This window comes from Synechococcus sp. J7-Johnson (genome assembly GCF_024345795.1).
In the GTDB taxonomy this organism is placed as follows: Bacteria; Cyanobacteriota; Cyanobacteriia; order PCC-6307; family Cyanobiaceae; genus Regnicoccus_A.
On sequence record NZ_JAGQBU010000002.1, the window covers coordinates 55,635 to 109,460 of the forward strand.

Annotated in this window: 60 protein-coding genes and 1 tRNA gene (2 of these 61 running past the window's edge); 27 read left to right on the plus strand and 34 right to left on the minus strand. The window is 66.2% G+C overall.

The genetic code is table 11. From position 1 onward, the window contains the following. From atpA to KBY93_RS01575, 6 genes are all read left to right on the plus strand, one after another. Positions 1–1,056, plus strand: the 3' portion of a protein-coding gene (gene atpA / locus KBY93_RS01550; protein WP_255092477.1) for a F0F1 ATP synthase subunit alpha. Its footprint begins 462 nt before the window's first position; only the last 1,056 of its 1,518 coding nucleotides appear in the window; the start codon falls outside the window, past its left edge; it ends in the stop codon at positions 1,054–1,056. A 12-nt stretch (positions 1,057–1,068) separates the two neighbouring features. After that, on the plus strand, positions 1,069–2,022 hold the full coding sequence (locus tag KBY93_RS01555; protein ID WP_255092478.1) for a F0F1 ATP synthase subunit gamma: 954 nt from the start codon (positions 1,069–1,071) through the stop codon (positions 2,020–2,022). Beyond that, positions 2,000–2,767: a TIGR02466 family protein gene (locus KBY93_RS01560; RefSeq protein ID WP_255092479.1), complete on the plus strand. Its 768-nt coding sequence runs from the start codon at positions 2,000–2,002 to the stop codon at positions 2,765–2,767. Before KBY93_RS01555 ends, KBY93_RS01560 begins: the two co-directional genes overlap by 23 nt. Before the next feature lie 74 nt (positions 2,768–2,841). Continuing rightward, the gene (locus KBY93_RS01565; protein WP_255092480.1) at positions 2,842–3,165 is read left to right on the plus strand and encodes a 2Fe-2S iron-sulfur cluster-binding protein; all 324 of its coding nucleotides are present in this window, start codon (positions 2,842–2,844) and stop codon (positions 3,163–3,165) included. Between the two features lie 11 nt (positions 3,166–3,176). Continuing rightward, positions 3,177–3,368 (plus strand): hypothetical protein, encoded by a 192-nt coding sequence (locus KBY93_RS01570; protein WP_255092481.1) that lies wholly within the window; start codon positions 3,177–3,179, stop codon positions 3,366–3,368. Continuing rightward, complete coding sequence (locus KBY93_RS01575) at positions 3,365–4,519, plus strand: DUF3326 domain-containing protein (protein ID WP_255092482.1); 1,155 nt, start codon at positions 3,365–3,367, stop codon at positions 4,517–4,519. The genes KBY93_RS01570 and KBY93_RS01575 overlap by 4 nt, the downstream gene beginning before the upstream one ends. Here the strand turns inward: KBY93_RS01575 and ald are convergent. The 5 genes from ald to KBY93_RS01600 form a co-directional block, all read right to left on the minus strand. Continuing rightward, positions 4,431–5,570 carry an alanine dehydrogenase gene (gene ald / locus KBY93_RS01580; protein ID WP_094554753.1) on the minus strand — a complete coding sequence of 380 codons (1,140 nt, stop codon included), beginning with the start codon at positions 5,568–5,570 and terminating at the stop codon, positions 4,431–4,433. The two genes, KBY93_RS01575 and ald, sit on opposite strands and share 89 nt — an antisense overlap. A gap of 93 nt (positions 5,571–5,663) precedes the next feature. After that, positions 5,664–7,388, minus strand: coding sequence for an NAD+ synthase (locus KBY93_RS01585; protein ID WP_255092483.1), 1,725 nt, complete (start codon positions 7,386–7,388; stop codon positions 5,664–5,666). Further along, positions 7,388–8,002, minus strand: a complete 615-nt coding sequence (locus KBY93_RS01590; protein ID WP_255092484.1) for a nicotinate-nucleotide adenylyltransferase — start codon at positions 8,000–8,002, stop codon at positions 7,388–7,390. Before KBY93_RS01590 ends, KBY93_RS01585 begins: the two co-directional genes overlap by 1 nt. Then, the gene (locus KBY93_RS01595; protein ID WP_255092485.1) at positions 7,999–9,327 is read right to left on the minus strand and encodes a GTP-binding protein; all 1,329 of its coding nucleotides are present in this window, start codon (positions 9,325–9,327) and stop codon (positions 7,999–8,001) included. The genes KBY93_RS01590 and KBY93_RS01595 overlap by 4 nt, the downstream gene beginning before the upstream one ends. Beyond that, positions 9,324–10,337, minus strand: a complete 1,014-nt coding sequence (locus KBY93_RS01600; RefSeq protein WP_255092487.1) for a CNNM domain-containing protein — start codon at positions 10,335–10,337, stop codon at positions 9,324–9,326. The genes KBY93_RS01595 and KBY93_RS01600 overlap by 4 nt, the downstream gene beginning before the upstream one ends. An 84-nt stretch (positions 10,338–10,421) precedes the next feature. Here KBY93_RS01600 and KBY93_RS01605 point away from each other — a divergent pair, with 84 nt between their 5' ends. Next, a complete protein-coding gene (locus KBY93_RS01605; protein ID WP_255092488.1) occupies positions 10,422–11,741 on the plus strand; it encodes an aminopeptidase P N-terminal domain-containing protein in 1,320 nt (439 codons plus the stop codon). Here the strand turns inward: KBY93_RS01605 and KBY93_RS01610 are convergent. Then, positions 11,713–12,588 (minus strand): TIGR01548 family HAD-type hydrolase, encoded by an 876-nt coding sequence (locus KBY93_RS01610; protein WP_399222378.1) that lies wholly within the window; start codon positions 12,586–12,588, stop codon positions 11,713–11,715. The two genes, KBY93_RS01605 and KBY93_RS01610, sit on opposite strands and share 29 nt — an antisense overlap. Between KBY93_RS01610 and KBY93_RS01615 the strand changes: the two genes are divergently transcribed. Beyond that, positions 12,587–13,066, plus strand: coding sequence for a 30S ribosomal protein PSRP-3 (locus KBY93_RS01615; RefSeq protein WP_399222321.1), 480 nt, complete (start codon positions 12,587–12,589; stop codon positions 13,064–13,066). The genes KBY93_RS01610 and KBY93_RS01615 overlap by 2 nt on opposite strands. Before the next feature lie 110 nt (positions 13,067–13,176). Here the strand turns inward: KBY93_RS01615 and KBY93_RS01620 are convergent, their stop codons facing one another. From KBY93_RS01620 to KBY93_RS01645, 6 genes are read right to left on the minus strand one after another with little or no spacing between them, the layout of a single operon-like run. Further along, positions 13,177–14,241, minus strand: a complete 1,065-nt coding sequence (locus tag KBY93_RS01620) for a hypothetical protein (RefSeq protein WP_255092491.1) — start codon at positions 14,239–14,241, stop codon at positions 13,177–13,179. Beyond that, on the minus strand, positions 14,238–15,587 hold the full coding sequence (locus KBY93_RS01625) for a protein phosphatase 2C domain-containing protein (protein WP_255092494.1): 1,350 nt from the start codon (positions 15,585–15,587) through the stop codon (positions 14,238–14,240). The genes KBY93_RS01620 and KBY93_RS01625 overlap by 4 nt, the downstream gene beginning before the upstream one ends. Beyond that, a complete protein-coding gene (locus KBY93_RS01630; RefSeq protein WP_255092495.1) occupies positions 15,584–16,366 on the minus strand; it encodes a VWA domain-containing protein in 783 nt (260 codons plus the stop codon). Before KBY93_RS01630 ends, KBY93_RS01625 begins: the two co-directional genes overlap by 4 nt. A gap of 23 nt (positions 16,367–16,389) precedes the next feature. Then, on the minus strand, positions 16,390–17,724 hold the full coding sequence (locus tag KBY93_RS01635; protein ID WP_255092497.1) for a protein kinase domain-containing protein: 1,335 nt from the start codon (positions 17,722–17,724) through the stop codon (positions 16,390–16,392). Positions 17,725–17,743: 19 nt separating this feature from the next. Continuing rightward, on the minus strand, positions 17,744–18,421 hold the full coding sequence (locus KBY93_RS01640) for an FHA domain-containing protein (protein WP_255092499.1): 678 nt from the start codon (positions 18,419–18,421) through the stop codon (positions 17,744–17,746). Continuing rightward, complete coding sequence (locus KBY93_RS01645) at positions 18,418–18,693, minus strand: hypothetical protein (RefSeq protein ID WP_255092500.1); 276 nt, start codon at positions 18,691–18,693, stop codon at positions 18,418–18,420. The genes KBY93_RS01640 and KBY93_RS01645 overlap by 4 nt, the downstream gene beginning before the upstream one ends. A 57-nt stretch (positions 18,694–18,750) precedes the next feature. On the opposite strand from KBY93_RS01645, the gene KBY93_RS01650 reads away from it, so the two are divergent. After that, on the plus strand, positions 18,751–21,084 hold the full coding sequence (locus tag KBY93_RS01650) for a transglycosylase domain-containing protein (RefSeq protein ID WP_255092501.1): 2,334 nt from the start codon (positions 18,751–18,753) through the stop codon (positions 21,082–21,084). Between the two features lie 34 nt (positions 21,085–21,118). Here the strand turns inward: KBY93_RS01650 and KBY93_RS01655 are convergent, their stop codons facing one another. From KBY93_RS01655 to atpD, 4 genes are read right to left on the minus strand one after another with little or no spacing between them, the layout of a single operon-like run. Then, complete coding sequence (locus tag KBY93_RS01655; protein WP_255092502.1) at positions 21,119–22,261, minus strand: rhomboid family intramembrane serine protease; 1,143 nt, start codon at positions 22,259–22,261, stop codon at positions 21,119–21,121. After that, positions 22,258–22,926 (minus strand): transaldolase family protein, encoded by a 669-nt coding sequence (locus KBY93_RS01660; RefSeq protein ID WP_255092503.1) that lies wholly within the window; start codon positions 22,924–22,926, stop codon positions 22,258–22,260. Before KBY93_RS01660 ends, KBY93_RS01655 begins: the two co-directional genes overlap by 4 nt. Positions 22,927–22,942: 16 nt before the next feature. Continuing rightward, complete coding sequence (gene atpC / locus KBY93_RS01665; RefSeq protein WP_255092505.1) at positions 22,943–23,350, minus strand: ATP synthase F1 subunit epsilon; 408 nt, start codon at positions 23,348–23,350, stop codon at positions 22,943–22,945. 38 nt (positions 23,351–23,388) lie between these two features. Further along, positions 23,389–24,867, minus strand: a complete 1,479-nt coding sequence (gene atpD, locus KBY93_RS01670; protein WP_255092507.1) for a F0F1 ATP synthase subunit beta — start codon at positions 24,865–24,867, stop codon at positions 23,389–23,391. A 262-nt stretch (positions 24,868–25,129) separates the two neighbouring features. Here atpD and groES point away from each other — a divergent pair, with 262 nt between their 5' ends. Together groES and groL are read left to right on the plus strand one after the other, a co-directional pair. Beyond that, positions 25,130–25,441: a co-chaperone GroES gene (gene groES, locus KBY93_RS01675; RefSeq protein WP_094554734.1), complete on the plus strand. Its 312-nt coding sequence runs from the start codon at positions 25,130–25,132 to the stop codon at positions 25,439–25,441. A gap of 94 nt (positions 25,442–25,535) precedes the next feature. Continuing rightward, on the plus strand, positions 25,536–27,170 hold the full coding sequence (groL, locus tag KBY93_RS01680) for a chaperonin GroEL (RefSeq protein WP_094554733.1): 1,635 nt from the start codon (positions 25,536–25,538) through the stop codon (positions 27,168–27,170). Between the two features lie 114 nt (positions 27,171–27,284). Here the strand turns inward: groL and msrB are convergent, their stop codons facing one another. The 3 genes from msrB to gpmI form a co-directional block, all read right to left on the minus strand. Beyond that, entirely contained in the window at positions 27,285–27,749 is a 465-nt protein-coding gene (msrB, locus tag KBY93_RS01685; protein WP_255092509.1) for a peptide-methionine (R)-S-oxide reductase MsrB, read from the minus strand. Positions 27,750–27,830: 81 nt separating this feature from the next. Beyond that, a complete protein-coding gene (secG, locus tag KBY93_RS01690; protein ID WP_255092510.1) occupies positions 27,831–28,061 on the minus strand; it encodes a preprotein translocase subunit SecG in 231 nt (76 codons plus the stop codon). 21 nt (positions 28,062–28,082) lie between these two features. Further along, positions 28,083–29,657 carry a 2,3-bisphosphoglycerate-independent phosphoglycerate mutase gene (gene gpmI, locus KBY93_RS01695; RefSeq protein WP_255092511.1) on the minus strand — a complete coding sequence of 525 codons (1,575 nt, stop codon included), beginning with the start codon at positions 29,655–29,657 and terminating at the stop codon, positions 28,083–28,085. A 244-nt stretch (positions 29,658–29,901) separates the two neighbouring features. Here gpmI and pyrR point away from each other — a divergent pair, with 244 nt between their 5' ends. Next, positions 29,902–30,453, plus strand: a complete 552-nt coding sequence (gene pyrR, locus KBY93_RS01700) for a bifunctional pyr operon transcriptional regulator/uracil phosphoribosyltransferase PyrR (RefSeq protein WP_255092512.1) — start codon at positions 29,902–29,904, stop codon at positions 30,451–30,453. Positions 30,454–30,491: 38 nt separating this feature from the next. Here the strand turns inward: pyrR and KBY93_RS01705 are convergent, their stop codons facing one another. The 3 genes from KBY93_RS01705 to KBY93_RS01715 form a co-directional block, all read right to left on the minus strand. Then, positions 30,492–30,713, minus strand: a complete 222-nt coding sequence (locus KBY93_RS01705; RefSeq protein ID WP_094554728.1) for a ferredoxin-thioredoxin reductase variable chain — start codon at positions 30,711–30,713, stop codon at positions 30,492–30,494. 66 nt (positions 30,714–30,779) lie between these two features. Then, positions 30,780–31,610 carry a hypothetical protein gene (locus KBY93_RS01710; protein ID WP_255092513.1) on the minus strand — a complete coding sequence of 277 codons (831 nt, stop codon included), beginning with the start codon at positions 31,608–31,610 and terminating at the stop codon, positions 30,780–30,782. A 115-nt stretch (positions 31,611–31,725) separates the two neighbouring features. Further along, positions 31,726–33,306 carry an Hsp70 family protein gene (locus KBY93_RS01715; protein ID WP_255092514.1) on the minus strand — a complete coding sequence of 527 codons (1,581 nt, stop codon included), beginning with the start codon at positions 33,304–33,306 and terminating at the stop codon, positions 31,726–31,728. Positions 33,307–33,359: 53 nt separating this feature from the next. Here KBY93_RS01715 and KBY93_RS01720 point away from each other — a divergent pair, with 53 nt between their 5' ends. From KBY93_RS01720 to KBY93_RS01730, 3 genes are all read left to right on the plus strand, one after another. Next, positions 33,360–33,590, plus strand: coding sequence for a DNA-directed RNA polymerase subunit omega (locus KBY93_RS01720; protein WP_255092515.1), 231 nt, complete (start codon positions 33,360–33,362; stop codon positions 33,588–33,590). 4 nt (positions 33,591–33,594) lie between these two features. Beyond that, positions 33,595–33,972: a DUF1818 family protein gene (locus KBY93_RS01725; protein ID WP_255092516.1), complete on the plus strand. Its 378-nt coding sequence runs from the start codon at positions 33,595–33,597 to the stop codon at positions 33,970–33,972. 343 nt (positions 33,973–34,315) lie between these two features. Next, the gene (locus KBY93_RS01730) at positions 34,316–34,648 is read left to right on the plus strand and encodes a DUF2811 domain-containing protein (RefSeq protein ID WP_399222330.1); all 333 of its coding nucleotides are present in this window, start codon (positions 34,316–34,318) and stop codon (positions 34,646–34,648) included. On the opposite strand, the gene KBY93_RS01735 is transcribed toward KBY93_RS01730, so the two are convergent. Next, positions 34,594–35,415, minus strand: coding sequence for a hypothetical protein (locus KBY93_RS01735; protein ID WP_255092517.1), 822 nt, complete (start codon positions 35,413–35,415; stop codon positions 34,594–34,596). The two genes, KBY93_RS01730 and KBY93_RS01735, sit on opposite strands and share 55 nt — an antisense overlap. Beyond that, positions 35,412–35,873, minus strand: coding sequence for an EVE domain-containing protein (locus KBY93_RS01740; RefSeq protein ID WP_255092518.1), 462 nt, complete (start codon positions 35,871–35,873; stop codon positions 35,412–35,414). The genes KBY93_RS01735 and KBY93_RS01740 overlap by 4 nt, the downstream gene beginning before the upstream one ends. A gap of 135 nt (positions 35,874–36,008) precedes the next feature. On the opposite strand from KBY93_RS01740, the gene KBY93_RS01745 reads away from it, so the two are divergent. After that, positions 36,009–36,731, plus strand: a complete 723-nt coding sequence (locus KBY93_RS01745; protein WP_255092519.1) for a hypothetical protein — start codon at positions 36,009–36,011, stop codon at positions 36,729–36,731. Between the two features lie 25 nt (positions 36,732–36,756). Here KBY93_RS01745 and murD read toward each other — a convergent pair whose 3' ends face one another. The 4 genes from murD to KBY93_RS01765 all read right to left on the minus strand — a co-directional run bounded on the left by murD (position 36,757) and on the right by KBY93_RS01765 (position 39,622). Continuing rightward, positions 36,757–38,148 carry a UDP-N-acetylmuramoyl-L-alanine--D-glutamate ligase gene (gene murD / locus KBY93_RS01750; protein WP_255092520.1) on the minus strand — a complete coding sequence of 464 codons (1,392 nt, stop codon included), beginning with the start codon at positions 38,146–38,148 and terminating at the stop codon, positions 36,757–36,759. A gap of 27 nt (positions 38,149–38,175) precedes the next feature. Then, positions 38,176–38,247: transfer RNA gene (locus KBY93_RS01755), tRNA-Val, on the minus strand. Between the two features lie 104 nt (positions 38,248–38,351). Continuing rightward, positions 38,352–39,146, minus strand: a complete 795-nt coding sequence (locus KBY93_RS01760; protein WP_255092521.1) for a photosystem II S4 domain protein — start codon at positions 39,144–39,146, stop codon at positions 38,352–38,354. Next, a complete protein-coding gene (locus KBY93_RS01765; protein ID WP_399222380.1) occupies positions 39,143–39,622 on the minus strand; it encodes a hypothetical protein in 480 nt (159 codons plus the stop codon). Before KBY93_RS01765 ends, KBY93_RS01760 begins: the two co-directional genes overlap by 4 nt. Before the next feature lie 146 nt (positions 39,623–39,768). On the opposite strand from KBY93_RS01765, the gene serA reads away from it, so the two are divergent. The 4 genes from serA (at position 39,769) to KBY93_RS01785 (ending at position 43,201) form a co-directional block, all read left to right on the plus strand. Further along, entirely contained in the window at positions 39,769–41,355 is a 1,587-nt protein-coding gene (gene serA / locus KBY93_RS01770; protein ID WP_255092522.1) for a phosphoglycerate dehydrogenase, read from the plus strand. Between the two features lie 11 nt (positions 41,356–41,366). Continuing rightward, entirely contained in the window at positions 41,367–42,308 is a 942-nt protein-coding gene (gene prmA, locus KBY93_RS01775) for a 50S ribosomal protein L11 methyltransferase (protein ID WP_255092523.1), read from the plus strand. Positions 42,309–42,450: 142 nt separating this feature from the next. Continuing rightward, on the plus strand, positions 42,451–42,750 hold the full coding sequence (locus tag KBY93_RS01780; protein WP_006171932.1) for a ferredoxin: 300 nt from the start codon (positions 42,451–42,453) through the stop codon (positions 42,748–42,750). 64 nt (positions 42,751–42,814) lie between these two features. Continuing rightward, positions 42,815–43,201, plus strand: a complete 387-nt coding sequence (locus tag KBY93_RS01785) for a hypothetical protein (protein WP_255092524.1) — start codon at positions 42,815–42,817, stop codon at positions 43,199–43,201. Between the two features lie 54 nt (positions 43,202–43,255). Here KBY93_RS01785 and psbV read toward each other — a convergent pair whose 3' ends face one another. Together psbV and KBY93_RS01795 are read right to left on the minus strand one after the other, a co-directional pair. Then, complete coding sequence (psbV, locus tag KBY93_RS01790) at positions 43,256–43,777, minus strand: photosystem II cytochrome c-550 (RefSeq protein ID WP_255092525.1); 522 nt, start codon at positions 43,775–43,777, stop codon at positions 43,256–43,258. 117 nt (positions 43,778–43,894) lie between these two features. Continuing rightward, a complete protein-coding gene (locus KBY93_RS01795; protein ID WP_255092526.1) occupies positions 43,895–44,857 on the minus strand; it encodes a ribonuclease Z in 963 nt (320 codons plus the stop codon). Between the two features lie 113 nt (positions 44,858–44,970). Here KBY93_RS01795 and KBY93_RS01800 point away from each other — a divergent pair, with 113 nt between their 5' ends. Both KBY93_RS01800 and KBY93_RS01805 read left to right on the plus strand, forming a co-directional pair. Beyond that, positions 44,971–46,344, plus strand: coding sequence for a SpoIID/LytB domain-containing protein (locus tag KBY93_RS01800; protein ID WP_255092527.1), 1,374 nt, complete (start codon positions 44,971–44,973; stop codon positions 46,342–46,344). An 81-nt stretch (positions 46,345–46,425) separates the two neighbouring features. Further along, positions 46,426–47,172: a 6-phosphogluconolactonase gene (locus KBY93_RS01805; RefSeq protein WP_255092528.1), complete on the plus strand. Its 747-nt coding sequence runs from the start codon at positions 46,426–46,428 to the stop codon at positions 47,170–47,172. Between the two features lie 4 nt (positions 47,173–47,176). Here the strand turns inward: KBY93_RS01805 and KBY93_RS01810 are convergent, their stop codons facing one another. Further along, positions 47,177–47,950 carry a YebC/PmpR family DNA-binding transcriptional regulator gene (locus KBY93_RS01810; RefSeq protein ID WP_255092530.1) on the minus strand — a complete coding sequence of 258 codons (774 nt, stop codon included), beginning with the start codon at positions 47,948–47,950 and terminating at the stop codon, positions 47,177–47,179. 71 nt (positions 47,951–48,021) lie between these two features. Beyond that, the gene (truB, locus tag KBY93_RS01815) at positions 48,022–48,942 is read right to left on the minus strand and encodes a tRNA pseudouridine(55) synthase TruB (protein ID WP_255092531.1); all 921 of its coding nucleotides are present in this window, start codon (positions 48,940–48,942) and stop codon (positions 48,022–48,024) included. 68 nt (positions 48,943–49,010) lie between these two features. Here truB and KBY93_RS01820 point away from each other — a divergent pair, with 68 nt between their 5' ends. Together KBY93_RS01820 and KBY93_RS01825 are read left to right on the plus strand one after the other, a co-directional pair. Continuing rightward, complete coding sequence (locus KBY93_RS01820; protein ID WP_255092532.1) at positions 49,011–49,766, plus strand: queuosine precursor transporter; 756 nt, start codon at positions 49,011–49,013, stop codon at positions 49,764–49,766. A gap of 91 nt (positions 49,767–49,857) precedes the next feature. Continuing rightward, the gene (locus KBY93_RS01825; protein ID WP_255092629.1) at positions 49,858–50,607 is read left to right on the plus strand and encodes a bifunctional 2-polyprenyl-6-hydroxyphenol methylase/3-demethylubiquinol 3-O-methyltransferase UbiG; all 750 of its coding nucleotides are present in this window, start codon (positions 49,858–49,860) and stop codon (positions 50,605–50,607) included. A gap of 34 nt (positions 50,608–50,641) precedes the next feature. Here the strand turns inward: KBY93_RS01825 and rpmA are convergent, their stop codons facing one another. Further along, positions 50,642–50,908: a 50S ribosomal protein L27 gene (gene rpmA, locus KBY93_RS01830; RefSeq protein ID WP_094554711.1), complete on the minus strand. Its 267-nt coding sequence runs from the start codon at positions 50,906–50,908 to the stop codon at positions 50,642–50,644. 48 nt (positions 50,909–50,956) lie between these two features. Continuing rightward, positions 50,957–51,370 (minus strand): 50S ribosomal protein L21, encoded by a 414-nt coding sequence (gene rplU / locus KBY93_RS01835; protein WP_255092533.1) that lies wholly within the window; start codon positions 51,368–51,370, stop codon positions 50,957–50,959. Between the two features lie 176 nt (positions 51,371–51,546). Between rplU and KBY93_RS01840 the strand changes: the two genes are divergently transcribed. The 3 genes from KBY93_RS01840 to kaiC all read left to right on the plus strand — a co-directional run. Further along, on the plus strand, positions 51,547–52,434 hold the full coding sequence (locus tag KBY93_RS01840; protein WP_255092534.1) for a circadian clock protein KaiA: 888 nt from the start codon (positions 51,547–51,549) through the stop codon (positions 52,432–52,434). Next, positions 52,431–52,769 (plus strand): circadian clock protein KaiB, encoded by a 339-nt coding sequence (gene kaiB, locus KBY93_RS01845; RefSeq protein WP_255092535.1) that lies wholly within the window; start codon positions 52,431–52,433, stop codon positions 52,767–52,769. The genes KBY93_RS01840 and kaiB overlap by 4 nt, the downstream gene beginning before the upstream one ends. A gap of 76 nt (positions 52,770–52,845) precedes the next feature. After that, on the plus strand, positions 52,846–53,826 hold the 5' portion of the coding sequence (kaiC, locus tag KBY93_RS01850) for a circadian clock protein KaiC (protein WP_255092536.1). 564 nt of this gene lie beyond the right edge of the window; 981 of the gene's 1,545 nt are visible here — the first part of the coding sequence; the start codon lies at positions 52,846–52,848; its stop codon lies beyond the right edge, outside the window.

Below are 53,826 nucleotides of genomic sequence, written 5' to 3' on the forward strand. Positions count from 1 at the left end.
GACGCCATGATCCCCATTGGTCGCGGCCAGCGCGAGCTGATCATCGGCGACCGGCAGACTGGCAAGACGGCCATTGCTATCGACACCATCCTCAACCAGAAGGGTGAGGACGTTGTCTGCGTCTATGTGGCCATTGGCCAGAAGTCGGCTTCAGTGGCCAACGTGGTGGAAGTGCTGCGCGAGCGAGGCGCCCTCGATTACACCGTGATCGTTGCAGCCAGTGCCTCTGAGCCTGCGGCTCTTCAGTACCTGGCTCCCTACACGGGTGCAGCCATCGCCGAGTCCTTCATGTATGAAGGCAAGGCCACCTTGGTGGTGTACGACGACCTGACCAAGCAGGCTCAGGCCTACCGCCAGATGTCGTTGCTGTTGCGCCGTCCGCCCGGCCGTGAGGCCTATCCCGGCGACGTCTTCTACTGCCACAGCCGTCTGCTCGAGCGTGCAGCCAAGCTCTCTGATGCCATGGGTAAGGGCAGCATGACTGCCTTGCCGATCATTGAAACCCAGGCTGGAGACGTGTCGGCCTACATCCCCACCAACGTGATCTCGATCACTGATGGTCAGGTGTTCCTCAGCTCCGATCTGTTCAACTCCGGTTTGCGGCCCGCCATCAACGTGGGCATCTCGGTGAGCCGGGTGGGTGGTGCCGCCCAGACAAAAGCGATCAAGAAGATCGCCGGCACTCTCAAATTGGAATTGGCCCAGTTTGATGAATTAGCCGCCTTCTCACAGTTCGCCTCCGACCTTGATGCTGCCACCCAGGCCCAACTTGGCCGGGGCAAGCGCCTGCGCGAGCTGCTCAAGCAGCCCCAGTTCAGCCCGCTGATCCTGGCGGAGCAGGTGGCCGTGGTCTACGCCGGCGTCAAGGGACTGATCGACGAAGTGCCTGTTGATCAGGTTGTGCAGTTCTGCCGCGAGCTGCGTGATTACCTCAAGACCAACAAGCCCGAGTTCATCGCCAAGGTTCAGAGCGAGAAGCAGCTGGGAGACGAAGCTGAAGCGATGCTCAAGGACGCCATCAACGACGTCAAGTCCACCCTTCTGGCTTCCGCCTGAGGTCCCCCCACCATGGCCAACCTCAAGGAAATCCGAGATCGGATCAGTTCGGTTAAGAACACTCGCAAGATCACCGAGGCGATGCGCCTGGTGGCGGCGGCGAAAGTGCGCCGTGCCCAGGAACAGGTTCTGCGCGCCAGGCCCTTCGCAGACCGACTGGCGCGGGTGCTCGAGAACCTGCAATCACGCCTCCGCTTTGAAGACGTTGTCAACACGCCCCTGCTTGAGCAGGAGCGTCCACTTCGCCACATCACCCTGTTGGCGGTCAGTGCCGATCGGGGCCTATGTGGTGGCTATAACGCCAACATCATCAAGCGCACCGAACAGCGTTTCGCTGAGTTGAAGGGACAGGGCTATGAGATTTCGCTGGTCCTGATCGGCCGCAAGGCCACTACCTACTTCCAGAATCGCTCGTATCCGATCACGGCCACCTTCACTGGGCTAGATCAGGTGCCAAATGCCGATGAGGCGCGCTCTATCGCTGATCAGGTGCTGGCCGAGTTCCTCTCCGGCTCCACTGACCGTGTCGAGATGGTCTACACCAAGTTCATCAACCTGGTCAGCAGTGCGCCGGTTTCCCAGACTCTGTTGCCTCTCGATCCCCAGGGCATCGCCAGCCCTGACGACGAGATTTTCCGCCTGACCACCCGCGAGGGTCGTCTGGCGGTTGAGCGCGGCACAGCACCAAATCAGGAGCCGACCCTGGAATCTGACTTTGTTTTTGAGCAGAGTCCTGATCAGTTGCTCAACTCCCTGCTGCCTCTTTATCTGGAGAATCAGCTGCTGCGCTCCCTGCAGGAGTCGTCGGCCAGTGAGCTGGCCAGCCGAATGACTGCCATGAACAACGCCAGCGACAACGCCAAAGCTCTCGCCAAGAGTCTCACCCTCGACTACAACAAGGCCCGCCAGGCGGCCATCACCCAGGAGATCCTGGAAGTGGTGGGTGGTGCAACAGCCATGGCCTGAACCGGATCGAGGGATCCTCAGCCTGTTTCCCCTGGCGATCAGCCGGGTTCAACTGCAGCCGGATCCGCTCGATTCGGCCCTGATGCTTCAACAGGTGCTTGCCCTCCGCGGCGAGCAGAATGCCAACCCCGATCCAGGTTGCGCCTGGACCGGGGACTTTCATGGCGTCTGGCAGCTGCATCAGCGTCCTGAGTTCGCCTGGCTGTTGGAGCAGGTGTGCCGCGAAGCCCAGCACTACCTGCGGGCCCTTGGCTTCGATCCAGCGCGCATCAGGCTGCATCTTCAGCGCTGCTGGCCCGTGGTTGCGGAGCCGGGCCAGGTGGTGGGTCGGCACCATCATCCAAATGCCCATCTCAGCGCGGTGTATTACATAAATGGCGATGGCAGCGGCCGCAGCGGTTGCCTGCGCCTGTTCGATGGACGCCGCAGCAATGAGCTGGTGCCTGGCCTGGCTGTCGGCCACGACGGCCCGCTCGCTCCGGACCATCCCCTCAATGCCGGCTGGCACGATCTCGCCCCGCAGGCGGGTCTGCTGGTTCTATTTCCGTCCAGCACCGACCACGCCGTGTTGCCAAGCGAGGAAGAGGAGGACCTGCGACTCTCGATCAGTTTTGACCTCTGCCTCACGGCTCCAGCCTGCGGCCCCGGCGAACCCCAGCCGCCGGAATACCTGGCGCCCCATCCCGGCCAGTGGCTGGAGCTGCCACTCGATGGGGCCACGCCGTCCGAGAAGATGGAGGGGTGATCCGCTCGACAGGCGGTCGCCTCCTGAAACCGTCCACGCTCCGCGACAGGCCCCTGCCGCGTTTCCACCACGCCATGAGTGACAGCTTCACCGTGATCGCCGAGCTCAACGGCGTCACTCACACTTTTTCCTGCCGGGCCGATCAGACCGTTCTCGCGGCGGCGGAGGAGGCTGGTGTTCCCTTGCCCAGCTCTTGTTGCTCCGGGGTCTGCACCACCTGTGCGGGCCGCTTACGCCAAGGGGAGGTGCACCAGCCAGATGCGATGGGTGTCAAGGCCGCATTGCAGGCCGAGGGCTTTGCCCTGCTCTGCGTGTCTTACCCCCGCAGTGATCTGAACCTTGTGGCTGGCCAGGAGGATGCGCTCTACGAGATCCAGTTCGGCCAGTACCAGCGCTGACTCTCCCTCCAGTGCCCCGGCTCGAGACAGTGGACTTCTGGTTGGAGGCGGCCCCCGGCCCGCTGCTTCCCCAGGTGCGCTCAGCCCTGGCTGAGCGCGGAGAACCTTTGCGCTGGGCCATCACCGCTGTCCTGCCGGCCGCGGATGGCTCCCAGCAGCGGCGGCGGTTGCGGATCGAAGCGGTCCTGCTTCAGATCCCTTGAGCCGGCCTCTGCCCACTTTGTTGGTGATTCCCACAGGCATCGGCTGTGCCATCGGCGGCTATGCTGGCGATGGCCTGCCGGCAGCCCGGCTGTTGGCGGCCGCTTCCGGCTGCCTGATCACCCATCCCAACGCCCTCAATGCGGCGGCTCTCTACTGGAGCGACCCGCGCATCCACTACGTGGAGGGCTGGGCTCTGAACCGCTTTGCGGCCGGTGATCTGGCCCTGGCGCCCGTGGCGTCTCAGCGGGTGGGGCTGCTGCTCGATGCCGGTATCGAGGAGGAGCTGCGCCTGCGTCACCTGCAGGTGGCCGAGGCCTGCCGCGCCAGCCTTGGTCTCTCGATCGGCCCTGTGCTCAGCACCGACGCTCCCTTGGAGGTGAGCCTCTCGCTCGGCCCCAGCGGGGCTAGCAGCGGACTGATCGGCCGGCCGGATGCTCTGATCCGGGCTGGGGAAAGCCTGCGCCAGGCCGGTGCCACCGCCATCGCCGTGGTGGCCCGGTTCCCCGATGACCCCTCCAGTGAGGCCCTGGCCTCCTACCGCCAGGGCAGCGGCGTGGATGCCCTCGCTGGCGCCGAAGCCGTGATCAGCCATCTGCTCAGCCGCCAGCTCGGCCTCCCCTGCGCCCATGCCCCGGCCCTTGCCCCCCTGTCTCTGGATCCGCGCCTGGATCCACTGGCCGCTGCGGAAGAGCTGGGTCACACCTTTCTGCCCTGTGTGCTGGTGGGCCTGAGTCGGGCCCCCAACCTGATCCCGCTGCGGCCCGTGCCATCACCTGGGCTTGAGCTCTTTGGCGAGGACCTGATTCATCCCAGCCGGATCGGCGCTGTGGTGGCCCCGGCCGGTGCCCTGGGTGGTGAGGCTGTCCTGGCCTGCGCCGAGCGGGGCATCCCCCTGATCGCCGTTGAGGGCAACCCTTCACTTCTAAACGTGAGCGCCGAGCTCCTTGGTCTGCGGACGATCGCCGCAGCCAGCTATGCGGAGGCCGCCGGGATGGTGCTGGCCCTGCGGGAGGGCCTGCAGCCCGAGGCGTTGCGGCGTCCCCTGCCGCCTCTCGAGCTGCTCAGCGCAGACAGGCCATCGGATGGCGGGTCGGCATTCCCAGGGCCTTGGCCACCCCGGGATGGCAGACCGCCCCATCCACCGTGTTGAGGCCGGAGAGCAGCTCGGGCCGCTCGGTGACCGCTTCCACCAGTCCCCGTCCGGCGATGCCCATGATGTATGGCAGGGTGACACTTACGAGGGCTTCAGTGGAGGTGAAGGGCACAGCGCCGGGCATGTTGCCCACGGCGTAGTGCTGCACGCCGTGGATGGTCACCACGGGATCGGTATGGGTCGTCTCGCGGCTGGTGGCGATGCAGCCCCCCTGATCGATCGCCACATCGACGATCACCGAGCCGGGCTTCATCCGCTTCACCACCCCCTCATCCACCAGGGTGGGGGCCCGGCTGCCGGGGGTGAGCACTGCGCCCACCACCAGATCGGCACTGGGCACCAGCCGCTCGATCAGGCTGTTGCTGCTCACCAGGCTCACCATCCGCCCGATCCGTTGGGGTTCCAGCATGCGCAGGCGCTGGGGGGTGTGATCCAGCAGAAACACCTCCGCATCCATGGCCGCTGCGACCCGAGCGGCATGCCAGCCGACGGTGCCGGCCCCGAGCACGATCACCCTTGCTGGCCGCACCCCGGCGCAGCCGCCCATCAGCACACCTCTGCCGCCATGGGGTTTCTCGAGCAGATGGGCCCCAACCTGGGCGGCCAGCCGTCCGGCGATTTCGCTCATCGGCGCCAGCAGCGGCAGGTTGCCGTTGTCGAGCTGGACGGTTTCGTAGGCCACGCCCGTGGTGCCTGCTTCCAGCAGGGCTCGTCCCACTTCGGGATAGGCCGCCAGGTGTAGGTAGGTGAACAGCACCTGATCACCTCGCAGGAAGGGGAATTCCTCCGGCTGGGGTTCCTTCACCTTCACCACCAGATGGGCGCCCCAGGCCTCCTCGCGGTCCACCAGGCGAGCTCCCGCCTCGGCGTAGCTGGCGTCCTCCATGCCGGCCCCCTGGCCTGCTCCGGCCTCTACGCGCACCTCAAGGCCCTGAGAGACCAGTTCCCTCACCCCGTCGGGGCTGAGGGCTACCCGCTGTTCATCCCGTTTGATCTCCCGGGGAACACCGATGCTCGCGATCGGTGCCGCTGGGCCCATGCTGGCCATGCCACTGAGAAGCTCCTCATAGGTTGGCGGGCTGGCCGCCCGATCGCCAGCTTTCGCCATGGATTGGGCACGGACCGCTTCGATGAGCGTCCTTCAGGTGAGCGGTCCGGCGGCGATGGGCATGCGCCAGCCCCCTCCGAAGGCCCGGCCACTCACCTTCAGCAGAGGAGCCGCTTGGCGGCGTTTGAATTCGGCCGTGCGCAGCAACCGGTACACCCGACGTGCCAGCTCCCCATCGACGTGACCTTCGCCGATCAGCTCCTCCGGTGAGCGCAGCTCCTCGATGTAGGCCCTGAGCAGGGGATCGAGCTTGTCGTAGTCGGGCAGGGAATCGGTGTCGAGCTGGTCGGGCCTCAGCTCGGCGCTTGGAGGCTTGGTGCGGATGGCGGCGCCGATCAGCTCGCCGCTGACGGGGAGGCCCAGGGCCTGTCGGCAATCTGCGGCGGCCTCGCTGTCGAGCCAGTGGCAGAGCCGGAACACGGTGGTCTTGTAGAGATCACCTATCACTGAGAGCCCGCCGTTCATGTCCCCGTACAGGGTGCAGTAGCCCACCGCCAGCTCCGACTTGTTGCCGGTGGAGAGCAGCAAGCGGCCCTGTTGGTTGGCCACTGCCATCAGCAGCGTGCCGCGGATACGTGACTGCAGGTTCTCGGCGGTCAGCCCCTGGGGAGCACCGCCCAGAACGGACTCCAGGCTGTGGTCGAAGGCCCCCATCAAGGTCTCGATCGCCACGGTCTGATGGGGTAGTCCCAGCCGGTCGGTGAGGGCGATCGCATCGAGGCGCGACCCAGCCGAGCTGTACGGGGAGGGCATCAGCAGGGCCTGCACCTGCCCGGGCCCGAGAGCCGCCGCGGCGATCACGGCCACGAGGGCCGAGTCGATGCCGCCGCTCAACCCCAGCACCACCTGCTGGAAGCCGCATTTGCGGGCATAGTCGTGCACCCCAAGCACCAGCACCCGGAACAGCTGCTCCATGGGCGCTGGCAGTGGCTGAGGCGGCAGCGCGGTGGAGGCTGGGGTCGCTGGGGCTGTTCCCCGGGGTGCGGGCTCCCAGAGGTCGAGGGCCACCTGGGCACAGGGCAGCTGGCGCAGCACCCGCGCCTGGGGATCGATCACGAAGCTGCCCCCGTCGAAGACCAGCTCGTCGTTGCCCCCAACCTGGTTCACGTACACCACCGGACAGCCCAGCCGGGCTGCTGCCGCTGCCGCCAGCTGCAGACGCAGCTCCAGTTTGCCCTGGGCGAACGGGGAGGCGGAGAGGTTCAGCAGCAGATCGGGACGCTGGCACGCCAGCTCGGCGATCGGGTCGGCGCCTGCCAGCCGGTGGCCCTGCACCCGCTCCTCCACCCAGAGGTCTTCGCAGATGGTGAGCCCCAGGCGCCAGACCCGCCCTGCCTCACGCCACTCCAGCAGGCAGGCGTGATCACCGGGCTGGAAGTAGCGCCGTTCATCGAAGACGTCGTAGCTGGGCAGCAGCCGCTTGCGTGCCACTATCCGCCAGCTGCCCCGTTGCACCAGCGCAACGGCGTTGTACAACCCCGGCAGCTCGCGACCGGCAATCGGATCCACCAGGCCCAGCAGCAGGCCGAGCTCCGGCGGCAGCTCGGCAGCGAGGGCCTCGAGCACCCGCCCTTGCTCCTGCAGCAGGGAGGGGCGCAAGAGGAGGTCTCGCGGGGGGTAACCCCAGAGCGAGAGCTCGGGGGTGATTACGAGATCGGCGCCCGCAGCCGCTGCGCGCTGGCTGTGCTCCAGCAGCTGGGCGGAGTTGCCGCGCAGATCCCCCACGAGGGGATTGATCTGAGCCAGGGCAAGACGCATCAGCGCAGGGGAGGACGGCTGGCCTGACAGGTGCGCAGACCATAGAGATTCTGCTCCAGCAACACCGGCCAGAGTTCTGGCGGCACCAGTTGCGGGTCGGGGTGGCGACGGATCGCGGAGCTGGCTGTGGCCGGAATCTCCAGGGGCAGCACTTCCACCCGTCCACCCAGGTGGTTCAGCTGCTCGATCTGCAGGGAGTCGAGCGGCCAGCCCAGCCTCGGCACCACCGCCAGACGGCAACGGTGCAGGATCTCATCCGCCGCGTACCAGCGCTGGATCTGGGGAAGCAGGTCGCTGCCCACCACGAACACCAGCTCCGCATCGGGCCACTGTTGCGCCGCCCGCTTCAAGGTGTCCAGGGCCCTGGGGCTGCTCAGGCTCTGGTCGAGGCGCAGCCTGGGACTCTCCAGGCTCTCCACCACCGCCTCGAGCAGGGCTGCCCGCACGGCCAGGGGTGCCCCATGGGTCTTGAAGGGGTTGTCGCTGGCCCAGGTCCTCACCATGGGGTAGTGCCTTGTGAGCCCCGCCAGGAGGGTGCGGTGGCCGAGGGTCGGTGGATCGGCGCTGGTTCCGAACAGGGCCACCAAGGCCGGCTGGCCGGCTGATTCACTCACGGCAGCAGGCTGGCATTCACCGCCTCTCGGCCTTCCAGCTGCCACTGCTGCAGCCATAGACGCGCCTGGGGGTCATGGCGTCCCAGGCGGCGCAGCAGCGCCCCGGGTCGGGCCCGGCCGCGCTGGGCCCCGTTCAACAGGGCGGCAGCGGCCAGCTTCCCCGTCTGGCGTGTGGTCTGGATCGCCAGGGCCGCCTGGGCCAGGGCCACCGGTGCCGCCGGAGCCAGGGACAGCCCGGCGGTGGCCGGCGCCGCCAGCAGCAGCAGTTGGCGCACGGCTCCAAGCAGCAGTTGCAGGGCCAGCTGGGCGGCCCCCAGCAAGGCGCTGTGGCTGGAGAGACGGCCCAGAAGTGCCCTGGCCTGGGGCCCACTCAGCGGCAGCCCGTAGAGCTCGCAGAGCTGCAGTACCAAGGCCGTGTCCAGGGCCAGCCCACCGGTCAGATCCAGAAGAATCAGCGGGTTGGCGGCCACGCCCGTGGCCTTGAGGGCTGCGAAACGTCCGATCAACGTCTGGGCCTGGCGGCGGTGCTGCTGCAGTCGCCAGTGCGAGAGACGCTGGTTGAAGCGATCTCCGGCCGCGAGGGCATTGAGGGCCAGCAACAGCTCCCCATGGGCCTTGAGCAGCCCTCTGAGCCTCGTGCGCAGGGGCTCCACTTGCGGCGGCAGCTGCTCGCTGCGCACCCTGCCATCGGGGCGCAGCACCCCTCCCCTGGGCGCCGCGGCAACGGTCACCAGCTCCAGCTCACGGGCGGCTGCGGGAAGCCGGCTGCGGATGCTGGCCAGCAGGGCTTTTCGCTCTCCCTCGGGCCAGCCGTCGATGCGGTTCACCACCAGCAGCAGGGGTTTGCCCGAGCTCAGCAACAGCTGCACCGCGTCGGCTTCCACCCGGCTGAGGTCGCCGTCGAGCACAACCAGCACCAGATCAGCCCCCAGGGCCACCCGGGCGGCCAGGCGTTGCCGGGCTGCGGCGGCCACCTCATCGATGCCAGGTGTATCCACCAGCTGCACCTGCAGCGGCCCGGCCATGGCCCCGGACCAGAGTTGCCGCTGCTGCGCTCTCGTGGAGCCATGGGCCAGATCGGTGGCGAAACGGGGCTCCCCCAGCAGGGCATTGAGCAGGCTCGATTTGCCCACTCCCACCCGGCCGAGAACGGCCACATGCGCCTCCCGGCGCCGTAGCCGCTCCAGCTGGCGATCAAAGGCGGCCAGTTCCGGCCCCAGGCTGGTGCGCTCCCGGGGACTCAGAGACAGTTGGCCGCGCCAGCGCAGCAGCAGCTGCTCACAACGCTCGAGGATCGGCGGCGGAGCCATGGCCGTTGCGGTCATCCCTGGGCCTCCCCGACGGGTTGGGGACGTCGCCACCAGCCCGCCAGCACAGCCAGCACGGCGTCGGCACCGATCACGCCGACGAACCCCCCGAATTCATCCACCACCACCCGCACCGAATGGCTGCTGCGGCGGAAGGCTGTCAGCAGCCGATCGGCGCGGATCATTTCGGGGACGAACTCCACCGGTTCTGTGAGGCTGAGGGCGCTGTCTAGGCCGCGGCCCTCCACCAGGGCCACCAGCAGGCTCTCGCGGCTGGCCACCCCCAGCACCTCATCCACCTCCTCGCCGAGCACCACCCACCAGCCAGCGCTGTTGGTGAGCAGCAGATCGCGCACGCTCTCCAGGGGGGCATGGCCCGACACCGTCGGTGCCGCCACCCGCGGCACCATCAGATCCCGGGCGGTGAGGTCGTTGAGCTGAAACACCTTGGCGATCATCGCCGCCTCGTCGGCTTCGATCTGGCCCTTCTGGGACCCGAGGCGGGCCAGCAGGCGGATCTCCTCTTCGTCGGTGGTGAGTTCGCTCTCGGCGGTGATCGCCGGCATGATCCGCTCCAGCAGGATCACCAGCGGCAGCATCAGCCGCAGCAGCAGGCTCACCGCCGCGGCGCTCGCCAGCGACAACGGCAGCGCCAGGCGGCTGCCCACGGCCTTGGGAAGGATCTCCCCGAGCATGATCACCAGCACCGTCAGCCCCACGGAGAAGAGGGGGATGGCCACCCGGTCGACGCCGAGCTTGGAGAACACCCAGCCGGCGTAGCTGCCCAGCATCAGGCTGCCGAAGATGTTGAAGCCGTTGTTGAGGATCACCAGCACGGCCAGGGCGCGGCCCATGCGGTTCTTCAGGGCCAGCAGTGCCCTGGCCCCCCTCACTCGCCTCGGCCGACTGGCCAGTTCGTGCACGCGCAGGGGGTTGACCGTGAGCAGGGCCGCCTCCACTCCGGAGCAAAGGGCCGAGCCGATCAGGATGACCACCACCAAGGCCGCCAGACCCAGGAGCTCATTCATCGGGGTGTCGTCGCGGCCGATCGCGGCATGGGAGCACGTTCATTCAATGGGGTATGCCATCTTCTCGCTAGAGGCGTTGTCCCCATGGTGATCCCCCAGACCGAGTTCCACCAGCGTCGTGTGCGTTTCCTGGAGGCCCTGGGGGGTGCGGCGGCCGTGATTCCGGCGGCAGCGCTGGTGCGTCACCACGCCGATGTGGAGTACCCCTTCCGCCAGCAGAGCGACTTCTGGTACCTCACCGGCTTCGATGAGCCGGGGGCCGTAGCCCTCTTCCTGCCCCACCAGAGCGACAACCCCTTCGTGCTGTTTGTAGAGCCCAGGGATCCCTCCGCCGAAGTGTGGAATGGCTTCCGCTGGGGCTGCGAGGGGGCGGTGGAGCACTTCGGTGCCGATCTGGCCCATCCCCGCGCCGAGCTGGCTTCCCGCCTCTCCGACTACCTCCAGGGCGCCGAAGGGATCGCCTTCCGCGTGGGCCGCGACGCCACCGTGGAGCCCCTGGTGCTCCAGGCCTGGGGCCAGCAACTCGATCGTGCGCCGCGCACAGGACGGGCGGCCCTGGGCCTGGTGGCCCCTTGCCCGATCCTGCAGGACATGCGCCTGCGCAAGAGCCCGGCCGAACTGGATCGGCTGCGGGAGGCCGCGCGGATCTCCGCCGAAGCCCATGAACGCGCCCGGGAGGTGGCCCGTCCGGGGCTGAGCGAGCGCCAGATCCAGGCGGTGATCGAGCAGCATTTCCTCGAGCAGGGCGCTCGCGGTCCGGCCTATGGCTCGATCGTGGCCGGCGGCGATAACGCCTGCGTGCTGCACTACACCCGCAACGATGCCCTGCTGCGGGATGGGGACCTGCTGCTGATCGACGCCGGCTGCAGCGTGTCGGACTACTACAACGGCGACATCACCCGCACCTTCCCGGTCAGTGGCCGCTTCAGCGGCGAACAGCGAGCCCTTTACGAGCTGGTGCTCGAGGCCCAGCTGGCGGCGATCGCCACCGTGGCTCCAGGCGCCGACGCCGAGCAGGTCCACGGCGCGGCCCTGCGGGTGCTGGTGGAGGGCTTACGGGAGCTCGGGCTGCTGAGTGGGTCGATCGACGAGCTGATCGAGCAGGGCTCTTACCGACATCTCTACATGCACCGCACCGGCCACTGGCTGGGTCTCGATGTCCACGACGTCGGCGCCTACCGCCTCGGTGAACATCCCCAGCCGCTCGAGCCGGGCATGGTCCTTACGGTGGAGCCCGGGCTCTACGTGAGCGACCGCCTGGCAGTGCCGGAGGGCCAGCCTCAGATCGAAGAACGCTGGAAGGGGATCGGTATCCGCATCGAAGACGATGTGGCCGTGACCGAGGTGGGCCATGAGGTGCTCACCGCCGCCGCCCTCAAGTCGCCGGTGGCGATGGAGCGTTGAGGGGCATGGTCCCCAGCCAACCCAGGAGCTGGTCTGGCTTCAGGCTGGCGGTGCTGGGAATGAGTCGATCCGCCCCAGCTGAGAGCAGCCCCTGCTCGTAGTTCTGTCGGGCAGTGGCCAGCTCCGGTGTCTGCAGATGCGGCGGGGCCACCGCCAGGCTGAGCAGGGTGAGGTCCGGTCGCTGGCGCCGGGCGGCCATCACCGTGCGAACGTCCGCCACGGTGTCGCCCAGGTAGGCCACCGGCAGTGCGTGTCCTGAGGCGGTGGTGCCGAGCTTCAGGGCCAGGTGCAGAAAGCCGGTGGGATCAGGCTTCTCGGGCGCCTCGCCCATGGCGATCAGGGGCGGATCCACCAGGCCCAGGCGCTGCTGAAGCACGTAGCGACAGGAGGGCGGCTCAGCGCCACTGACGAAGCCCCAGGCGATGCCGGCCTGCTCCAGCTTCAAGAAAAAGTCACGCTCCACCAGAAGCGGTTCGCTGCGGATGAAGCCCCTCCAGCCGGCTGGATCACCATCAGGATCGCCACCGAAATAAAGTCGGCTGAACACCTCCACCACTGCGTCGAGGGGTGGCAGGGGCTGGAGCCCCCGGCGTCTCAGCAACTCCAGCGAGGCCTGCCAGTCGTTGTTCCAGTGGCCTTCGGCCTTGAGGGCGTCGATCTGGCCCGGTTCAGGCCGCCAGCCGTCGTAGTGATGAACGGTTTCGGCAATGGCCCGCCGGTAACTGCCACTGACATCCCGGATCACCCCGTCGATGTCGAAAAGAAGAACGGCTCGGGGCTGCAGAGAGGCTGGTTCAGGGACTGGTACGTTAGTTGTTTGCCTTTTTGCCTTGAGCGCCGAAACCATGACGGCCACCGAAAGCGCTGCCACCGCAGGACTACCCGCCGAGGCGGCCGTGGCGGTGAGCTCCGCTGAAGAGGCTCCCACCCAGGGGCGTCCTCCCCTGCGTGGAGCCAGCGCCGCCCTGGCAACGGCCACGGTCGATGAGGACGGGGTGCCTTCCGGTCACACCCCCAAGGCCGATGAGGGCCGCTTCCTGCTCAAGATCCTCTGGCTGCCCGACAACGTCGCGCTGGCCGTGGATCAGATCGTGGGAGGCGGTCCCAGTCCTCTGACGGCCTACTTCTTCTGGCCGCGGGAAGATGCCTGGGAAACGCTCAAGGGCGAGCTCGAAGCCAAGTCGTGGATCACCGACAACGAGCGGGTTGAGATCCTCAACAAGGCCACCGAAGTGATCAATTACTGGCAGGAAGAGGGCAAGGGCAAGGCCCTCGAGGAAGCAAAGGTCAAGTTTCCCGATGTCACCTTCTGCGGCACAGCCTGATCGGTGTCACAGATGGACTGAGTGTTCCATCAGCAGGGCGCCCCGCATGGGGCGTTTTTTGTGCCCATCGTCGCAGCTGCCGGCATCGACAATCTGGTGAGGGACCACAACTAACGGGGCTTGACCACCCCCGCGAAGTCGCTGGCGGTGATCAGGGCGGGAGTGGTGGCGGTGTCGACGCTGAAACGGCGGCTCTCGGTCTGGACTCTGCCATCGGGGTAGACGAAGGTCACCAGTCCCTGGAGGGTGACGGTTGAGCCGTCCTGGCTGGTTTCCTGCAGATTGGACACGCTCACCTGCTCAAACTGTTCGAAGAAGGCGGGATCGAACTGATCGGCCGCAGCTCCCCCGAAGAAGCGGCGGGCCTGGTCGTAGGTCTTGCTGCTGAGAGCGGCATAGAGGCCCTGAACGCTGGCGATCGCCTGGTCGGTGTTGGCCGGCGGCGGCTGTGGCGCTGTGATTGGCTCCGGTTCCGGCAGGCTCGGTTCCTGGGGTGGTGTGGCTGGTTTCTCAGCGGTCGTTGGTGATTCCGATCTGGGCCTGGGGGTGGAGGGGCTTTCCACCGTGCTGGGCGGGGACTTCTGAAGCAGCACCACGGCGCCCACCAGGGCTACCGCCAGGCCGCCGGTGAGGAAGGCGAGAACACCGAGCAGGGCGTTGCTGCCCCCGCCTCGCCTGGCCGGAGCCTGCAGGGGTGGAGTGGCAGGAGGTTGGAGGGGAGTCACAGGAGCTGGCACTGCAGATCTGCGCGCTGCCTTAATCCGTGCAGCCGTGTTGGGCATGGCTGCCGCTGGGGCTGAGCTGGGGGCTGGGGCTGAGCTAGGGGCTGGGATTGAGGTTGAGGATGAGCTTGAAACGTCCTTGGGCGGCAGGCCGATCAATCCCCCCACCACGCTCTGCATGCGCTGGCAGATGGCGGGATTGAACACCTCCTCCAGTTCCTGCATCAGCCTGGGCAGCAGCCGCGTATCGGAGAGGGGCGGGCTCTGGCTGGCCGCACTGGCGAAGGCGGCTGAGAGCACCAGATGGCGCAGGGCCGGCAGCAGCTTGATCTGCTCCTCGCCACAGAGGTCTCCGGCCAGCGCCTGTAAACGACGGCCCTCGGCGCCGCGGCCGCGCTGGAGGTCGCTGAGCACCTGCTGCCTGAGGGCGGCTCCGAGCTGGTGGTCGTTCATCGGTCGGGGAGATCAGGGATGGTCGGGGGTTGCCATTGACGCTGCAGGGCAGCAGCCAGGAGTGGGCAGAGACCGAGAGCCGTGAGGGCCTCCCCCTGCACCATCCCACCTGAGGCGGGATCGAAGCTGCTGGCGATCAGGGCCCCGAGAGGATCCAGATCGGCCGCGTCAAGCAAGGGCGGGGCTGTGAGGCGCCCTTGGCGCAGATCCGTGAACTGGCTGCGCCGGTTGCTGAGGGTGCCGGCGATGGCGTTGGCGGGGCCCTGGCAGAGCTGGTTGATCTGGCGCCGAACGGCTCTTGGGGGGGCAGGGGCCATGCCCGATTGCTGCAGCCAGTACCAGCCTGCCCCGAGGCCGGCGGTGGCCACCAGCAAGGCCCCGAGCAGCAAGGGTTTCTGGGCGCGAATGGTCCTGGCCTGAATGGGCAGATCGCCAGGCGCTTTCTCCTCGCTGATGTTCTCCTCGCTGATGTTCACCTGGTTGGGGCTGAAGAGGCTGCCGTGCTGGGCCATCGCGACTGACACGTCGTCGCCGCTGCCTTCGCTGGTGATCTGATCCAGGTTCGCGGCCAGCACCTCGCTGGCTCCGGCGGCAGGGGTGGCGATCAGGTGAGCGGTGAGCAACAGAAAATCTGCGTCGGTGGCGCACGACTTGCGGATGCCATCGGTGCTCAGCAGCAGGCCGAAGCTGGCTTCTTGGTCCTCGATCGGCTCCAGTCCGCTGCGGAACAGCCCGGCGGCCTGCTCCAGGCAGAGGCTGCCTGTGGCCTCGCCGCCGCCATCCCCCGCCGTTTCCTCGCTGAGCAGTGCGGCCTGCCCATCAGCGCCCACCTGCACCAGGTCCCAGTCGCCCACACCGGTGTAACCCCACCAACGGGGGGCCATCACCACCAGCCCCAGGGTGGTGCCGTAGAGCCTTGGCACCTCGGACTCGGGCGTGGTGGCTTCAGAACAGGGAGCCTGATCCGGAGCTGAAGACAGGGCCGTGTGCCGCTGCCAGTGCTCCCGCACCAGAGCCAACCAGCGGCTGTGCATCCGTTGGGGCAGCTCCGACGCCAGCCAGTGGGCCCATGTGTCAAGCCCCGGTGCCTGTGCGCCCTGCAGGTCCCAGAGGCCCAGGTGCTCCGCCATCACCTGCAGGGCCAGGTCACAGGCGAGGGAACTGCCAACGTCGCTGAGGAGGTAGTGCTCACCGCCGTGGCCATCGGCCACCGCCATCACCTGCACGGGCTGGCCATCCCGGCTGCGGTATCGGCAGACGGCCACCGCGTCCTGGCAGGGGCGGCCCTGGCGCTGGTGGGCCGCGCCGACGCGCCTGGCCTGGAGAGCTGGCCTCCAGCCGCTCACCACACCAGGGGACCGACGTCGTCGGTGGGATCCATCAGGGTGGGGGGCAGATCCGGCAGGGGGATGTTGGCCTGGGGCCCTGAGCCAGCCATGCGACTGGCGGGCATCGACGCGGCGCCCACCACGGCGGTGGAAGCCCACTGGATGTACTGGGCCAGGGAGGTGGCGCTGCTGGCCTGCAGGGGCCGGCGGGGCGAGCGGCCCGAGCGGTGCAGGGGCGTCTGCCCGCTGGCGCCAGGGATTTCACCAGCGGGCAAGCCGCCGCCGGGATCGCTGCCGATGAACTGCTGCAACACCTCCGTGTCGGCGTCGTGGCCCATGGCGATGGCCAGGCGCACCGCCTTCTGGGCCCAGGGCTCACGCATCAGCCTGGCGAGGCCGGCGTCGAAGTCGTCGGTGGGCTGGCCATCGGAGATCAGCACGAGCACCGGCGGCAGGGCCCTCTCCTCCATCGGCGGCGACTGAAGCACCGCCGCCACCAGCTCCAGTGCTTCGCCCATGGCCGTGATGCCTCCGGCCTGCAGATCCAGCCACTGCAGCTGCTGCACCTCTGTGGGCTGCTCCAGATGCCAGACGGCCCTGTCAGCAAAGCTCACGGCCCGCACCAGCACCCGCGCCTCCGGGTTCTGGCGAGCCACCTCGGCCATTCCCGGCAACGACTGACGAATCGCCTGATTGAGGGCCTGGATCTTGCCCTGGGCCGCCATTGAGCCGGAGCAGTCGCAGATGTAGATGAAATGCAGCGGCCGGTTGGCGAGCCTGACGTTGGGAAAGGGCATCGGATCTTGGCTCGAGAGATGGCTCAGGAGGGCAGCTCGACCGCCCCGGCCGGTGTGGTGATCCGCACCAGTGGCGCGAGGTTACAGGCTTGTCCCGGCTCCACCATCACCCGGTTGCCGGTCCTGAGCTCGGCCTGCCAGCTGTGGCCGCTGAGGTTGCGCAGCCCCAGCAGATCGCCATCACTGGGATGGGCTTCCACCCGGGCCAGTGGTTGATTCAGCCGCAGGGGTAGCAGGCTGTCGAAATGGTGGGCATGCAGCTCGTTACCAGGCGCCGCCGTCACCTGGCCATGGGGTAGAAGCAGCCTGCCAGGGGGGGGCATGGGGCAGCCGCAGCTCCAGCACAAGGGGGCCGGATCGCTTGGGGCGGGGAACGTTTCCTGGCCGCAGCTGGCGCAGATCTGACGCTGGTCGAGGGCCGCGGCCAGGGCCGCCATCCACTGGCCGGTCAGTGCCCGACGCTGGGGGTCCTGTAGACCTGTGCAGAAGGTCTGCTCGAACAGCTGCTTGATCGGCTCGGGGTAAATCGGCCAGGTGATCAGGGCTGCGACGTGCTCGATCGGATCGGGTCGGTTGCTCGGATCAGCCGGATCGAAGATGAACAGCGGCTCTTCGCCGTAGAGCCGGCGCCGGGCGGGCTCATCAAGGCAGCGGATCGCCAGTTCGCGGCGGCCCCGCAGGGGGTCGTGGCGGGTGAGCAGGCGGAAGATCAGTACCGCCAGTGAGAAGAGATCGCTGTTGGCTCCCGGCCGGGCCCGGCCCATCAGGATCTCCGGGGCCATGAACCCGGGGGTGCCGAGCACGCTGCCCAGATCCCGCCCATCCACATCGACGTTGTCGTTGTCGCAGATCAGGATGCGGCCGCTGGAGGGTTCCAGGAACAGGTTGCCCAGGGAGATGTCCTTGTAACAGAGGCCCTTGAGGTGGAGGGCATGGAAGGCCTCAGCCAGGAAAAAGCTGGCCCGCAGGACCTGGAGCAGGCCGATGGCCAGGTGGCCGCCCACGTGTTCATGGGCCCCCACAAAACCCGTGGGTCGCAGCTCCATCAGGTAGCCGAAGCTCGGTTCGCCGCGGCGCAGCAACTGCACCGCGCCTTGGCTGGATTTCACCAGCGCCAGGGGCCAGAGGAAGGCGTCGCTGGGGGCCGTGGCGCGGATGCTCTCGCCCAGACGCCGCTCCAGGTGGGGATCGCGGGCAATGCACGCCGGCAAATACCACTTCAGGGCCAGCCGTTCGCCGGCCACCTCCACCTCGAATACCTGGCCCTGGGTGCCGCCACCGAGCCCGCGAAGAACCTGAAGGGGGCTGGAGATCCCCTCCAGATCAAGGCTGGCGCCTTCCGGCAGGATCCAGTTCACGGAGGGCTGGTTTGGGGTCTCAGGCCTCCAGACTCTGGCCGATGGCCTTGCGGATCCCATTGCGGTGGGAGATAGCCGTGAGCCGGTTGGCGAAGCTGCGACGCTGGGCGCGGCCATCACGCAGCACCACAGTGAGGGTGTGCTCCTTGCGGGAGCCCAGCAGGATCCAGCCGGCCAGGGCCGCAACCTCCAGGGGCCAGAACAGGAACGGGAACGGCAGCAGTAGCAGGCCCCCCAGGCACACCAGCAACCACCAGCTGAAGATGTGGGGATGGCGTGGCAGGCTCTGCACCGTGGCCGATCGGATCTGATCCAGGTCGATCTGCTGGCCACCGATGTCGAGGCTGCTCACGGCAGGCGCCACTGGCTGCAACGCAGCAGCAGCGGTCAGCTCGAAGATCAGCACCGGACCGCTGCGTCCCAGCCTGATCTCATCGCCATCGGCCAGGGGTCGGCATTGCTGAAGGCGTTCACCCTGCAGAAAGGTGCCATCGGTGCTTTGCCAGTCGCACACCACCCAGCGCTTATGGCTGCTGGAGTGGCGCACCACGGCGTGGTGGGGCGAGAGTCCGTCCTGCTCTGGCATGCACAGGCGATTGTTGCGCTCACGCCCGATCGTGAGCGGCCTGGCTGGATCGAGCCGGGCCACCTTGCCCGGCTGATCCCGCAACCGCAGCTGGGCTGGAGGCTGGGTCATGGGTTTCCGCGGCGGCGGCGCCACCAAAGGCGCCTGTCGTCCTGGAGATCGCTCCACCAGCCCCCATCGCCGGCGCGGTGCGCAGTGACACGGCCGGGAAAGAGCAGGGCCTTGCTGGCCAGCAGCAGGGCAACCAGCACCAGAACCAGCAGCACCCAGCCAGGGATGGCCCCCACCCAGGTGGCGGCGAAGCTGGCCCGGATCGCATAAAGCCCGATCGTGATGGCCAGCCAGAGCCTGAAGGGCTCCCAGGGATCGCGCTGGCGCAGCACGGGGCGAGGAGATCGCTGCGCGTAGCGTATCCCCGGGCACGCCAGTTCATTCCCCGCATGGTCGAGCCGTCCTCTCCTGAGGGTGTCCGCGAGCCGGCCTCGGGCCCCGCTACCACCACCGATCAGGACTCTGGCTCCAGCGCCGGGCAGCCGCTGGCCGGTGCTCGTCGCGGGGCCTGGCGGCGTTTTCTGGCCGCCTGGAGCCGCGGAGGGTCTCACGGGCGCCCTGCCGCCATCCGCTCGGCCTGGAGCCAGCTGCAGGAGCGCCAGGCTGTGGCGGAGCTGTGGCTGGGGGAGCGGCGGGTCAGCCGCACCGTGCTGGCAGAGGGCCGCTATCGCATCGGTCGTGATCCAGCCTGCGAGCTGCCGATCGAGGCGGAGAGCCTCAGCCGCGTGCACGCCATCCTGGAGAAACCGCGCTCCGGGGATCGCGATTTCGCCCTCGACGACTTCAATTCCGCCAACGGCCTGTTCCACCGCGATCGCCGCATTCGCTCCATCCGTCTGCGCCACGGTGATCAGGTGCAGTTGGGATCACCGCTCAAGGGCTCGGCTCCGCGCCTGCGTTACCTGCACCCCCGCAGTCCGCTGGAGCAGGCGGTGCACCTGCTGGGGCTTGGCAGCCTGCTGGGGTCGGGGCTGCTGGTGGGGGGGCTGCTGCTGGTCTCCTCCATCGGTGGCGGCTCGCGCATTCGCCTGATCTCAGGCCCCGTCAAGATCGTCTCAGCCTCGGGTCAGCAGATCGACGCCAAGGATGGCTCCGCCACCGCTCTGCCCTCCCTCCAGTCCTATCCCCTGCACCTGCGCCAGGCGCTGATGGCTTCGGAGGAGGCGCGCTTCGGTTGGAACAGCGGTGTCGATCTGTTCGGCACCCTGCGCTCGGTTCTGCTGGGCAGCGGCGGCGGCAGCGGCCTCACCCAGCAGGTGGCCCGCATCTATTACCCCGAGGTGGGCACCGACTACAGCCTCAGCCGCAAGCTGCGGGAGCTGTGGGTGGCCCTGCAACTGGAGGTGGGCTACAGCAAGAACCGGATTCTGAAGATGTACCTCGACCGGGCCCATCTTGGTCTCGGTACCGATGGCTTCGAGCAGGCGTCCAGGCTCTACTTCCGCAAGTCGGCCAGTGACCTGGACGTGGGCCAGGCGGCCTTCCTGGTGGGCCTGCTGCCCAGCCCTAATGGTTACAGCCCATGCAATGCCAAGGATCCCACTGCTGGCCGCGAGCGCCGCGACCTGGTGCTCAAGCTGATGCATGAGCAGGGCTATCTGCGTGATCAGCAGCTGATCGATGCCCAGCGGCGCCCCCTGAACATCGATCCGTCGGCCTGCCGCGAATCCAGCTTCTCCAGCTATCCCTTCTTCAGCGACTACGTACTCGGCGAACTGGAAGGTACCCGCTTCGGCCTCAACCTTTCGCAGAAAGCTTCAGGCGGCAACTACTACGTGGTGAGCACGATCGATCCGAAGTTGCAGCAGCTTGCCCAGCAGCAGTTGCAGCGCTTCCTTGAGGGGCCGGCCGCGCGGGTGGGGCTCACCCAGGGAGCCTTGATCTCTCTCAATTACCGCAGCGGCAAGATCCTGGCCTACGTGGGTGGCGGCGATTACTCCCGCTCCAGCTTCGACCGGGTGCAGGCCATGCGCAAGCCGGGCTCCACCTTCAAGCTCTTCCCCTACCTGGCGGCGCTTGAGGCCGGCACCAGCCCCCAGCAGCCCATCTCCTGTGCCCCCCTGGCCTACGTGGCGGGCTGCCGCCAAGGGGCCGCCGGCGGCAGCGTCAGCGTGGCCAGGGGCTTCGCCGATTCCGAGAACGTGGTGGCGCTGCGTCTGGCGGAGACAGCCGGCCTGAAGCAGGTGCTGCGCAAGGCCCGCCAGCTGGGGATCAGCACCCCCCTCGACGCCGATCTCAACACCATGCTCGGCGGCCGTGAAACCCTCCTCTACGAGATGGCCCGGGCCTATGCCGTGGTGGCCAATGGGGGCCGCAGCGTGCCGATGCACGGCGTCAGCAAGATCTACGACCTGGGCATCTGCCGTTCCATCTACAGCCTTGCCACCTGCCCGGAGCGGGGTGTGACCACCCCCATCGGTGAGCAGCCGCGCCAGTTGCTGCGCGAGGAAGACGCCACGGTGATGGACGATCTGCTGGCGGGGGTGGTGCGCAGCGGCACGGGGCGGGCTGCTGCGCTGGTGGCCGATGGCCGCGGGAAGACCGGCACCACCGACAACGGCGTGGATGTGCTGTTCATCGGCTACTCCCCGGCGCTGGAGATCCTCACCGCCATCTGGATGGGCAACGACGACAACCGGCCGGCGCAGGCGGCCAGCGGTGCCCTGGTGGCCGAGCTCTGGGGGCGGTACATGGCCGCGATCGGGGCGGGGCGCCAGACCTGAGACCAGCCCCTGAGGCCGTTCCACAACAGCCCGCTCAGCCGCCGGCTCCCCTCGACTTCAGAGCAAGCTGTAACAGTGTGTCCAACCGGTTGACCACCGCCCAGGCCACCCCCAGCACCAGTCCCCACCACCACTGGCTGCTGAGCAAGCGATCAAGGGGACGACTGTCGTCGTCCTCGCTCTGGCGGGGCAGCTGCCAGCCCAGCTGCAGGGCGCCGTACACCAGCAGCAGCACCCAGGTTGGAATGTCGATCGGGCCCAGGCTGAAGTTCAGAGCACGCCAGTTGAGCAGGCTGGAGGCGGCAGCCAGGCCGATCAGGGCGCTCACCGCCCCGGCGGCTCCATCCCAGCGGCGCTCACTGGTGCGCCGCTCCGCCACCAGCAGCGCCAGGGTCATTGTCGCCAGGCTGGTGAGCACGTAACGCAGCACCACATCGGGCAGAGGTAGCGGTGAAGGAGACCGCAGGATCATCAGCAGCAGCGCCACATTCACCACCGCTTCGGGATGGCTGTGATGGATCCAGGGGGCGGTCATCCAGCGCCAGGCCTGGCGGGGCTCGGTGGCATCGGCCTGCTCAAGGGGCCACTCTCGCCGCGCCCGCTTCAGGGGGCCAAGGCTGAGGATCTGCAGCAGCGCCAGGCTGAGCGCCAGCATCAGCCAGCCCTGCCAGTTCCAGGACTTGAACAGCCAGCGGTCGAGTTCGCCGCTGAGCCAGCGCAGCACCAGGGCAGCACCTGCCGCCAGGGCCAGGCCCGGGCCCATGGCCTGCAGCGAGTGTCCTAGCCACCGCTTTTGCCCTTGAGACCGCTTGACAGCAGGTGTGTCTGGTGTTGTTGCCGGTGGGATGGTCTCAGGGCCTTGGGGCCGGGAGACCGCCACCCCCGTGGCTGCCTCCAGCAGATCAAGCAATTCCTCCAGCACAGCCGGGGCATATGTGCTCCCCAACTGCTGGGCCAGGAGCTGCACGGAGGTGCTGCGGCCTGCCCCACTTTCCTGGAGTGCCCTCAGCAGCAAGGGCTGGTCAGCCAGGTCGCGCACGGGCCCCTTGAGACGCTCCTCGGCCCCGAGCAGATCCACCAGCCTGTTGGCGATGGCCCTGCCATTGCTCAGCCCCGGGCTACGGGCCTCGTGCCAGGCCCGCAGCTGCAGGCCGAGCTCCCGTCCCTTGCCCCTCACCGCTCCACCAGGGTGGCGTCATCTTCAAATCTTGCCGCTGCGGCTTCGCTGGCCTCGCAGCTGAACAGCGCCGCCGCCAGCTTCGGGGAGAGGGTGAAGGTGGTCATCCCGGCCGCCGCCAGACGGCTGAGGTCGGCGGTGGTTCGCAGGCTGGCCACCAGCAGCCGCAGGCTCGAGCCACTGCGATCAACACACTGCTGCATCGTGATCAGTTCCTGGTGACTGTCCCGGCCCAGATCCTGGATGCGGCCCAGATAGGGAGCTATGTAGCGAGCGCCGAGAGCTGCGGCAACAAGCACTTGGGGTGCCTCGTAGCAGGCGGTGAAGGTGAGCGGAATCCCCTGGGCGATCACCTTCACCGCCGCCGCGGTGCCGGCCCTGGTGAGCGGAACCTTGATGGTGATCCGCCCTGGGGCCAGTTCAGCCAGGGCCAGGGCACAGTCCAACAGTGCCTGAGGCTCACGTCCCCAGGCCTGCAGGTGCAGCTCCTGGCAGCCGAGCTCGAGGGCACGTTGGCTGAGCGAGCGCAATGCAGCGATGTGGCACATCTGGCCGGCCTGCCGCAGAAGCGTGGGATTGGTGGTGATGCCATGGAAAAATCCGAATGGCATCCACTCATCCCAGGCGAGGGGATCAGCCGAGTCGAGGAAAAACCGCAGGCTCATGGTGAGCCCCGAGTCCTCAGTTGGCGCGGGTTGCTTGGAGCCTTGCCCGAGACCGCGCCAGCTTCTGCTGGGCCTTCACCTTTTCGGTGCTGGGAGGCTGACCTTCAAAGCCAGCTGCCAGCTGCTCGGCCATCTCCACCTCTTGCTCAGCCTTGCTGGGATCAATGCGCGAGCCGAGCTCGGCTCCGTTGACCAGAACGGTGACCTCATTGGCCTCCACTTCAGCAAACCCACCCATGAGGGCGATGCTGGTCCAGTCCTTGCCGGTTCTCAGCCGCATCACGCCCACATCAAGGGCCGTGAGCATGGAGACGTGACCGGTGAGGATGCCGACCTGGCCAGAGATACTGGGCAGGATCACCTCATCGGCAATGCCGTCGAAGACACTTTGGTCGGGAGCCAGAACACGCAGATTGAGAGTCATGGAGGTGAGTGCTCAGGAAGCGGATGGGATGTTGAAAATCAGCCCTTTTTGGCTTCTGAGGCAATCTTCTGAGCTTTGGCCTTTACCTGATCAATTGTGCCGACCAGGTAGAACGCCTGCTCGGGAAGATCATCGAGTTCGCCGGCGAGAATCATGTTAAAACCTTTGATGGTTTCTTCCAGCTTCACGTATTCGCCCGATTGGCCGGTGAAGATCTCAGCCACGAAGAAGGGCTGAGAGAGGAACTTCTCGATCTTGCGGGCCCGGTCCACTGTGCGGCGGTCGTCCTCGGAGAGTTCATCGAGGCCAAGAATGGCGATGATGTCCTGAAGCTCCTTGTAGCGCTGCAGGGTGCTCTGCACGGCGCGGGCGGTGCGGTAGTGCTCATCACCCACCACGGCGGGTTGCAGCATGGTGCTGGTGGAATCGAGGGGATCCACAGCTGGGTAGATGCCCTTTGATGCCAGGCCGCGGCTGAGCACGGTCGTGGCGTCGAGGTGGGCGAAGGTGGTGGCTGGAGCAGGGTCGGTGAGGTCGTCGGCTGGAACGTAGACCGCCTGGATCGAGGTGATCGAGCCTTCGAGGGTGGAGGTGATGCGCTCCTGCAGCTCACCCACGTCGGTGCCGAGGGTTGGTTGGTAGCCAACAGCAGAAGGCATGCGGCCCAGCAGAGCACTCACTTCGGAGCCGGCCTGCACGAAGCGGAAGATGTTGTCGATGAACAGCAACACGTCCTGCTTGTTCACGTCGCGGAAATGCTCAGCCATGGTGAGGGCTGAGAGGCCCACCCGCATGCGAGCTCCCGGGGGCTCGTTCATCTGCCCGTAGCAGAGCGCAACCTTCGATTTGCTCAGGTCCTCGGAGTTGATCACTCCGGACTCCTTGAATTCTTCATAGAGGTCGTTGCCTTCGCGGGTGCGCTCGCCCACCCCACCGAAGACCGACACACCACCGTGCTCCTTGGCGATGTTGTTGATAAGTTCCTGGATCAGCACGGTTTTGCCAACGCCGGCTCCACCGAACAAACCCACCTTCCCGCCTTGGCGGTAAGGTGCCAGCAGGTCAATAACCTTGATGCCGGTTTCGAACACCTTGGGCTTGGTCTCCAGCTCTGTGAGCTTGGGAGCCTCGCGGTGGATCGGTGAAGTCAGAGTGGTGGAGACAGGACCACGCTCGTCGACCGGTTCACCCAGCACGTTGAAGATGCGACCCAGGGTGGCTTCACCCACGGGCACGGAGATGGGTGAGCCGGTGTCCAGGGCTTCCATGCCGCGCACCAGGCCGTCGGTGGTGCTCATCGCAACGGCACGGACCCGGTGATCACCCAGAAGTTGCTGCACCTCAGCGGTCAGAGCCACGTCCTGTCCGGCTGAGTTCCTGCCTTCTATGCGCAGGGCATTGAAGATCCTGGGAAGCTTGCCTGCAGGAAATTCAACGTCCAGCACAGGACCGATCACCTGGCGGACAATGCCCTTGATGCCGGTGGAGGCGCCGGAGGTTGCGGATGCAGCAGCCATAAGTCGAGAAAGGATTCGCGCAGCGGGAACCTCCCGCCTTAAGCGGCGCAACCTTACCACTGCAGCTAACCGCTTTCCCCACGGGCCATGCAGCTTGAGGTCATACGGCAACGCAACCGCCGCCGGGGGTTCGGTGACCCGCACAGAGAGCGGATTGCCGCGCTGCAATGGATCCGCCTAGGTTGGCAATCGACGGGCACGAGTGCCAACTCCCCGTTGTCGTGGCGCCCCAGGCGTCACTCTGTCGCAATTGCATGGATTCATGGCTGCTGTTTCTCTGAGCGTTTCCACGGTTAAACCCCTTGGAGACCGTGTGTTCATCAAGGTGTCCGATTCGGACCAGACAACCGCTGGTGGCATCCTCCTGCCCGATACCGCCCAGGAAAAGCCCCAGGTGGGTGAGGTGGTGCAGGTCGGTCCCGGCAAGCGCAGCGACGACGGATCCCGCCAGGCTCCGGAAGTGAGCGTGGGCGACAAGGTCCTTTACAGCAAGTACGCCGGCACTGATATCAAGCTCGGCGGTAATGAGTTCGTTCTCCTTTCGGAGAAGGACATCCTCGCCATCGTCAACTAGTCATCTTTTTTGACTGGGAAAGTCAGGCCCTCGTTACTACGGAAGCCGTTCCCACGGCTCCATCCTCTACCTCTTTAAAAGAGATTAACTCTCCATGGCCAAACGCATTATTTACAACGAGAACGCCCGCAGGGCTCTCGAAAAAGGCATCGACATCCTGGCGGAAGCCGTGGCTGTCACCCTTGGCCCCAAGGGTCGCAACGTGGTGCTTGAGAAGAAATTCGGCGCTCCTCAGATCATCAACGACGGCGTCACGATCGCCAAGGAGATCGAACTCGAAGATCACATCGAGAACACCGGTGTCGCCCTGATCCGTCAGGCCGCTTCCAAGACCAACGATGCCGCCGGTGACGGCACCACCACCGCCACGGTCCTGGCCCACGCCATGGTCAAGGCGGGTCTGCGCAACGTGGCCGCCGGCGCCAATGCCATCACCCTCAAGAAGGGCATCGACAAGGCCTCCGACTTCCTCGTCAAGAAGATTGAGGAGCATGCCAAACCGATCTCCGATTCCAACGCGATTGCCCAGGTGGGCACCATCTCCGCCGGAAATGACGAAGAGGTTGGCCGCATGATCGCCGATGCGATGGACAAGGTCGGCAAAGAAGGCGTCATCTCCCTGGAAGAAGGGAAATCGATGACCACCGAGCTGGAGGTCACCGAAGGCATGCGTTTCGACAAGGGCTACATCTCGCCCTACTTCGCCACCGACACCGAGCGGATGGAAGCGGTGCTCGAAGAGCCCTACATCCTCCTTACCGACAAGAAGATCGGCTTGGTCCAGGACCTGGTGCCCGTACTTGAGCAGATCGCCCGCACCGGCAAGCCCCTGCTGATCATTGCTGAGGACATCGAGAAGGAAGCCCTTGCCACCCTGGTGGTGAACCGTCTGCGCGGTGTGCTCAACGTGGCCGCCGTCAAGGCTCCTGGCTTCGGTGACCGCCGCAAGGCCATGCTCGAAGACATCGCCGTTCTCACCAACGGTCAGCTGATCACCGAGGACGCTGGCCTGAAGCTGGAGAACACCAAGCTGGAGATGCTGGGCACCGCCCGCCGCATCACCATCAACAAGGACACCACCACCATCGTGGCCGAAGGGAACGAGGCGGCTGTGAAGGCCCGCTGCGAGCAGATCCGCAAGCAGATGGACGAAACCGACTCCTCCTACGACAAGGAGAAGCTGCAGGAGCGTCTGGCCAAGCTGAGCGGCGGTGTGGCCGTGGTCAAGGTGGGCGCTGCCACCGAGACCGAGATGAAGGACAAGAAGCTGCGCCTTGAAGACGCCATCAACGCCACCAAGGCGGCAGTTGAGGAAGGCATCGTTCCTGGCGGTGGCACCACCCTGGCCCACCTGGCCCCGGCCCTTGAAGAGTGGGCGGCTGCCAACCTCACCGGCGAGGAGCTGATCGGCGCCACCATCGTGGCTTCCGCTCTCACCGCTCCGCTGATGCGTATCGCCCAGAACGCCGGCGTCAACGGCGCCGTCGTGGCTGAGCACGTCAAGGGCATGCCCTTCAACGAGGGCTACAACGCCGCCACTGGCGAGTACGTCGACATGCTGGCTGCCGGCATCGTTGATCCCGCCAAGGTGACCCGCTCCGGTCTGCAGAACGCTGCCTCGATCGCTGGCATGGTGCTCACCACCGAGTGCATCGTGGCCGATCTGCCCGAGAAGAAGGAAGCAGCTCCCGCCGGCGGCGGCGGCATGGGCGGCGACTTCGACTACTGATCCTCTCCGGCGGAGCGTTCACACGCTCCGCCATCGGGATCGATTCTGCAGGAGGGTGGCAAGACCACCCTCCTTTTTTATTGTGATCATCTGCCCGGCCGAGGCGGGCATGCTTCAGCCGACCTTGAAGTCCAGGGCCACGCCGTTGTTGCAGTAGCGCTTACCAGTGGGCCGCGGACCGTCATTGAAGACGTGGCCCTGGTGGCCGCCGCAGCGGCTACAGTGGTATTCGGTACGGGGTACCAGCAGTTTGAAGTCGGTCTTGGTGGCGATGGCCGCGGGCAGAGGCTGCCAGAAACTTGGCCAGCCGGTGCCGCTCTCGAATTTCGCCGAGGAGCTGAACAGGGGCAGGCGGCAGCCGGCGCAGAGAAACGTTCCCTTTCGCTTCTCATTGTTTAGGGAGCTGCTGAAGGGACGTTCAGTCCCTTCGCGCCGCAGCACGTTGTAGGCGGCAGGGCTCAGGCGCTTGCGCCACTCACTGTCGCTGAGCTGCCACCTGGGATCGGCGGCCTCCGAGGCTGCCTCGGCTTTGTCACCCCCCCAGAGCGTGCTGAACAGGACAGCAAAGGAAGCGAGCATTCCTCGGCGTTTGATCGGATCCACAGGAGGACATTGAGGCGGAGGGAACGGGAGCTGGAAGCCTGGTCTGAAGAGGCAACCTCAGCGCAACCAGCCGGCACTGAGCACTATCGCCAAGCCGAGGAACAACCCAAGCAAGGTCCAGCTGATCCGGTTGAGGGTGTCTTCGGCGCTGCGGGCACTGCTGAACATCGAACCGCCGCTGCTGGCCAGGCCGCCCATTCCATCCCCCTTGGGACTGTGGAGCAGCACACTCACAATCAGCAGCACGCCGACGGCGAACCAGACCCAGGAGAGAACAGTTGTGATCATCCTGCCAACCTAACTAACTGCTCAGACCTGGAGGGCTTCTGCGAAGGAGGCTTTGGGGCTGGCCAGTCCCAGGGGTTCCACCAGGGAACTGCCCGTCATGCTCTCCGGCTGGGGCAGTCCCAGGATCTGTAGCAGGGTGGGAGCTATGTCGGCCAGACCACCACCCTGACGCAGCTGGGGCGCGGCCCCATGTCCCCCAATCCTGCGCTTTTCGCCCTCCACCAGGATCACCGGCACCGGGTTGGTGGTGTGAGCCGTCCAGGGGCGGCCATCCTCCCCTTCCATCAGCTCGGCATTGCCGTGGTCGGCGGTGATAAGTACGGTGCCGCCCAGCCGGTTGGTTGCTTCAACCAGGCGGCCGATGCAGTGGTCCACGGTGGTGATGGCCTGCTCGGTGGCGTCCATGCGGCCGGTGTGCCCAACCATGTCTGGGTTGGCGTAGTTGATCACCACCAGGGAATAAACCCTCTTGTTGAGGGCGGCGATGCAGTTGTCGGTTAGTTGGTCGGCTGACATGGCCGGCGCCTGGTCATAGGTGGCCACGCGTGGGGATGGCACGAGCTGGCGATCTTCGCCGGGAAAGGGTTGCTCTATACCGCCGTTGAGAAAGTACGTGACGTGGGGATACTTCTCGGTTTCGGCGGTGCGCAGCTGACGCAGACCGTGGGCTGAGACCACCTGGCCAAGCAGGCCGTCGAGGGATTCGGGTGGGAATGCCACCGCCACCGGCAGGCCCAGTTCGTACTGGGTGAAGGTGACCACATGCAGGGGACTGATGCGCTTGCGCTCGAATTCATCGAAGTCGTCGAGCACCAGTGAACGGATCAGCTGGCGCACCCGATCGGGCCTGAAATTGAAACAGATCAACCCATCGCCGGGCTTCAGGTGGCCAGGGGCGAGGCGCAGCGGTTCGAGGAATTCATCATTGATCCCTTCGCTGTAGGCCGCCTGGATGGCCTCCCGGAAGGAGAGCGGGCTGATCTCACCGGCTTCGCTCAGAAGGTGGTAAGCCTTCTCGGTGCGATCCCAGCGGTTGTCCCGATCCATGGCCCAGTAACGGCCGCAGATGGTGCTGATCCGCCCGACCCCGGCTGCCTCCACCTGGGCTTGGATGCACTCCAGGTAGGAAATGGCGTTCTGGGGAGGAGTGTCGCGCCCGTCGGTGATCACATGAATGCAGACGTCGCTGAGGCCCCGCGAGGCGGCCCATTGCAGCAGGCCTCCGAGGTGGCCGATGTGGCTGTGCACGCCGCCATCGGAGCCGAGCCCGAGCAGATGGAGGGTGCCGCCCTCACGCAGAAGCTGATCAGCAAGCTCGTTCAGGGAAGGGTTGGCGGCCAGGCTGCCATCGCGTACTGCCTTGCCGATCCGCACCAGCTCCTGACGGATGATCCGGCCGGAGCCAATCGTGAGGTGGCCAACTTCAGAGTTGCCCATCTGGCCGTCAGGCAGACCCACCTCTCCGCCGCTGGCCTGGATCAGGGTGTGGGGATAGGCCTCCCAGAGGGCATCCATCACTGGTGTGCTGGCCGACTGGATCGCGTTGTGACGTGCGTCTTCCCGAAAGCCCCAGCCATCAAGGATGGCCAGAACCACAGGGGCGATTTCGCCATCGCGATCAGGCCCCGAAGCTGACTCCCGGCCGGATGAAAGGTTTGGAGGTCTGAAGCTGGGAATTGCGCTCACCCTGACTTCCCGAATGGTCATTCAAGCGTCTTCCAAGGTCAAGTTACTCCCGCAGGTCGTTGAGCCCGACTCCGGTCTGGGGGCGTCAGCTTTTGGGAACATTCCCGCCTCCATACGATGGAATGACCAACTTCGGTTCCTCGTGAACACTCCCTTGGTGCCGTCATCCGATCAGCGGCGGGTTGAGATCCTCTCCGCCGACGACCTTGCCCGCACGGTGCGCCGCCTTGCTTCCCAGGTGCTCGAAGGAGTCGTGGACAGCCGCCAGTTGCTGCTGCTGGGCATCCCGACCCGTGGGGTGGCTCTGGCCCGGGTGCTGGCCCAGCAACTTCAGGAGCTCTGCGGTCACCCCATCCAGCAGGGCAGCCTCGATCCCACGTTCCACCGCGATGACCTGGAGCGGGTCGGCACCCGGCTGGTGGAAGCCACCCACCTGCCCTCCGACATCGAAGGTCGCCAGCTCGTGCTGGTGGATGACGTGATCTTCACCGGGCGCACGGTGCGGGCGGCCCTGGAGGCCCTGCACACCTGGGGACGTCCCGATCAGGTGCGACTGCTGGTGATGGTCAACCGTGGCCATCGGGAACTGCCGATTCAGCCCGATTTCTGTGGACGCCTTGTTCCAACAAGCAGGCAGGAGTCGATCCAGCTCTGTCTGCGCCAGACCGACGGAGAAGACGGAGTGTTCCTGATCCGTGCAGGTTGAGCTGGGTTCTCCAGCCCCGATGGTCTGGGCCTGGCCGTTCAGCCCGCCGTTTCAAGTTCGTCGGGGCGGAAGTGTGCCCGGAAACGTCCGAACGCCACGATCACCGGCAGGGTGGGACTGATCGGTTTGCCTTTCCAGTCGTCGAGCACCTGTTGCACTTCACCTTGCTGTCCCAGCAGATCGAAGGCCTTGCCGCGGTGCTCAGGGTGGGTGTAGACGACCACGCTCTGGCAGACCTTGACCTGTTCTCCAGGCTTCATGCGCGGGGACGCTGAGGGAGGCCCAATCCTGTCATGGCCCAAGGGATGGGGATGGCACTGCGGTCTTCAGCGGCGACAGGTGGTCTCCGGTCCCGACTCCACCACCCGTCCGCCCATCTCGGCGCAGGCCTTGGTGAAGGCGGTCCACTCGTCGACGCCTGTGGCCAGCTGGCGCTGGACGGCGGCATCGAGGTTGGCGATGGGCACGCTGTCGAGTGGCTGCTCACCGTGGCTGTGGTGCTCCTGTTCCTTGCTCCTGAGCCCGACGATCGCCTGATCCACCTGCTGCCGCAGGGGCGCCGTCGCGGTTGTCCACCAGGGGTGATCGATCCGATTGAGGGCGTCGAGAGCTTCCCACCAGCGTTTCTCACCTGCCAGTTTCACGGCCCGCTGCTGCTGCAGTTGGTTGCGTGCCCAGAACTCGCGCAGGCTGTCGCCGAGAGCGGAGCCGTCGGGCCGGTGGTGCTCTCCCATCGGCTTGAGCAGGGCGAGGGCCCCCTCCAGGTCCCCCTGCTGGAAGCGGGAGAGGGCCCGGTCCTTGAGGTCCTGCTGCCAGGCCAGCAACTGCTGCCGGTCGGCCTCGGTGCCCGCTGCTGAATTGGCCAGCAGCAGTTGCAGTTTGAGAGCCTCCTCGGGCTTCTGCTGCAGCCAGAGCTGTTCAGCTTTGGCCCGGCGGCAGCGGCCCTGCTCCGCCGGTGCGCGTCCGCTCAACCAGCGCAGAGAAGCCAGCTGATCGCTGTAGCGGATGCAGTCGTCGAATCGCCCCTCGTTCGCGGCTCTCTCCAGCCGGCGCGGCAACTGGGATTCCCACCACCAGGCACCTCCGACCCCAGCTGCCACCAGGCCAAGGGTGAGAGCCAGCCAGAAGCGCGGAAGCCTGTGGCGGCGAATGGCCAAGAGGGGAATTCAGATTTATATCCCAGTTCTATGGACAGAGGGGCCCGGCAAACAAGGTCAGGGGGCAGCCGCCGCGTCGTCCACTGCCGTGGGCCGGTGGCAGCGGCAGCACTGTTCAGCGCACCGGGCCGAGCACCCTGGCAGCCGTGATGGTTCCGCCGAGCAGATCTTCGCTTTCCAGCAGCAACTGCCCCTCGGCGTCGATGCTGAAGCGGAGCCGCAGCCGATCGATGCCGCAGGTCCCGGGCGGGTCGAGGGTCACAGGGAGCGGCTGCAGGCTCCATGGCTCTGTCCTGGCTTCGCCGGCAGGGCGCCGCCGCACCTGGGGAAGCCCGTCGATGAAGACCACCTCGCTGCGTTCCTCCTCGACCGGCTCACCGAGTACCAGCTCCAGGCTGCTCTGACCATCGCGGCTGCAGCTGAGCACCAGTTCCAGAGGCTGGTCGGTGGGCCAGCTCTGACCGGCGAGGAACAGGGGGTGCCAGCGATGTTCCCCGCCGCGCTGATCCCAGCAGCGCAGCGACACCCCCCGGGCCAGCACGTCCTTGAGCCGCACCCCCGGCGTGAGGGCGAGGGCCCCGAGGGCCACCGCCTCCACAGGCCGCTGGTTGCGCAGAGGGATGGAGCCACAGCGGTCCGCCAGCCATTGGCGGATGCTGGGCAGGCGGCTGGTACCCCCCACCGGAAGCACCGCATCGATCTGCTCTCGGTCAAGTCCTTTTGCCCGCGCCGCTGCCAGCACCCGCTCCAGCAGGTCGTCGAGCAACTCCAGCAGCCCCCGCTCGCGCAGCAGCCGATCAAGCTGTATCCGATCAAGGCGCAGGACGCGGCTTTCGGCCCCCGCTGAGCTCCAGATGCCTGTCACATCCTCGGCCTCGCTCAGGCCGCACTTGAGCCGCTCGCTGACCTCCAGCAGGCTGGGGTCCTCTCCCAGGTCCGGGGCGAGACTCATGGCGATCCAGCGGTCGATGTCGCGGCCACCGAGGGCGCAGCCGGCCTTGCCGATCACTTCCGCGCAGCGCAGGGCCTGGCGACCCCCATCGAGATCCCGGCCGCCGAAGCGCAGTAACTGGGCGATCGGTGCCGCTCGTCCTTCACCGCCCTGGAGGGCCACGAGCGAGAGATCGATCGTGCCGCCACCCAGATCCACCACCAGCACCCGGCTGCCTGCCGGCAGGCCCGCCCCGATGGCTGCCGCCGTGGGTTCGTCTACCAGGGCCACCTCTTCAACGGGAATCTGGCTGCTCAGCTGTTGCAGCCACTGGCGGTAGCCCCGATACCCCTCGATCGGGGCGGTCAGCACCAGTCGGGTGGGCAGCACCGAAGCAGGCAGGGCTTGCCACAGTCGGGTGATCAGCAGGCTGCCGGCCTGCTCCGGTGTGAGCGGTTCGCCGCTGGCTCCTGCCGCCGCCGCCGGGCCGGACTCGCCTGCGAGGGCACCGATCCTGCGTTTGAAGTCGCGGCAGAGGCCTTCGCCGCCACTGAATGCCAGGCCGGCATCAAGCACCTGGCGGCCGATCAGGGGCTGATCGCTCTGGGGGTTCGCGAGCCAGATCAGGCTGGGAACCACACAGAGATCGTTGCTGCTGAAGGGTGGAATGGCGAGCAGCTCCGGCGCTCCGCCCGAGCTGGGTTGAAAAGCCAGCACCGTGGTGCTGCTCCCCAGGTCGATCGCCAGGGTGCCGGTCACGGCCATGGATGGGGCCCAGGCGGCAGCTGAACTAGGGTGATGGAAATGGGTTTGATTCGATGTTTACCGGTCCGACTGTTCATCCCAAGGAACTGGCCCAGCGGGCTGAAAGTCTGATCGGTCAGTCGAGCAACCGTTACCTGACCACTGTTCGGATCGCTTTCCGCGCCAAGCAACGCCGCTTCGATGATTTCGATGGCTTGCTCGAAGATTCAATGGTGAAGCCAGTGCAGCGGGCGATCGTTGAGCTCAGCGACGAGCAGGACCAGCCCGACTTGCTGCCCGGCTGAGTCCTTGACTCCCAGCGGGTACAGCGCCGAAGCGGAGGGTTGGAGGCTGGTCTGGGATCCTTCCAAGGACCCGTTCCCTTTGCTGATCGGCGGAGCCGACTGGGCGGTGGAGCTCACCGCTGTAGAGGCCAGCAGCCTGCGCGCCGGCCTCCTCAGACTGCTGGAGCAACTCGGCGCCATCGCCGATCAGCTGATGAAAGAGGAATTGATCAGCCTTGAGCTCGAGCGCGACGGCTGGTGGCTGGGCCTTGATGGCAACCCGGGCCACTGGCACCTGCGCTGCATCCTCATCCCTTCTCCCGGGCTGAGGGGATGGGAGGGCGCCTGGGCGCCAGGTGCGGGCCTTGAGCTGGCGAAGGCGCTGGAGCCCTTGCCCCTGTGAGACAGAGCACGGGATTGGGGGGCGATCAGCACTGCTGATTGCCGGGCTCCTCCCCAGGCACGGTTGCGTCGGACCAGCCTTTTGCACAGGTTTTCCACAGGTTCAGGTTCTTCGCTCTTTGCGCTGGCTCAGGCCTGGGGAGAACTCGGCTTTGGCGGCCTCTCCCCTTGACAGGCTTCCAGTTCAGCTTCAAGCCCATAACTTGCCGAGGTCGCGGGCGTGCCTTGCCCCTGCGCGGCAGCCAGTCTCAGGGTTGGAAGGAGCTGCCGCCCCGCTAGGTCCCCGATTTGACGCGGCCCCGGCGCTGTGGAGAAGTGGATGACATCACCAGCTCAACCCGTCCATGGACATTGCTCCGGTCATGACCGCTGCCGTCACTGCGTCCGCTCCGGTCGCCAAGGCCGAGTCGGACACCGGTGTGGTGAGTTTTCGGGCTGAGGTCCCCGAGGCATTGCTCACTTCCATGGCTCAGTTCATCGACGCCCACCCAAATTGGGACCAGTACCGCCTGATTCAGGCGGCGCTGGCTGGCTTTCTTGTGCAGAACGGCGTCCAGAGCCGGGCAGTCACCCGCTGCTACGTGGCCAACATGTTCCAGCGGGCGGCAGAGGGGAGGCCCGATCAGGCGCCGCCGTCAAGGACCCCCGGGCCTTCGGCGCCAACGATCTCCTGGTAGCTGGCGGTCAGGCTGCAGATGGCCAGGGGCCAGGCCACCAGCAACCCTGCGGCCAGGGGCCAGGCGATCAGCAGGGCAAGGCCCAGGGGCAGCAGCACGATCAGGATCAGGCTGATGCTCAGGGCGAGCAGATGCCAGCCATGGGATGGCACCAGGGTTCGCCCGTAGCGGAAGGTGGCCACAGGAGAGAGGCCACCGGCAGCGGCCAGCGGCAAGTGGAAGATCTGCGTCACGAACAGGGCTAGCATCAGCGCGGCGCCGATCAGCAGTGGCACCAGAGCCAGCAGCGGGTGGATCAGGCTCACCAGCCCCGCAGCCAGCCCGGCTGTGGCCATGATCAGCAGGCTCAGCACCAGCAGCAGCAGCTCCACCCCCAAAAGACGGCCCATGGCTGCGGTCCGCCAGCGGGTCAATTCGGCCAGCCGCGGCGTCCTTCCTCCCAGGGCAATCGAGGCACCCCCCAGCAGCCCGACATTCAGCCAGAGAAGGCTGCCCACGCTGAGTGATAACCCCGCCAGTACGAGACCCATCGAGACCAGCACGGGTTCCTCCGCCACGGCCAGGGCATCACTGGCCCGGTTCTGCACCGTCTGGCCCAGCAGTTGAGCACTGCCGCCCACCAGTGTGAATCCGCTGAACAGCCAGGGTGCCCGCCGGTAGGCCCTGCGTCCCTGCCTCAGCCAGCCCCGCACCGCCTGAATCGCGGCCAGGCCCTCTGCGGCTCCATCCGCCAGCCAGGCCCCGCATCCTCGGGGCTCCGTGTTCATCGGCCGGGATCCAGCAGTTCAAGCAGCCGCAGGGCCGTGGCAGCCGGGACCGGCAGGATCGAGAGGCGATTGCCCCTGCGCACCACAGGCAGCTCCTGCTCATCGAAGCTGCTGCGCAGTTCGTCCAGGCTGAGCAGCTGGGGATAGGTGCGCCGGTAGGCCAGGCGGACACAATCCCAGCGAGGGGCTTCCGGTTTCGAGGCCGGATCGAAGTACTTCGAGGTCGGATCGAACTGACTGGGGTCGGTCAGTCCCGTTTCGATCACCTCCATCAGGCCAATGATGCCTGGTGGCTTGGTGTTGGAGTGGTAGAAAAAAACCTGATCGCCGAGTGCCATGCTGCGCATGAAATTGCGCGCCTGGTAATTGCGGATGCCGTCCCAGAGTGTGGTGCCTTCGTTCTCAAGATGGCTGATGCCAAACACATCAGGCTCACTTTTCATCAACCAGTAAGCCATCTCGCCGTATTCAGCCCTGCTGGGCCGTGGGTCTTGGAAGCTTGATCCTATCGAGCGGGTTTGTTTCGCTTGGGTTGGCCGGAGCGCATCCCCTGGCCTAGACAACATCCGGATCAACCAGTCGAGAGGATTGTGATGGGCCAGTCACCAGCACCGAAGCCCACCCTTCAGTCGGCATGGAACCTTTTTGTGGCCCATTGGCGCGTCTACCTGGCACTCCAGCTCACGGTGCTGGCCCTGGCGCTGGTCTCGGTGGCGATCAGCCTGCTGATCACCGTGATCGCGATGGCGGTGACCGCCGGCGTCTCTGCCGATCTGCGCGAAAGCGTGACCCAGCTGGTGTCGTCGGTGCTGAACCTGCCCTTTTCGATCCTTTATCAGGTGGTGGCGGGATTGATCGGGGTGCTGCTTTCCGCCCTGCCGGCCCTCTGGTTTGCCACGGGTCATCATCCGAGTTACTGGGAAGGGCTGGCCCTGCTGCGCGCCAATCCCCGCCGCTACGTGCTCGCAGGGCTGCTGGTCTCAGTCGCCGCCGGGCTCGGCATCCTGCTCTGCCTGATTCCAGGCCTGATCGTGATGGCGCTCACTCCCATCTACGTGCGGCGGGTGTTCACCAGTGAGGAACCGCTCTGGCCTGCCTTCCGGGCCTGCTTCAACGATCTTTTCTCCAGTCCCCACAGCTGGGGCCTGGTGGGCTATGAGCTGCTCTCAACAGTGTTGATTGCCATTTCCGCCCTGTTCTGCCTGCTGCCGATGCTGGTGACCGTGCCCCTGGCAGCGATCTTCATCCAGCAGTACCTGGCGGCCTGGGAGATCGGCGCCCCGCCGCCTAACGAGGCCGCCGTTGCGGTCCTGTGAAGGATGGGGGGACCGGCAAGGCCGCTCAGAGAGCGGCCACCAGCGAGCGGAAATGCTCCCCGCGGGCCTCGAAATCCTTGTACTGATCAAAGCTGGCGCAGGCCGGTGAAAGCAGAACCGTGGAGCAGCCGAGGCGGCGGGCCAGTTCCCGGGCCAGGGGCACCGCCTCGGTCTGGCCCTCCACCAGCTGCACCGAGCCCGGATAGCCACTGCCGCTGATCAGGGCGGCGAAGGCGTCCCTGGCCGCTCCGAACAGGACCACGGCGGCCGCCCGCTGCCCAAGGGCCTCGAGCCAGGCCCGGGGGTCGCCCTGTTTGATCTCACCCCCCGCCAGGACCACCATGGGCCCCTCCACGGCCGTGATCCCAACCTCGGCGGCGTCGTAGTTGGTGGCCTTGCTGTCGTTGAACCAGCGCACACCATCCAGCAGGCGGATCTGCTCGAGGCGATGGGGCACCCCGGGAAAGCTGCGCAGGGCGGCCTCGATCAAGGCGGGCTCCAGCCCCAGCTTGAGGGCGGCGGCCACGACCAGAACCATGTTCTGACGGTTGTGGGCCCCGGGCAGGGCCAGGGCGGTTGCGGGGAACAGGGCCCCGGAGGCTGCCATCACCATCCCGCCATCGATCCAGAGGCAGGGCTGCAGGCCGGCACCCAGCTGCTCCCGAGGACCAGCTGTGACCCAGTCGGCCCGGTTCCAGCTGCCGGCATGGGCGCGCAGATCGGCATCATCGGCGTTGAGCAGTTGCTCTCTGGAGTTATCCAGCAGGGTGCGCTTGATCGCCCGGTAAGCCTCCAGCGTTCCATGCCGCTCGAGATGGTCGGGGGTGAGCGTGGTCCAGAGGCCAAGGCGTGGCGCCAGCTCCGCTGATGACTCGATCTGATAGCTGCTCAGCTCCACCACCAGCCAGTCGGGCGGGGTGGTTCCGGCCTCGCGGCGCTCGAGCAGCAATTCGGCCGCCGAAATCCCGACGTTGCCCACCATCGGCGCATCCAGCCCGGCGTGGCTGAGAACGTGACTGAGCAGATGGGTGACGGTGGTCTTGCCGTTGGTGCCGGTGATGCCGATCCAGGGAATGCTGCCGCTGGCCTCCCAGGCCACCGACATCTCGCCACAGACCCGGACGCCCCGCTCTCTCAGGGCCTGCAGCACCGGATGATCCCAGCGGATGCCGGGACTCACCACCACCCGGTCGTATCCCGGCTGGAGCTTGGCGAAACGTTCGGCCGCCAGGGGTTGCCCCAGCTCCACCTCCACCCCAACGGATCGCAGAGCCTCGGCCTGCTGCTCCAGCTCGGGGCTGCGGCGACTCTCCAGAACCAGCACCCGCCGGCCGTTCGCCTTCAGCAGACGGGCGGCACCGGTGCCGGAGCGACCCAGACCGATCACCACCTCCAGGGGGTGAGACGTGCTGGGCATCCTGAACTCCTTGTGCAGAGGATTCAGTGGGCGATACTGGAATCGAACCAGTGACTCCTACCGTGTCAAGGTAGTGCTCTACCTCTGAGCTAATCGCCCGGGTTCGGGAACAGAAATTCCCGTCGGTGCGACCCTGGTGTAACTGCCCTTCAGCGGCTTCACCAGAATCGAAGTCGGCAATTTAGCAGTCGACCTGCCACTACTCAGTTGCGTTCAAGTTCCAGGCGCCAGCGCTGGCGCTTGGTGGGTTGGATCGAGAGCACTTTCAGCTCTCCGCGGTTCTCCAGCTGGATGCGGTCCCCGGCTTTGAGGTCTCGGCTGGGGCTGGTCACGGGTTGCCAGTTCACGCGAGCGTCACCCCGGCGCACCAGTTCGGCCATGCGGCTGCGGGACAGACCGAACCCGGCCGATGCCACCGCATCCAGACGCAGGGAGGCCTCCACGGTGGCCAGCTTGCGTGGCTGGGGTCTGGTGGGAAGTTGCAGCTGATCGAGCTCCCTGGCCTCCAGCTCCACGTCCACGCTGCGCACCTGGGCCGTGGTGCCCCCCAGGCGGCTGGCCAGCATGGGGTCCACGATCACCTGGGCGCCGCGGTCGCCCCGCAGCCAGAGATCGCCCAGCTCCCCGTCGAGGGCGCCCGCCGCCAGCAGGGCGGCGCGGACATCGCCTGGTTCGGCCGGATCGAAGAGGAAGTTGCCGCTGACGTCCAGACCGGCCAGAGGCGCAGGCGGCGGGGTTGACCCCGCGGCGAGATCGCGGCGCTGCAGCAGCAGCCGGCAGCGTTCGGCCTGGGGCCTGCCGCCCTCGGCGTCCAGGTGCAGCTCGCTGAGGCTGCCAAGCCGCTCCATTGCCTCCTCCCTTGCCATGGCAGAGAGGAATCCTGACCAGTGGGGCTGCCAGTCGCGCAGGGCCTGCTCGGCCAGGGCGATCAGTGGTTCGAGGGCGGCCGGATCGCGGCTGCCGCGCAGCAGGTCGGCGCCGGGGGGCGTGTGGCTCATCCTTCGCCGAGCCGCACCACCGCCTGGGGACCGGCCTGCTGAATCAAAAGCCAGGGGATCTCCTGTCCCGCACTGGTCTCCACCAGCAGCAGCCAGCTGCCTTCCTCCAGCCGATTGCGCAGGCTGCGGATGCGGTCGTCGGCTTCCGAGCGAACACTGGCGGCCGCGGCGTAGCTGCCCATCCAGCCCGAACCCATGCCCAGGAGCCCTCCAATCAGGGGTTCGCCGTAGGTGCCGGCAAAGGCAAAGGTGTGAAGGTTGGTGATGAGGCTGAACATGAGCCCGGCGAAGAACCCGAACGGCATCAGCCAGCGCACCATGCTGCGTTGCCGCCGCTGCCGAGCCAGGGCCGGGTTGAGCAGTTCGATGGAATCGATGCTGCTTTCTCCCTTTCCAAGGGCCATCAGTTCCCGTGGGGCGGGCTGAAGTTCGGCGAGCTGATCGCGCAACCGCCGCAGCTTGCCCAGATCGTTCATCACCACCACCACCGACAGTCCCAAGACCGTGCGCCCAAAGGCCCGATTCTCGGGCTTGGAGGGGAGAGCCGTGGCCACCGCTCACTACACTTCACCCCCGGCAGTGTCTGGCGTTCTCCAGACTCCCTCTCTCTCCGCCCCGGGTCATGACAAAGGTTCTGGTTTCTGATCCCATCGACCAGACGGGTATCGACATCCTGTCCCAGGTGGCCCAGGTGGATGTGCGAACAGGGTTATCCCCGGAGCAGTTGCAGCAGATCATCGGCGACTACGACGCCCTGATGATCCGCTCGGGCACCCAGGTGACCGCCTCCATCATCGAGGCCGCCACTCGCTTGAAGATCATCGGCCGCGCGGGCGTCGGCGTCGACAATGTCGATGTGGAGGCCGCAACCCAGCGGGGCGTGCTGGTGGTCAACTCTCCGGAGGGCAACACGATCGCGGCCGCCGAGCATGCCTTGGCGATGATGCTTGCCCTCTCCCGCCATGTGCCCCAGGCCCACGTCAGCACCATGGCCGGCGGCTGGGATCGCAAGAAGTACGTCGGCAACGAGCTCTACAAGAAGAAGCTCGGCGTGGTGGGGCTGGGCAAGATCGGCTCCCACGTGGCCCGCGTGGCCAAGGCCATGGGCATGGAGGTGCTGGCCTACGACCCCTACATATCTGCTGAGCGCGCGCAGCTGCTGCAGGTGCGCTTGATGGCGGTGGGCCCCCTGTTCGCGGAAGCCGATTTCATCAGCCTGCACCTGCCCCGCACCCCCGACACCGAGAACCTGGTGAACGCGGAGCTGCTGGCCACGATGAAGCCCACGGCGCGCCTGGTGAACTGCGCCCGCGGCGGCATCGTCGACGAGAAGGCCCTGGCCGAGGCAGTCAGCTCCGGCACCATCGCCGGCGCCGCCCTCGACGTGTACAGCAACGAGCCCCTGGAGGCCGATTCCCCCCTGCGCCGGGTGGAAGACCGATTGATCCTCACGCCTCACCTGGGGGCCTCCACCGAGGAAGCCCAGGAGAACGTGTCGGTCGATGTGGCCGAGCAAATCCGCGATGTGTTGCTGGGGCTCCCCGCCCGCAGTGCCGTGAACATTCCCGGTCTGACCCCGGAGGTGATGGAGCGGCTCAAGCCCCACCTGCAACTGGCCGAAACTCTCGGGCTGCTGCTCAGCCAGCTGGCCGGAGGGTCGATCCAGGATCTGGAGGTGCGGCTCCAGGGTGAATTCGCCCACCATCCCTCCCAGCCGCTGGTGGTGGCGGCCCTCAAGGGCCTGCTCTCCAGCGCCCTCGGCGAGCGCATCAACTACGTGAATGCCGGGATCGAAGCCCGCAGCCGCGGCATCCACGTGCTCGAGGTCAAAGACGACGCCAGTCGCGACTTTGCCGGCGGCTCCCTGCAGCTCACCTGCAGGGGCGGCCAGGGCAGCCACAGCGTCACCGGGGCGGTTTTCACCGACGGTGACCTGCGCATCACCACCATCGATGAGTTCCCGGTCAACGTGATGCCCACCAGGCACATGCTGATCACCCGTCACCGCGACATGCCCGGGATCATCGGCAACATCGGCTCACTGCTGGGCGAGCACAACGTCAACATCGCCTCGATGCAGGTGGGCCGCCGTATCGTTCGTGGCGACGCCGTGATGGTGCTCAGCCTCGACGACCCGATCCCCCCCAGCCTGCTGGTTTCGATTCATGAGATCAACGGGATTCAGGAAGCCCATCCGGTCACGCTCTGAGCCCTGCTGCCATGTCTCCGGCTCCCCGCTGGTGGCGTCTGGAAATGGAGGCCCCTCCCGAGCTGGAGGAGTCGCTGCTCTGGAAGCTGCCCTCCCTCGGCATCCGCCGGGTGGCTATCCAGTTCAGCGCCGAGCAGCCCAGCTCCCACCAGTTGGTGGCCTGGCTGCCGGAGGCCGACTGGCCGGAGCCTGAGCGACGGCGCCTTGCCGAGGAGCTTGAGCGCCTCACCGAGCCCTTCGCCATGGCCCTGCCGCCCCTCGGCTGGCAGCTGCAGGACGAGGAGGACTGGAGCCTGAGCTGGAAGCGCCACTGGCAGCCCGACCCGGTGGGTGAGCGGCTGCTGATCCTGCCCGCCTGGCTGGAGCCGCCCCGGGAGCATGCCGGCCGTGACCTGATCCGGATCGATCCCGGCAGCGCCTTCGGCACCGGCAGCCACCCCACCACGCGCCTCTGCCTCGAGGCGTTGGAGCGGCTGGCGCCTATCGATCAGCGCGTGGCCGATCTTGGCTGCGGCAGCGGCATCCTCGGCCTCGGCGCTCTGCGCCTGGGGGCACGCTGCGTGGCCGCTGCCGACACCGATCCTTTGGCGGTGCGCGCTACGGGCAGCAACGGCGAACTCAACGGCTATCCCGTGGTTCCAGGCGGGCCGTTGCAGGTGGTGGAGGGATCGGCTCAGGAGCTGGCGGGTCTGCTGGCAGAGGACGGCCCGGCCGATCTGCTGCTCTGCAACATCCTGGCGCCGGTGATCGCTGAGTTGGCCGGGCACTTCCACACGCTGCTGACACCAGGCGGGGTTGGTCTGCTCAGCGGCCTTTTGGTGGATCAGGCGGAGGAGCTCTGCCGGCAGCTGGCTGCTCATGGCTGGAGCGCCGATCTGGTGGCCTCCCAGGGCGTCTGGGGACTGGTGCAGATCCAGTGGTGCCGGGCTGTGATCCCTGGGGATGTCGCATAAATCACGCTTATGCGTGCTCACCCTTTGATTGGGCTTCCGGGGCTGGGACGCCAGGATCGCCGTCAGCGTCCCGGTCCGATGTAGGACGGTGCTGTCCTACAGGCCCTGAGCACTCAGGAGTCTGTGAGCCCCAATCCTTTCCATGGCTTCCTACAAGGTCACCCTCATCAACGAGAGCGAGGGACTCAACAAGACCATCGAGGTTCCCGACGATCAGTACATCCTCGATGCCGCTGAGGAGCAGGGCATCGATCTCCCCTACTCCTGCCGTGCTGGCGCCTGCTCCACCTGCGCCGGCAAGCTCACCACCGGCACCGTCGACCAGTCGGACCAGAGCTTCCTCGACGACGACCAGATCGAAGCCGGTTTCGTGCTGACCTGCGTGGCCTACCCCACGTCCGACTGCACCATCAAGACCCACGCCGAAGAAGAGCTCTATTGAGCCTCAGGCCAGGCTTGGCTTGAATCAAGATCCCATCTCCGCCACCCTTCGGGGTGGCTTTTTCATGCCCGCGTTGGTGGATACCCTGATGGAGCCTGGCAGCGAGCACTGCAGCCCAGGCGGCCAGTACAGCTTCCGGGTGCTGGGTCCCTGCTGTCGTCTCTTTGACCGCGATGAACTGCCATGGCCCTGTTGCCGCCTGGCCTGGCGCAGCAAGGAGCCCAGCTGGCGCCGTATCGGCCGCCGCTTCGTGGCCGATCTGGCCTCCAGGCGCTGCCCCTCCTACGCCGTGGAGCTGCTCCAGCCCGGCGCCAGGCCCACCTGCACCGTGCTCACTCTCTTCCCCCAGCGCCTCTCACCTGCCCTGCAGGAGTGGTGGTACAGCAAGCAGCCGGGGTCTATGGATGCCGCCAACGTGAGCCCGCCCGATCAGGTGCATGTGGCTCCATAAAAAAAACCGTGGCCCAGGGGACCACGGCAAAGTGCTGTCCTTAGCCAGCTGGATTCAGAAGTAGACCTTGCCACCGCCCCACTGGGCGCCATTCACCTTCGGGGCCACCAGGATGTAGCCGGCGATAACCCGCAGGTCATCGTCGTCAAGGTCGCGCATTTTCACGAACACGTCGCTGCTGCGCATGCTCGGGTGGACGTCGGAGATGCTGTACTCCCCGTCATAGGAGGTGGGGTCCTTGATGAAGTCCACCAGGGCCTCCACCGAGTCACGGGAGGGGGTGGCCAGGGCGAGAGTCTCGGGGTCGAGCCCCACGTTGTAATTGGTCTTGGTGATGCCGCCGGCGTGGCAGGTGCCGCAGCTGTCGTTAAAGAGTTTGCGACCGCTCTTGATCTCTGCTTCGCTGAAGGTGACCAGGTTGCCGTCTGGGTCACCTGGCACCGTGAGGGTGGCGGTGTCCCATTGGGCGGCCTGGGCAGCAGTCACGCAGAAGCCAAGACTGAGCAGAAGCGCCAGGGGCAGAACCAGCAGGGTCCGGGCAACCACCCGAAGGGCAGTGGGAACGAGAGAGGCCATGAAGGGAGCCGGCGAAAAGGCGGTAGGCACCGCACCTGAGACCTTGTATCACGGGGGAAGGGCCCGTCGGCCGGGAATCAAGAACTGTTGCAGCGATCACCGTTGCCAGGCGATTCCTCACGGACCCTTGCCGTCGCCTCCGGCGCACACCTCGAGGCTCAGAAAGTCCTTGGCCACGAGGGTGTTCGGGAAGATCGCCCTGGCCTCGTTCACCAGGTCGTCGGGGGTGAAGGTGTTGCCGGCCACGTAGCGCGGACTGAGATGGGTGAGCACCAGTTGCTTCACGCCGGCGAGCGCCGCTGTCTGCGCGGCCATGGTGCTGGTGGAGTGCTGACGCTGGAAGGCCATCTCCGCCTCGCTGTGGGCGAAGGTGGATTCGTGGATGAGCAGATCGGCTCCGCGGGCCAGTTCCACCGCCGCTTCACAGAACACTGTGTCCGTGCAGTACACCATGCTCACGCCTGGGCGGTCGGGGCCGCAGAGGGTCTGGCCCCGGATGATCCGTCCGTCCTCAAGGCACACCTCCCGACCGGCCTTGAGTTCGGCGTAGACCGGCCCTGGTGGGATTCCCAGTTCGCGGGCTTTCTCGATATCGAAACGGCCGGCCCGGGGTTTCTGCTCCACCCGGTAGGCGTAGGCCGGGATGCGGTGGGTGAGCGGGGTGCAGCGCACCATCAGGTCGTCGTCGTCGAGCAGCACCGCCCCGGCGTGGGCTGCCTTGTGGACCCGGTGGGTGCGCAGGGGGTAGCCGATCCGGGTCGAGGAGGTGCGCAGCACGCCTTCGAGGAAGTCGCGCAGGGGATCGGGGCCGTAGAGGTCGACGCCGCTGCAGGCTCCGGCCAGCCCGAGGCTGGCCAGCAGCCCCGGCAACCCGAAGACATGGTCGCCGTGCATGTGCGTGATGAAGATGCGCCTGAGCTGCGACACCCTCAACTCACTGCGCAGGAATTGGTGCTGGGTCCCCTCGCCGCAGTCGAACAGCCAGAGCTCGGCTCGCTGGGGCAAGCGCAGAGCCACCGCTGAGACATTGCGGGAACGGGTGGGTACACCCGAACTGGTGCCCAGGAAGGTGACTTGCACTCCGGATGACCCTTTGGCGCATGCTGCCACGTCAGGCTCTGTCCGGGTGGGCTCTGGCGTTGCCGGGATGGGCTGGTCACAATGGCGCGCACGTTGCATGGTTGCCGCCGTTGATGGCTGATCTCAACACCGGTCGGATCCGCTCCCTGCTGCTGGCCGCGGCCCTGTTGCCCCAGGCGCTTCTGGCTGGGGCAGCTGGCTTGGCAGGAGCCCCAGCCGTGGCCAGGGACGTGGCGGCTCTCGACGCGCTCGAGCCCCTGATGGCCAGCCGGGCCACCAATCCTCAGCTGCGGGTGCTGCTGCTGGATCTGCCGGCGATCCGGGTGGCCGGCAGCGGTGGTCTGCGCCTGCGCGACGCCAGGGGTGGGGAGCTGCTGCGGATGCCTGCAGGCGCCACCCTGGCCCTGCGCCAGGCCGGTGGCCGGATCCAGGCCCAGCCTTCGGCCATCGCCGGGGCCAGCCCAGGCACACTCAGCCTCAGCGAACTCTGGCTGGAGGCCCTTCCCGATCGGGGCGGTCTCGCCAGCCTGCAGATCGAGAACCGCCGCTACAGGGGGCGGCTGCAGGTGAGGGTTGAGGCCTCGAAGCTGCGGGCCATCAACGTCATTGAGCTGGAAACCTATCTGCCCAGCGTGGTGGGCAGCGAGATGCCCGCCAGCTGGCCCCTGGAGGCTCTGCGGGCCCAGGCCGTGGCGGCTCGCACCTACGCCCTGCGTCACCGCAAACCTTCGGCCGCCTTCGATCTGCACTCCACGGTCACCAGCCAGGCCTACAAGGGCCTGGAGGCGGAAACCGCCTCCACCCGTGAGGCCGTGCGCAGCACCCAGGGCCTGGTGCTCATGCACGGCAACAGCCTGATCAATGCTGTCTTCCACAGCAGCAGCGGTGGCAGCACCGAGAACAGCGGTGATCTCTGGTCGCGCCAGCTTCCCTACCTGGTGAGCGTCCCCGATTACGACAACTCCAGTCCCGTGGCCAACTGGGAGAAAACCCTCTCCCCCCAGATGCTGGCCAGCGCCTTTGCCGAAATCGGCGGCGTCAGCCGCATCGATGTCCTCTCCACCACGGGCAGCGGCCGGGTGCGCCAGGCGCGGGTGATCGGACCAACCGGAGCACTGGTGCTCACTGGTGCCCAGCTGCGCAGCCGGCTGGGGTTACGCAGCACCCTGGTGCGCTTCCAGGCCGCCCCCTTCACCTTCACCGCACCGGCCCTGGCCGGCGGTAGCCAGTTGCCAACGGGAATGGGTTCGCTGCTGGCACCTCCCCCTCCCCGACTCTTGGCTCCACCCTCGCCGGTGATCATCGCCGTGGGCCGAGGTTTCGGCCACGGGGTGGGCATGAGCCAGTGGGGGGCCTATGCGCTTGCCCAGCAGGGCCGCCGATTCGAGCAGATCCTGCAGCACTACTACCGCGGCGTTGAAGTGCAGCCGCTGCGTGCCGGATCCGGCCCCCTGGCGTCGGGTGCTGTCGCCGGGCGAGGCTCCTGAGCACCGGTCCTGCGGCTGCAGCGGCGGAGCGGCTGATCCCTACGCCTGCCTGCAGTGCCATCGCCTGCTTCTCCCGTCTGGTTGGCCGACCGCTTCGAGTGTTTCGAGCGGCCGTCGTCCCTCGCTGTGCGCGTCGCTGAGCTCCTGCACCAGGAGTTCAGCGACGGATTGAAGCGTCCTCTGGGTTTGGCCACCGGCCGCACCATGGAGCCTGTGTACTCCGCCCTGGTGGAGCGGCTGCTGGCCCTGCCAGCCGATCAGCTCAGTGACGTGCGCCAGCAGTGGTGCAGCTTCAACCTTGATGAATACGTGGGACTGGGGCCGGGGGATTGCGGCTCCTTTGCGGCGGAGATCCACCGCCAGCTCGCCGCTCCCCTCGGGCTGGAGCCAGGACGGGTGCGGCTCCCCGATGGCCTGGCCGCGGATCCAGCCGCCGAGGCCCGCCGATATGCGGAAGCCGTTGGGGCTGCGGGCGGCATCGGGTTACAGCTGCTGGGGCTGGGCAGCAATGGCCATGTGGGTTTCAACGAGCCCCCCTGCGGCCCCGATGCTCCCAGCCGCAGCCTCAGGCTCAGCACCGCCACCCGTCACCAGAATGCAGCGGCCTTCGGGGGGGATCCATCCCGGGTGCCTGCTGGGGCAATCACCCTTGGGATGGAGCAGATCCTGGGGGCCGAGCGCATCCTTATGGTGGTGAGCGGTGCCGCCAAGGCGGGCATCCTGGCGCGGCTGCTGATGGAGCCTCCGGGGCCGTCGCTGCCGGCCAGCTGGCTGCAGGACCATCCGCGCCTGCGCCTGATAGTCGATCGCCCGGCCCTGGGGGGCTGAGGGCTCAGCCCATCACGGCATCAAGCAGCTCGGCGTCCGCTTCCAGGTTGGAGGTAAGGCTGCGCACGTCATCGAGATCTTCAAGGGCGTCGAGCATGCGCAGGCAGCGACGCAGCTGGTCTTCGCACTCCAGCCGGCAGGGGATGGATGACACCCAGCGCGACTCCCAGTCGTGCACGGGCCAGCCCAGCTGCCGCAAATGGTGCTGCAGGGCCTCCAGGTCGGTGGAGTCGCAGAACACCTCTGCGGTCTCCCCCTCAAGGCTGTAACCCAGCACAGGCGGACCGCCCTGATCCTCCAGGCTCAGCAGGCTCTCGAGCAGTCGCTCCTCACTGGGTATCGGTGGCTCCAGCCGCACGACCCCCTGCTGCTCGAACAGGTAGCCCACGCAGCCACTCTCCCCCAGGTTTCCCCCCTGCTTGCTGAAGGCCAGGCGCAGGTCGGCGGCGGTGCGGTTGCGGTTGTCGGTGAAGCACTCCACCAGTACCGCGACCCCGCCTGCGCCATAGCCCTCGTAGCGGACCGCCTCAAACTGATCGGCCTCGCCGCCGCCCTGGCCGGAGCCCTTGGCGATGGCCCGCTCGATGTTGGCGCTGGGCATGCCGGCAGCCTTGGCCTTGTCGATTGCGGTGCGCAGCTGGAAGTTCCCCGCCGGATCGGCCCCATTGCGGGCCGCGACCGTGATCTCACGCCCCAGACGGGTGAAGACCACCCCGCGCCGGGCGTCGACCACGGCCTTCTGGCGTTTGATCTGGGCCCACTTGCTGTGGCCGGCCATGGGGGGGTCGATCGATGAAGAGTGGGAGCGTGGCTGGGAACCACGGTGCAGCAGGGGGATCCCAGGGAGGATCAACCCGTGGCCTCCAGTACCAGCCGGGGCTGGAGCCAGCCGTCGGGGACTGTCCGGGCCATTCCTGCCAGGTTGCCATCCGGATCCAGTATCACCACCACCTGGTCCTCGCTCAGGTGGGTGGGACCGGCCAGGCGTCGCCCACAGCGCCAGCTCACCAGATCGCCGGGCTCCAGGGTGAAGGCGGGGTACTGGCCCAGGGCAAGCAGGGGGGCAAGGGGCGGTGGCGGCGGCTCCGCCTCGAGATCCTCAAGGCCCACGGCACCGCTGAGTGTGAAGCCCAGGGCTTCGGTGCGCCGAAGCCTGGCGAGGGCCCCGCCGCAGCCGAGGGCCTCACCCAGGTCCCTGGCCAGGGAGCGGATGTAGGTGCCGGCGCTGCAGCGCACCTCCAGGTCCAGTTGGCCCGAGCTGGGCTCCCAGCTGAGCAGCTCCAGCCGCTCGACCGTGACGGCCCGCTCCTGCAGCTCCGAGTGCTCGCCGCGCCGGGCTCTGGCGTAGGCACGCTCTCCTTGCACATGCACCGCAGACACCTGCGGCGGCCGTTGCAGGATCGGCCCACGGAAAGGGTTCAGGGCCGCCTCCAGCTCTTGCCGGCTGAGCGGCGGCAGCGGCCGGCGCTCCAGGACAGCGCCCGTGAGGTCGTCGCTGTCGGTGCAAAGGCCCAGCTGGATCACTCCCCGGTAGGCCTTGGCGCCGTCGAGGTAGGGCAGCAGGCGGGTGGCTGACCCCAGCGCCAGCGGCAGCACACCGGTCACGGCCGGATCGAGGGTGCCGCCATGGCCGACGCGCTTGAGGCCATAACGGCGGCGCACCAGCGCCACACAGCCGTGGGAGGTGACGCCGGCTGGTTTGTCGAGAATGAGGAACCCGCAGGGTGCCTGGGACTGGTTAGCGCTGTGGCGGCTGCCGGACATGGTCATGGCAGGCACTGTTGCATCTGGGGCCCTGGCCTGCAGGCTGGGGGGAGCGCCCGTTTCCTCCTTCACCCGTGACCCTGCAGCAGCGCCGTGATCTGGCTTTTCTCGTGCTGGCCGGTCTGTTTCTGGGCACCATGGGCATGCTCAACATTCTTGGCCTCACCCGCTTTCTCACCCTGGGCTCGATCGGTGGCTGGCCGATCGTGGTGGCGGTGGGGGCCCTGCCTTATCCGCTCACCTTCCTCTGCACCGACCTGATCAGCGAGATCTGGGGGGAGCGGCAGGCCAGTCAACTGGTGTGGGTGGGCCTGTTGCTCAACGGCTGGATCGTGTTGATTCTCTGGCTGGGGGGGATCCTGCCTGGGCTGGATGGCCATGGGGGCAGCGCAGGCCTGCCGCTGGCGCTGGCTGGTGAGCGCCTGCCGCTGTTCTATGAGATGCGATCCCTGGCTTTCGGGGCGGTGGGGGCCTCGATGGTGGCTTATCTGGCCGCCCAGTTCACGGATGTGCGGCTGTTTCATTTCTGGAAGCGCCTGACCGCCGGACGAGCGCTGTGGTTGCGCAACAACGGCTCCACCCTGGTCAGCCAGCTGGTGGACACCACGGCCGTGGTGCTGATCAGCCACTACGCCGCGCACGTGCTCCCCATTCGGGGCGAGGAGGCGGTGCTGCCCCAGCTGGGGAGCTTCATCGCCAGCGGCTACCTGTTCAAGCTGGTGGCGGCCCTGCTCGACACCCTGCCGTTCTATCTGCTGGTGGCCTGGCTGCGCCGTTGGCTGGAGGTGCCCGGTGCCGGCGCGGAGCTGGAGGATCTGGGCTCGCCGTAACCTGCCTCCAGTTTCAGAAGCGTGTCATTTGCCTGAAGGTGTGAGCCCCCTGCCCGGCCCAGTCGCGACCCTGGACGGTGAGAGCGGTGCGGTGCGTGAGGGACTTGATCTTGAGTCCTTTCTTGGCGATGGCTTTGCCTTGCGCCAGCAGCTGGCTTCCTATCTGGGCCTGACTCCTGACCAGCTGGAGGAGCGCCTGCCGCGCAGTTGCGCGGATCTGGCCTCTCTGCATCCCGGTGGGCTGGGCTTCGATCCGCAGCGGGTGGAGGCGTTCTATGAGCAGACCGTGGGCACCGGACATCTGCTGGAGCTGGCCGCCTGGCACCTGGGCAGTGCGGACTACATCGGCGACACCCTGCGGCTGCAGACCCGTTTTGCCCGTGGAACCGTGCTCGATTTCGGGGGTGGCATCGGCACCCATGCTCTGGCTGCCGCGGCACTGGATGAGGTGGACCAGGTCTGGTTCGTGGACCTCAACCCCCATAACCGGGCCTTCGTGGCCGAGAGGGCCGAACGCTTCGGGCTCAGCGATCGACTGAAGATCTGCCGAGACCTGGGGGATCCTGGCCTGCCCCAGCATTTCGATACGGTGGTGTGCCTGGATGTTCTTGAACATCTGAGCGATCCAGCCGGGCAGCTGGAGCGTTTCGCTGCCCGCATGAAGCATGGGTCCATTGCCCTGCTCAACTGGTATTTCTTCCAGGGCTTTGCGGGGGAATATCCCTTCCACTTTGATGATCCAGCACTGGTGGAGCGGTTCTTTCGCACCCTGCAGAACCGGTTTCTGGAGGTCTTCCACCCCTACCTGATCACCACCCGGGCTTACCGGTTGATGGAATGAGCTGAAGTGGAAGAACTGGATTGCCTGATCGGGATCAAGCGGCTTGGGCCACGTGGATGCGCTTGCGGGCGCGCAGACCACGTTTGATCGTCTCGAAGCTCACCACACCCGGCACGAGGGCGAAAAGGGTGTCGTCGGATCCGCGCCCAACATTCACGCCAGGCATCACTGAGGTGCCGCGCTGGCGCACGAGGATGGATCCGGCTGTGACGGTTTCTCCGCCGTAGCGCTTGACGCCGAGGCGCTTGGAATTTGAGTCACGTCCGTTGCGTGTGGAGCCTGTGCCTTTCTTGTGTGCCATGGGGGAAGCTGGTGGAAGGATTTCTGAATGGGCCGAAGGCCTGACCGCTCAGTCGATCGGTTTTCCGTTGACGTTGATTGACTGGACCATCACCCGGGTGAGCTCCTGACGGTGCCCGTTCTTGCGGCGGGTTTTCTTTTTCGGGCGCATCTTGTAAACCAGGATCTTCGGACCGCGGCGATGGGCCATCACCTTGAGCTCGATGGTGGCGCCACTGATATAAGGGTGGCCCAGATTGGTGCCATGTCCATCGCGGACCAGCAGCACGTTCTCAAGGGTCACCGTCTCATCAACCTCGGCGGCGATGCGGTCGAGGTCGTAGTAGCGGTTCGGCTGGAACCAGAATTGCTGGCCGGAGGCTTCGGCGATCGCGTACAGGTCGGCTCCCGGGGCTACGGCAGTGGAACTTTCCACTGCGATGGCTGGACTTTCGGGAGCGGGGCTCTCGGTGGCTGGACTCATGGGCTCAGGGGGCGTGGACAGGCCAGTGGGAGTTGGGGAGACCTTCGCCGCTTCCAACTCACCACTGTTTCATGCCTCTCGCACAACCAATCGATCAACAACGAACGATCATCTCTCTTTGCCTGCCGAGTCGTCAACACTAAGGTCTGTCAACCGCTGCCGCCGTTTCTCTCCCCATGACCCAGCCGGCGCTCACCGTGGCCTCGCTGATCCGCGATGAGCCGTTGCGCCAGGCCTGCAGCACCTGGTTGCCGCAGGGTCGCTATGAGCTCATGGAGCTGGGCCTGCGTCAGAATCCTGCAGCCGAGCTTGAGCGCTGCTGGGATCAGTTCGATGCGGTCCTGCTCGAGCCTGGGGTGCTCTCCGTTGAGGCCTTCCAGCGGCTGCGGGCCCAGGGCATGATCCTGCCGGCGGTGGTGTTGGGGCCGATCAGCGGCCAAATGGAGTACTTCAAGGACGAAGTGCATCTCCCTCCCGACCAGATGGAGCAGCTCAGCTACAGCCTCGATGCGGCCATTTCCCGCTGCCTGCGCCGTAGAAGTTCACCAGGATCGGGGGATGACCTCGAGGCCAGCGATTCCCACGCTGGGGAGAGTGAGCAATCCAACTGGAGGCTGCCCCATCGCCTTCGCGAAAGGCTTGGCTACCTGGGGGTGTTCTACAAGCGTGATTCCTCCCGCTTTCTGCGCAATCTCCCTGCGGCTGAGCGAAAATTGCTTCTGCGTTCCCTGCAGAGAACCTATCGGGATCTGCTGATCAGCTATTTTCATGATCAGACAGCAGCCAACCAAGCCCTGGAAAGCTTCGTGAATACGGCTTTCTTCAGTGATCTACCCATTGCCAAGACAGTGGAAATCCACATGGATATGATTGACGAATTCTGGAAAAAACTGCAATTGGAAGGCCACAGGCAGGATTTTCTCAAGGACTATCGCCTTGCTTTGCTTGATGTCATGGCCCATCTCTGTGAAATGTACCGCCGCTCACTTCCCCCAGAGACGTCAGTCAAGGCCAACGACGGAATGGTCGGCAAGGTCATCACCGCATCCCAGGTGCAATCATGAGTCCACAGAAAACCTACATCCTCAAGCTTTACGTAGCTGGCAACACCCCGAATTCGATGCGGGCCCTCAAAACACTACGCTTGATTCTTGAGCAGGAGTTCAAGGGTGTCTACGCCCTCAAGGTGATTGACGTTCTCAAGAATCCTCAGCTGGCCGAAGAAGACAAGATCCTGGCGACCCCCACACTGGCCAAGATCCTGCCGCCACCGGTGCGTCGGATCATTGGGGATCTCTCCGATCGCGAACGGGTGTTGATCGGTCTTGACCTGCTTTATGATGAACTCACTGACCACCAGATCTCCGAAGAGATGATGGTTGATTCTGATGACATCTGAATTCTTTAGATCACCCCTTCCTTTTTTGTTCTGTGCCGGACTGGGACCTAGATTCTGGGTCTAGGTCAAACGCCCTATGCAGGATTTCGATGCCGTCAGCCAGCCCAGCATGAGATTGCAGAAGCTGCCCACAGGTGTGGAAGGCCTTGATGACATCTGTCAGGGGGGCTTGCCGATCGGGCGCTCCACGCTGATCAGTGGCACTTCGGGCACGGGAAAGACGGTTTTTTCCCTGCATTTTCTCCACAACGGCATCCGTCACTTTGACGAGCCTGGGATTTTCGTGACCTTTGAGGAGTCTCCCCTCGACATCATCCGCAATGCCTCCAGCTTTGGCTGGAATCTGCAGGAACTGGTGAATCAGGATAAGCTCTTCATCCTGGATGCCTCCCCCGACCCGGATGGCCAGGATGTGGCAGGTAACTTCGATCTGTCCGGTTTGATCGAGAGGATTAACTACGCCATTCGTAAGTATAAGGCCAAGCGAGTGGCCATTGATTCGATCACTGCTGTCTTTCAGCAGTACGACGCCGTTTCGGTGGTTCGCCGTGAGATCTTTCGCCTGATCGCCAGGCTGAAGGAAATTGGTGTCACCACTGTGATGACGACCGAGCGAATTGATGAATATGGCCCAATTGCCCGCTACGGCGTGGAAGAATTTGTCTCCGATAATGTGATCATCTTGCGCAACGTGCTTGAAGGCGAACGTCGACGGCGCACCGTGGAAATTCTCAAGCTGCGCGGCACGACCCACATGAAGGGTGAATTTCCATTCACCATGGGAGCCCATGGGGTCGCTATCTTCCCACTTGGGGCGATGCAGCTCACCCAGCGCTCTTCGAATGTGCGCCTCAGCTCAGGGGTGCCGCGACTCGATGAAATGTGCGGCGGCGGCTTCTTCAAAGATTCGATCATCCTTGCGACGGGTGCCACCGGCACCGGCAAAACGTTGCTGGTGAGTAAGTTCGTCGAAGATGCCTACAACAACAAGGAACGTGCCATCCTCTTCGCCTATGAGGAGTCGCGGGCTCAGTTGCTCCGCAATGCCACCAGCTGG

What these genes read in the sequence shown, in the direction of transcription:
- KBY93_RS01785 (WP_255092524.1), top strand. Translation starts at nt 42,815, where the DNA reads ATGCCCGCGTTGGTGGATACCCTGATGGAGCCTGGCAGCGAGCACTGC.
- KBY93_RS01730 (WP_399222330.1), top strand. Translation starts at nt 34,316, where the DNA reads ATGGACATTGCTCCGGTCATGACCGCTGCCGTCACTGCGTCCGCTCCG.
- KBY93_RS01605 (WP_255092488.1), top strand. Translation starts at nt 10,422, where the DNA reads ATGGTGATCCCCCAGACCGAGTTCCACCAGCGTCGTGTGCGTTTCCTG.
- KBY93_RS01760 (WP_255092521.1), bottom strand. Translation starts at nt 39,146, where the DNA reads ATGAGCCACACGCCCCCCGGCGCCGACCTGCTGCGCGGCAGCCGCGAT.
- prmA (WP_255092523.1), top strand. Translation starts at nt 41,367, where the DNA reads ATGTCTCCGGCTCCCCGCTGGTGGCGTCTGGAAATGGAGGCCCCTCCC.
- KBY93_RS01840 (WP_255092534.1), top strand. Translation starts at nt 51,547, where the DNA reads ATGACCCAGCCGGCGCTCACCGTGGCCTCGCTGATCCGCGATGAGCCG.
- KBY93_RS01705 (WP_094554728.1), bottom strand. Translation starts at nt 30,713, where the DNA reads ATGAAGCCTGGAGAACAGGTCAAGGTCTGCCAGAGCGTGGTCGTCTAC.
- KBY93_RS01555 (WP_255092478.1), top strand. Translation starts at nt 1,069, where the DNA reads ATGGCCAACCTCAAGGAAATCCGAGATCGGATCAGTTCGGTTAAGAAC.
- secG (WP_255092510.1), bottom strand. Translation starts at nt 28,061, where the DNA reads ATGATCACAACTGTTCTCTCCTGGGTCTGGTTCGCCGTCGGCGTGCTG.
- KBY93_RS01630 (WP_255092495.1), bottom strand. Translation starts at nt 16,366, where the DNA reads ATGCCCTTTCCCAACGTCAGGCTCGCCAACCGGCCGCTGCATTTCATC.
- KBY93_RS01765 (WP_399222380.1), bottom strand. Translation starts at nt 39,622, where the DNA reads ATGAACGATCTGGGCAAGCTGCGGCGGTTGCGCGATCAGCTCGCCGAA.
- KBY93_RS01715 (WP_255092514.1), bottom strand. Translation starts at nt 33,306, where the DNA reads ATGGCCGTGACCGGCACCCTGGCGATCGACCTGGGGAGCAGCACCACG.
- atpD (WP_255092507.1), bottom strand. Translation starts at nt 24,867, where the DNA reads ATGGCTGCTGCATCCGCAACCTCCGGCGCCTCCACCGGCATCAAGGGC.
- KBY93_RS01800 (WP_255092527.1), top strand. Translation starts at nt 44,971, where the DNA reads ATGGCTGATCTCAACACCGGTCGGATCCGCTCCCTGCTGCTGGCCGCG.
- msrB (WP_255092509.1), bottom strand. Translation starts at nt 27,749, where the DNA reads ATGCTCGCTTCCTTTGCTGTCCTGTTCAGCACGCTCTGGGGGGGTGAC.
- atpC (WP_255092505.1), bottom strand. Translation starts at nt 23,350, where the DNA reads ATGACTCTCAATCTGCGTGTTCTGGCTCCCGACCAAAGTGTCTTCGAC.
- psbV (WP_255092525.1), bottom strand. Translation starts at nt 43,777, where the DNA reads ATGGCCTCTCTCGTTCCCACTGCCCTTCGGGTGGTTGCCCGGACCCTG.
- KBY93_RS01735 (WP_255092517.1), bottom strand. Translation starts at nt 35,415, where the DNA reads ATGAACACGGAGCCCCGAGGATGCGGGGCCTGGCTGGCGGATGGAGCC.
- rpmA (WP_094554711.1), bottom strand. Translation starts at nt 50,908, where the DNA reads ATGGCACACAAGAAAGGCACAGGCTCCACACGCAACGGACGTGACTCA.
- serA (WP_255092522.1), top strand. Translation starts at nt 39,769, where the DNA reads ATGACAAAGGTTCTGGTTTCTGATCCCATCGACCAGACGGGTATCGAC.
- KBY93_RS01650 (WP_255092501.1), top strand. Translation starts at nt 18,751, where the DNA reads ATGGTCGAGCCGTCCTCTCCTGAGGGTGTCCGCGAGCCGGCCTCGGGC.
- KBY93_RS01610 (WP_399222378.1), bottom strand. Translation starts at nt 12,588, where the DNA reads ATGGTTTCGGCGCTCAAGGCAAAAAGGCAAACAACTAACGTACCAGTC.
- KBY93_RS01600 (WP_255092487.1), bottom strand. Translation starts at nt 10,337, where the DNA reads ATGAATGAGCTCCTGGGTCTGGCGGCCTTGGTGGTGGTCATCCTGATC.
- KBY93_RS01640 (WP_255092499.1), bottom strand. Translation starts at nt 18,421, where the DNA reads ATGACCCAGCCTCCAGCCCAGCTGCGGTTGCGGGATCAGCCGGGCAAG.
- groES (WP_094554734.1), top strand. Translation starts at nt 25,130, where the DNA reads ATGGCTGCTGTTTCTCTGAGCGTTTCCACGGTTAAACCCCTTGGAGAC.
- rplU (WP_255092533.1), bottom strand. Translation starts at nt 51,370, where the DNA reads ATGAGTCCAGCCACCGAGAGCCCCGCTCCCGAAAGTCCAGCCATCGCA.
- KBY93_RS01565 (WP_255092480.1), top strand. Translation starts at nt 2,842, where the DNA reads ATGAGTGACAGCTTCACCGTGATCGCCGAGCTCAACGGCGTCACTCAC.
- KBY93_RS01780 (WP_006171932.1), top strand. Translation starts at nt 42,451, where the DNA reads ATGGCTTCCTACAAGGTCACCCTCATCAACGAGAGCGAGGGACTCAAC.
- murD (WP_255092520.1), bottom strand. Translation starts at nt 38,148, where the DNA reads ATGCCCAGCACGTCTCACCCCCTGGAGGTGGTGATCGGTCTGGGTCGC.
- KBY93_RS01595 (WP_255092485.1), bottom strand. Translation starts at nt 9,327, where the DNA reads ATGACCGCAACGGCCATGGCTCCGCCGCCGATCCTCGAGCGTTGTGAG.
- KBY93_RS01720 (WP_255092515.1), top strand. Translation starts at nt 33,360, where the DNA reads ATGTTTACCGGTCCGACTGTTCATCCCAAGGAACTGGCCCAGCGGGCT.
- KBY93_RS01620 (WP_255092491.1), bottom strand. Translation starts at nt 14,241, where the DNA reads ATGAACGACCACCAGCTCGGAGCCGCCCTCAGGCAGCAGGTGCTCAGC.
- kaiB (WP_255092535.1), top strand. Translation starts at nt 52,431, where the DNA reads ATGAGTCCACAGAAAACCTACATCCTCAAGCTTTACGTAGCTGGCAAC.
- KBY93_RS01810 (WP_255092530.1), bottom strand. Translation starts at nt 47,950, where the DNA reads ATGGCCGGCCACAGCAAGTGGGCCCAGATCAAACGCCAGAAGGCCGTG.
- KBY93_RS01585 (WP_255092483.1), bottom strand. Translation starts at nt 7,388, where the DNA reads ATGCGTCTTGCCCTGGCTCAGATCAATCCCCTCGTGGGGGATCTGCGC.
- groL (WP_094554733.1), top strand. Translation starts at nt 25,536, where the DNA reads ATGGCCAAACGCATTATTTACAACGAGAACGCCCGCAGGGCTCTCGAA.
- KBY93_RS01660 (WP_255092503.1), bottom strand. Translation starts at nt 22,926, where the DNA reads ATGAGCCTGCGGTTTTTCCTCGACTCGGCTGATCCCCTCGCCTGGGAT.
- KBY93_RS01740 (WP_255092518.1), bottom strand. Translation starts at nt 35,873, where the DNA reads ATGGCTTACTGGTTGATGAAAAGTGAGCCTGATGTGTTTGGCATCAGC.
- truB (WP_255092531.1), bottom strand. Translation starts at nt 48,942, where the DNA reads ATGACCATGTCCGGCAGCCGCCACAGCGCTAACCAGTCCCAGGCACCC.
- ald (WP_094554753.1), bottom strand. Translation starts at nt 5,570, where the DNA reads ATGGCCAGCATGGGCCCAGCGGCACCGATCGCGAGCATCGGTGTTCCC.
- KBY93_RS01615 (WP_399222321.1), top strand. Translation starts at nt 12,587, where the DNA reads ATGACGGCCACCGAAAGCGCTGCCACCGCAGGACTACCCGCCGAGGCG.
- KBY93_RS01745 (WP_255092519.1), top strand. Translation starts at nt 36,009, where the DNA reads ATGGGCCAGTCACCAGCACCGAAGCCCACCCTTCAGTCGGCATGGAAC.